This window comes from Burkholderia sp. AU16482 (assembly GCF_002223285.1).
GTDB classification, from domain to species: domain Bacteria; phylum Pseudomonadota; class Gammaproteobacteria; order Burkholderiales; family Burkholderiaceae; genus Burkholderia; species Burkholderia semiarida.
Genome location: NZ_NKEY01000007.1, coordinates 458,579 through 515,544, shown reverse-complemented (window position 1 = coordinate 515,544; position 56,966 = coordinate 458,579). Strand labels below are relative to the sequence as shown.

At 67.9% G+C, this 56,966-nt stretch carries 50 protein-coding genes (2 of these 50 running past the window's edge); 25 read left to right on the top strand and 25 right to left on the bottom strand.

The features are described 5' to 3' along the window. Both CFB35_RS29285 and CFB35_RS29280 read right to left on the bottom strand, forming a co-directional pair. On the bottom strand, positions 1–3,270 hold the 5' portion of the coding sequence (locus CFB35_RS29285) for an autotransporter outer membrane beta-barrel domain-containing protein (RefSeq protein WP_089465906.1). Its footprint begins 30 nt before the window's first position; 3,270 of the gene's 3,300 nt are visible here — the first part of the coding sequence; the start codon lies at positions 3,268–3,270; its stop codon lies off the left edge, out of view. 496 nt (positions 3,271–3,766) lie between these two features. Then, the gene (locus tag CFB35_RS29280) at positions 3,767–5,140 is read right to left on the bottom strand and encodes a M23 family metallopeptidase (RefSeq protein ID WP_089465905.1); all 1,374 of its coding nucleotides are present in this window, start codon (positions 5,138–5,140) and stop codon (positions 3,767–3,769) included. 297 nt (positions 5,141–5,437) lie between these two features. On the opposite strand from CFB35_RS29280, the gene CFB35_RS29275 reads away from it, so the two are divergent. Further along, positions 5,438–6,307: a mechanosensitive ion channel family protein gene (locus CFB35_RS29275; RefSeq protein ID WP_059645234.1), complete on the top strand. Its 870-nt coding sequence runs from the start codon at positions 5,438–5,440 to the stop codon at positions 6,305–6,307. Positions 6,308–6,370: 63 nt separating this feature from the next. On the opposite strand, the gene CFB35_RS29270 is transcribed toward CFB35_RS29275, so the two are convergent. Then, positions 6,371–6,757 (bottom strand): hypothetical protein, encoded by a 387-nt coding sequence (locus tag CFB35_RS29270; protein WP_143328769.1) that lies wholly within the window; start codon positions 6,755–6,757, stop codon positions 6,371–6,373. A 325-nt stretch (positions 6,758–7,082) separates the two neighbouring features. Between CFB35_RS29270 and mqo the strand changes: the two genes are divergently transcribed. The 3 genes from mqo (at position 7,083) to dbpA (ending at position 10,659) form a co-directional block, all read left to right on the top strand. After that, positions 7,083–8,768 carry a malate dehydrogenase (quinone) gene (gene mqo, locus CFB35_RS29265; protein WP_226093842.1) on the top strand — a complete coding sequence of 562 codons (1,686 nt, stop codon included), beginning with the start codon at positions 7,083–7,085 and terminating at the stop codon, positions 8,766–8,768. A gap of 299 nt (positions 8,769–9,067) precedes the next feature. Then, positions 9,068–9,265: a hypothetical protein gene (locus CFB35_RS29260; protein WP_006483193.1), complete on the top strand. Its 198-nt coding sequence runs from the start codon at positions 9,068–9,070 to the stop codon at positions 9,263–9,265. Further along, a complete protein-coding gene (gene dbpA, locus CFB35_RS29255; RefSeq protein ID WP_059574722.1) occupies positions 9,262–10,659 on the top strand; it encodes an ATP-dependent RNA helicase DbpA in 1,398 nt (465 codons plus the stop codon). Before CFB35_RS29260 ends, dbpA begins: the two co-directional genes overlap by 4 nt. A gap of 50 nt (positions 10,660–10,709) precedes the next feature. Here the strand turns inward: dbpA and CFB35_RS29250 are convergent, their stop codons facing one another. Next, on the bottom strand, positions 10,710–11,534 hold the full coding sequence (locus CFB35_RS29250; protein WP_089465903.1) for a phosphate/phosphite/phosphonate ABC transporter substrate-binding protein: 825 nt from the start codon (positions 11,532–11,534) through the stop codon (positions 10,710–10,712). Positions 11,535–11,774: 240 nt separating this feature from the next. On the opposite strand from CFB35_RS29250, the gene CFB35_RS29240 reads away from it, so the two are divergent. Next, a complete protein-coding gene (locus CFB35_RS29240) occupies positions 11,775–12,800 on the top strand; it encodes a fatty acid desaturase (protein ID WP_089465902.1) in 1,026 nt (341 codons plus the stop codon). 172 nt (positions 12,801–12,972) lie between these two features. Further along, positions 12,973–14,175, top strand: coding sequence for a benzoate/H(+) symporter BenE family transporter (locus CFB35_RS29235; protein ID WP_059574728.1), 1,203 nt, complete (start codon positions 12,973–12,975; stop codon positions 14,173–14,175). Positions 14,176–14,200: 25 nt separating this feature from the next. On the opposite strand, the gene CFB35_RS29230 is transcribed toward CFB35_RS29235, so the two are convergent. Both CFB35_RS29230 and CFB35_RS29225 read right to left on the bottom strand, forming a co-directional pair. Beyond that, positions 14,201–15,088, bottom strand: a complete 888-nt coding sequence (locus CFB35_RS29230) for an NAD(P)H-binding protein (RefSeq protein ID WP_059574730.1) — start codon at positions 15,086–15,088, stop codon at positions 14,201–14,203. A gap of 232 nt (positions 15,089–15,320) precedes the next feature. Continuing rightward, positions 15,321–16,223 (bottom strand): AraC family transcriptional regulator, encoded by a 903-nt coding sequence (locus tag CFB35_RS29225; RefSeq protein ID WP_059574732.1) that lies wholly within the window; start codon positions 16,221–16,223, stop codon positions 15,321–15,323. A gap of 194 nt (positions 16,224–16,417) precedes the next feature. Here CFB35_RS29225 and CFB35_RS29220 point away from each other — a divergent pair, with 194 nt between their 5' ends. Then, a complete protein-coding gene (locus CFB35_RS29220; RefSeq protein ID WP_089465918.1) occupies positions 16,418–16,612 on the top strand; it encodes a hypothetical protein in 195 nt (64 codons plus the stop codon). 20 nt (positions 16,613–16,632) lie between these two features. On the opposite strand, the gene CFB35_RS29215 is transcribed toward CFB35_RS29220, so the two are convergent. Next, entirely contained in the window at positions 16,633–17,586 is a 954-nt protein-coding gene (locus CFB35_RS29215) for a LysR family transcriptional regulator (RefSeq protein WP_059574736.1), read from the bottom strand. 100 nt (positions 17,587–17,686) lie between these two features. Here CFB35_RS29215 and CFB35_RS29210 point away from each other — a divergent pair, with 100 nt between their 5' ends. The 3 genes from CFB35_RS29210 to CFB35_RS29200 all read left to right on the top strand — a co-directional run bounded on the left by CFB35_RS29210 (position 17,687) and on the right by CFB35_RS29200 (position 21,603). Then, positions 17,687–19,045, top strand: coding sequence for an NAD(P)/FAD-dependent oxidoreductase (locus CFB35_RS29210; RefSeq protein ID WP_059574738.1), 1,359 nt, complete (start codon positions 17,687–17,689; stop codon positions 19,043–19,045). Positions 19,046–19,369: 324 nt separating this feature from the next. Then, positions 19,370–19,804 (top strand): phosphatase, encoded by a 435-nt coding sequence (locus CFB35_RS29205; RefSeq protein ID WP_059574740.1) that lies wholly within the window; start codon positions 19,370–19,372, stop codon positions 19,802–19,804. A gap of 179 nt (positions 19,805–19,983) precedes the next feature. Continuing rightward, positions 19,984–21,603, top strand: a complete 1,620-nt coding sequence (locus CFB35_RS29200) for a histidine-type phosphatase (protein ID WP_059574742.1) — start codon at positions 19,984–19,986, stop codon at positions 21,601–21,603. Between the two features lie 89 nt (positions 21,604–21,692). On the opposite strand, the gene CFB35_RS29195 is transcribed toward CFB35_RS29200, so the two are convergent. Continuing rightward, positions 21,693–22,229, bottom strand: a complete 537-nt coding sequence (locus tag CFB35_RS29195; protein ID WP_059574745.1) for a YcxB family protein — start codon at positions 22,227–22,229, stop codon at positions 21,693–21,695. Positions 22,230–22,519: 290 nt separating this feature from the next. Here CFB35_RS29195 and CFB35_RS29190 point away from each other — a divergent pair, with 290 nt between their 5' ends. Beyond that, complete coding sequence (locus CFB35_RS29190) at positions 22,520–22,831, top strand: hypothetical protein (protein WP_059574747.1); 312 nt, start codon at positions 22,520–22,522, stop codon at positions 22,829–22,831. A 22-nt stretch (positions 22,832–22,853) separates the two neighbouring features. On the opposite strand, the gene CFB35_RS29185 is transcribed toward CFB35_RS29190, so the two are convergent. Both CFB35_RS29185 and CFB35_RS35495 read right to left on the bottom strand, forming a co-directional pair. Continuing rightward, positions 22,854–23,150 carry a hypothetical protein gene (locus CFB35_RS29185; RefSeq protein ID WP_059574748.1) on the bottom strand — a complete coding sequence of 99 codons (297 nt, stop codon included), beginning with the start codon at positions 23,148–23,150 and terminating at the stop codon, positions 22,854–22,856. A 370-nt stretch (positions 23,151–23,520) separates the two neighbouring features. Next, complete coding sequence (locus CFB35_RS35495; RefSeq protein ID WP_230951129.1) at positions 23,521–23,691, bottom strand: hypothetical protein; 171 nt, start codon at positions 23,689–23,691, stop codon at positions 23,521–23,523. Positions 23,692–23,719: 28 nt separating this feature from the next. Here CFB35_RS35495 and CFB35_RS29180 point away from each other — a divergent pair, with 28 nt between their 5' ends. Beyond that, positions 23,720–25,180 carry an EAL domain-containing protein gene (locus tag CFB35_RS29180; RefSeq protein ID WP_230951131.1) on the top strand — a complete coding sequence of 487 codons (1,461 nt, stop codon included), beginning with the start codon at positions 23,720–23,722 and terminating at the stop codon, positions 25,178–25,180. 18 nt (positions 25,181–25,198) lie between these two features. On the opposite strand, the gene CFB35_RS29175 is transcribed toward CFB35_RS29180, so the two are convergent. After that, positions 25,199–25,570, bottom strand: a complete 372-nt coding sequence (locus CFB35_RS29175; RefSeq protein WP_059574807.1) for a hypothetical protein — start codon at positions 25,568–25,570, stop codon at positions 25,199–25,201. A gap of 209 nt (positions 25,571–25,779) precedes the next feature. Here CFB35_RS29175 and kdgT point away from each other — a divergent pair, with 209 nt between their 5' ends. After that, positions 25,780–26,799, top strand: a complete 1,020-nt coding sequence (kdgT, locus tag CFB35_RS29170) for a 2-keto-3-deoxygluconate transporter (RefSeq protein WP_059574750.1) — start codon at positions 25,780–25,782, stop codon at positions 26,797–26,799. Positions 26,800–26,882: 83 nt separating this feature from the next. Here kdgT and CFB35_RS29165 read toward each other — a convergent pair whose 3' ends face one another. Next, on the bottom strand, positions 26,883–27,623 hold the full coding sequence (locus CFB35_RS29165; protein ID WP_179231809.1) for a 3-oxoacyl-ACP reductase family protein: 741 nt from the start codon (positions 27,621–27,623) through the stop codon (positions 26,883–26,885). Between the two features lie 90 nt (positions 27,624–27,713). Continuing rightward, positions 27,714–28,298, bottom strand: coding sequence for a TetR/AcrR family transcriptional regulator (locus CFB35_RS29160; RefSeq protein WP_089465901.1), 585 nt, complete (start codon positions 28,296–28,298; stop codon positions 27,714–27,716). A 139-nt stretch (positions 28,299–28,437) separates the two neighbouring features. Between CFB35_RS29160 and CFB35_RS29155 the strand changes: the two genes are divergently transcribed. Both CFB35_RS29155 and CFB35_RS29150 read left to right on the top strand, forming a co-directional pair. Then, complete coding sequence (locus CFB35_RS29155) at positions 28,438–30,822, top strand: DNA polymerase II (RefSeq protein WP_089465900.1); 2,385 nt, start codon at positions 28,438–28,440, stop codon at positions 30,820–30,822. A 134-nt stretch (positions 30,823–30,956) separates the two neighbouring features. Further along, positions 30,957–32,084 carry a J domain-containing protein gene (locus CFB35_RS29150; RefSeq protein ID WP_089465899.1) on the top strand — a complete coding sequence of 376 codons (1,128 nt, stop codon included), beginning with the start codon at positions 30,957–30,959 and terminating at the stop codon, positions 32,082–32,084. Between the two features lie 44 nt (positions 32,085–32,128). On the opposite strand, the gene CFB35_RS29145 is transcribed toward CFB35_RS29150, so the two are convergent. The 6 genes from CFB35_RS29145 to CFB35_RS29120 form a co-directional block, all read right to left on the bottom strand. Then, positions 32,129–33,034 carry a LysR family transcriptional regulator gene (locus CFB35_RS29145; RefSeq protein WP_089465898.1) on the bottom strand — a complete coding sequence of 302 codons (906 nt, stop codon included), beginning with the start codon at positions 33,032–33,034 and terminating at the stop codon, positions 32,129–32,131. Positions 33,035–33,113: 79 nt separating this feature from the next. Further along, complete coding sequence (locus tag CFB35_RS29140; RefSeq protein WP_089465897.1) at positions 33,114–34,358, bottom strand: acyl-CoA dehydrogenase family protein; 1,245 nt, start codon at positions 34,356–34,358, stop codon at positions 33,114–33,116. 39 nt (positions 34,359–34,397) lie between these two features. After that, positions 34,398–35,156, bottom strand: coding sequence for an SDR family NAD(P)-dependent oxidoreductase (locus CFB35_RS29135; RefSeq protein ID WP_059574762.1), 759 nt, complete (start codon positions 35,154–35,156; stop codon positions 34,398–34,400). 7 nt (positions 35,157–35,163) lie between these two features. Then, complete coding sequence (locus CFB35_RS29130; protein ID WP_059574764.1) at positions 35,164–35,928, bottom strand: SDR family oxidoreductase; 765 nt, start codon at positions 35,926–35,928, stop codon at positions 35,164–35,166. Positions 35,929–36,006: 78 nt separating this feature from the next. Then, complete coding sequence (locus CFB35_RS29125) at positions 36,007–37,038, bottom strand: phosphotransferase (RefSeq protein ID WP_089465896.1); 1,032 nt, start codon at positions 37,036–37,038, stop codon at positions 36,007–36,009. 19 nt (positions 37,039–37,057) lie between these two features. After that, positions 37,058–37,732, bottom strand: a complete 675-nt coding sequence (locus CFB35_RS29120) for a histidine phosphatase family protein (protein WP_059574768.1) — start codon at positions 37,730–37,732, stop codon at positions 37,058–37,060. A gap of 203 nt (positions 37,733–37,935) precedes the next feature. Here CFB35_RS29120 and CFB35_RS29115 point away from each other — a divergent pair, with 203 nt between their 5' ends. Then, on the top strand, positions 37,936–38,091 hold the full coding sequence (locus CFB35_RS29115) for a DUF3309 family protein (protein ID WP_006483086.1): 156 nt from the start codon (positions 37,936–37,938) through the stop codon (positions 38,089–38,091). 127 nt (positions 38,092–38,218) lie between these two features. Here the strand turns inward: CFB35_RS29115 and CFB35_RS29110 are convergent, their stop codons facing one another. The 3 genes from CFB35_RS29110 to CFB35_RS29100 form a co-directional block, all read right to left on the bottom strand. Then, complete coding sequence (locus CFB35_RS29110; protein ID WP_089465895.1) at positions 38,219–38,596, bottom strand: BON domain-containing protein; 378 nt, start codon at positions 38,594–38,596, stop codon at positions 38,219–38,221. A gap of 48 nt (positions 38,597–38,644) precedes the next feature. Beyond that, positions 38,645–39,628 carry a LysR family transcriptional regulator gene (locus CFB35_RS29105; protein ID WP_059574772.1) on the bottom strand — a complete coding sequence of 328 codons (984 nt, stop codon included), beginning with the start codon at positions 39,626–39,628 and terminating at the stop codon, positions 38,645–38,647. A gap of 138 nt (positions 39,629–39,766) precedes the next feature. Further along, positions 39,767–40,906, bottom strand: coding sequence for an NAD(P)H-quinone oxidoreductase (locus CFB35_RS29100; protein WP_179231808.1), 1,140 nt, complete (start codon positions 40,904–40,906; stop codon positions 39,767–39,769). 92 nt (positions 40,907–40,998) lie between these two features. On the opposite strand from CFB35_RS29100, the gene CFB35_RS29095 reads away from it, so the two are divergent. Next, on the top strand, positions 40,999–41,871 hold the full coding sequence (locus tag CFB35_RS29095) for a LysR family transcriptional regulator (RefSeq protein ID WP_059574811.1): 873 nt from the start codon (positions 40,999–41,001) through the stop codon (positions 41,869–41,871). 24 nt (positions 41,872–41,895) lie between these two features. Here CFB35_RS29095 and CFB35_RS29090 read toward each other — a convergent pair whose 3' ends face one another. Continuing rightward, positions 41,896–44,661, bottom strand: a complete 2,766-nt coding sequence (locus CFB35_RS29090) for a LuxR C-terminal-related transcriptional regulator (protein WP_059898259.1) — start codon at positions 44,659–44,661, stop codon at positions 41,896–41,898. A gap of 295 nt (positions 44,662–44,956) precedes the next feature. Continuing rightward, complete coding sequence (locus tag CFB35_RS29080; protein ID WP_179231806.1) at positions 44,957–46,618, bottom strand: fatty acid--CoA ligase; 1,662 nt, start codon at positions 46,616–46,618, stop codon at positions 44,957–44,959. A 338-nt stretch (positions 46,619–46,956) separates the two neighbouring features. On the opposite strand from CFB35_RS29080, the gene hchA reads away from it, so the two are divergent. From hchA to CFB35_RS29060, 4 genes are all read left to right on the top strand, one after another. After that, a complete protein-coding gene (gene hchA, locus CFB35_RS29075; RefSeq protein WP_059574780.1) occupies positions 46,957–47,838 on the top strand; it encodes a glyoxalase III HchA in 882 nt (293 codons plus the stop codon). A 122-nt stretch (positions 47,839–47,960) separates the two neighbouring features. Continuing rightward, positions 47,961–48,698, top strand: a complete 738-nt coding sequence (locus tag CFB35_RS29070) for a response regulator (RefSeq protein WP_059574782.1) — start codon at positions 47,961–47,963, stop codon at positions 48,696–48,698. After that, the gene (locus CFB35_RS29065; protein ID WP_059574784.1) at positions 48,695–49,780 is read left to right on the top strand and encodes an ATP-binding protein; all 1,086 of its coding nucleotides are present in this window, start codon (positions 48,695–48,697) and stop codon (positions 49,778–49,780) included. Before CFB35_RS29070 ends, CFB35_RS29065 begins: the two co-directional genes overlap by 4 nt. A gap of 382 nt (positions 49,781–50,162) precedes the next feature. After that, positions 50,163–51,434 (top strand): MFS transporter, encoded by a 1,272-nt coding sequence (locus CFB35_RS29060; protein WP_059574785.1) that lies wholly within the window; start codon positions 50,163–50,165, stop codon positions 51,432–51,434. Positions 51,435–51,695: 261 nt separating this feature from the next. On the opposite strand, the gene CFB35_RS29050 is transcribed toward CFB35_RS29060, so the two are convergent. Next, complete coding sequence (locus CFB35_RS29050) at positions 51,696–52,643, bottom strand: LysR family transcriptional regulator (protein ID WP_059574787.1); 948 nt, start codon at positions 52,641–52,643, stop codon at positions 51,696–51,698. A 119-nt stretch (positions 52,644–52,762) separates the two neighbouring features. Here CFB35_RS29050 and CFB35_RS29045 point away from each other — a divergent pair, with 119 nt between their 5' ends. The 4 genes from CFB35_RS29045 to CFB35_RS29030 all read left to right on the top strand — a co-directional run. Then, entirely contained in the window at positions 52,763–53,818 is a 1,056-nt protein-coding gene (locus CFB35_RS29045; protein ID WP_059574789.1) for a 4-hydroxythreonine-4-phosphate dehydrogenase PdxA, read from the top strand. A 50-nt stretch (positions 53,819–53,868) separates the two neighbouring features. Next, complete coding sequence (locus tag CFB35_RS29040; protein WP_059574792.1) at positions 53,869–55,041, top strand: L-rhamnonate dehydratase; 1,173 nt, start codon at positions 53,869–53,871, stop codon at positions 55,039–55,041. Positions 55,042–55,049: 8 nt separating this feature from the next. Further along, the gene (locus tag CFB35_RS29035; RefSeq protein WP_059574794.1) at positions 55,050–55,967 is read left to right on the top strand and encodes a dihydrodipicolinate synthase family protein; all 918 of its coding nucleotides are present in this window, start codon (positions 55,050–55,052) and stop codon (positions 55,965–55,967) included. A gap of 97 nt (positions 55,968–56,064) precedes the next feature. Next, on the top strand, positions 56,065–56,966 hold the 5' portion of the coding sequence (locus CFB35_RS29030) for an MFS transporter (RefSeq protein ID WP_059574796.1). 391 nt of this gene lie beyond the right edge of the window; 902 of the gene's 1,293 nt are visible here — the first part of the coding sequence; its start codon is at positions 56,065–56,067; its stop codon lies beyond the right edge, outside the window.

The following is a 56,966-nucleotide window of genomic DNA, read 5'->3' as shown; positions in this document are numbered from 1 at the left end:
GGTGATCGTGCGCTGATGCTCGCCGCCGAGATTCGTCAAATAGCTGACCGTCGCATACACGCTGCCGCGCTTCGTCAGCTGTGCGACGAGCCCCGCGCCGATCTGCCCGGCCGTCTGCCCGATCTGCGTGCCGATCGCCGTCGAGCCGCCGAACGTCGTCTTGTCGTCGGCGCCGAACGCGCGCAGCACGTTCACGCGCAGGTACGGCTTCCAGTGCACGCCGCTCGCGTCGAACGCGTATTGCAGCCGCGCGCCGATCCGGCCGAGGAATGTGTTGCCGTTGTTCCACGCGACGCTCGACACGCCGTCGTCGAAGCGATCGAGCGACAGCCATTGCCACACGAGCTGCGCCTGCGGCTCGAGCGTCAGTCCGTTGCCGAGCGCGATCGGCAGCCCGGCTTCGATGGAGCCCGTGAACGCGTTGCCGTTCGTCGAGCCGTTCACGTTGTCGTTCGAATGCGAGCGCACGGTCAGCGCGCTGCCCATCAGCACGGCGTCCGTGTACCAGCCGCCCGGGCCGATGTGCGTCCAGTAGCCGCCGAGGTTGTACGCATTGACCTGCAGCGAGCCCACGCCCAGATCGGGCTGCGCGAGCGCGAAGCCGCTCACGTCGCCGACCGCGCGCGAGAAGCCGAGGAAGAAGCCGTAGTGATTGCGATGGCCGCTGGCGGTCGTATCGGCGTAAAGATCCTGGCCGACCTGCATCCCCCATACGGCGCCGTCGAACGACGGCGTCGCGTCGCCCTTCTGCTTGATGTTGCCGTGGCCGCCCCACACGCGGGCCCACGACGCGGGCACCGAACCGTTTTCGGCCAGCAAGCCCTGCTCGCCCTGCCGGTCATGGAACGTGTCGATCTGCAGCAAGCCGAGCTGGCGCGCGATGGCCGGCGCTTCCGCGTACAGCGGCACTTCCGGGCGGTAGATCGGTTCCGGATTGCCGTCGGCGCCCGCATGGTCGACCGCTTCGACGATCGATTCCGGCGTGCCTTCGGCGGCCGTGATCGGCGGCTCGGCGGGCGGCGTCGGCTGGCCGGGATGAACGACGGGCGATTGCGGCTTCGGCGGCACCGTGTTGCGCAGGTACCAGTTGTCGCCCGTGCCGGTCGATGCACCGCCCTTCGCGAGGAAATACGTATAGGCGCCCGCGCTGACCGTCCCGCCGGACAACGAGAACGCGCCCGCGCTCGTCGTCGCGCCGTTCGCGGCCTGCACGACCTGGATGCCGTCGCCCGTCGTCTGCGCGCCCGCGCCGCCGACGTTCGTCACCTTGAGCGTGCTCGCGCCGCTCGCCGTGCCGCCGCTGACGACGAGTTTGTCCGACGGCGCGCCATCGCCGGCAAGCGTCGTGTTGAGCGCGAGCGTCGCGTTCTGGCCGACGTAGTTGCCCGCGACCGTCAGCGTGTTGCCCACGCCGCTGCCGCCGAGCTGCACGAGCCCCGCGTTGGTCAGGTTGCCGTTGATCCGGAAACTGCCGGTCGCGCCGCCGCCCAGGCTCGCCAGCGCGTTCGCGACCGACAGCGTGCCGTTGTTCGTCACGTTGCCCGTCACGCTGCCGTAGCCGCCGAGCGTGGCGCCCGATGCCACCATCACCGGCCCGCCGCCGCCCAGCGCCGCCGACGCGCTCGTCGCGTCACCGACGATCACGGTGCCCGCATTGACGTTCGTGCCGCCCGTGTAGCCGTTCGTGCCGTTCATCGTCAGCGTGCCGCTGCCGAGCTTCGTCAGCGAGCCCGCACCCGTGACGCCCTGCGTCAGCGTCGAGTTGAAGCCCTGCGTATCGATCGTGCCATTGTTCGCCGTGATCGATACCGCCCGGCTCGAAGCGACGTTGAACGCGCTGCCGAGTTGCAGCGTGCCGCCATTGAACGCGAGCCCGCCCGACGACGCGCCAAGCGCAGTGTCCGCGGCCACCGACAGCGTGCCCTGCGTGATCGTCGTGCCGCCCGAATAGGTGTTGCCGCCGGCCGATGAAGGCGCCATCGTCAGCGTGCCCGCACCGGTTTTCTCCATCGCGCCCGAACCGCCGATCGTGCCCGTGTACGTGCCGGCGCCGTCCTGCTGGAAGCGCACGAGCCCGTTGTCGGTGACGGACAGCGGCAGGTTCGACGCATTTGCCTGTAGCGTCGCGCCCGCGTCGACGGTCGCGACGACCGATGCCGTCGTCGTGCCGAGCGTGCCCGTGAGGTTCAGCGTGCCGCTTTGCACGAGCGCCGTCGAGAACGTACCGGTGCCGGCCCACGTCCAGTCGGTGCCGGCCATCGTCAGGCCCTGGAAATTCACGAACGCGTTCGATGCGGTGCCCGTGCCTTGCAACGTCACGGTGTTGGCGCCCGCGCCGCCGTTGGCCGTGCCGACGATCTGCGAGCCCGTCTGCAGGATCAGCGTCACGTTGCCGTTGCCGCCCTGGATCGCGGTGCCGCCACCGCCCTGGATCAGCCCCGCGTTGGTGATCGTCGTCGCGCCGTTGGTCGAGCGCACGCCGATCCCGTTGTTGCTGATGATCCTGCCGCCGGCCTGGTTCGTGATCGTCGCGGTGAACGAGCCGCCGAGCGTGTTCGACACGACCGCGTCGACGCTGCCGCCGCTCGTCGCGGTGCCGGTCGTCTGGATCGTGCCGCTGTTGACCAGCGTGTCGTTGTTGCCCTGCATGTAGACGGCCGGCGCATCGCGGCCATTCGACGTCAGCGTGCCGCTGTTGGTGATCGTGCCGTTGCCGCCGAGCAGCGACGCCGCACGCGCGTTGTTGCCGGACGTCGTCACCGTGCCCGTGTTGACGATCCGATTGCCCGACGCGCCCGGATTGCTTTGCCCCCATGCGGCCGTCATCCCGTACGCGTTGTTGCCGGTGGTCGTGATCGTGCCGTTGTTGACGAGCGTGTTGTCGTTGCCGTTCGCGGCCATCCCGTCGTTGTAGGTGCCCGACGTCGAAATCACGCCGGTCGCGCCGTTGGTGAGCGTGTTGCCGTTGTTCACGCCGAGCAGCACCGCGCCGCGGTTCGCGACGCCCGTGCCGTTGCCCGACATCGACAGGTTGCCGTTGTTCGTGATCGCGCTCGATGTGTCGACGGAGAACGGGGTCGGCGCGGACGTCAGCACGTAGCCGCCTGTCACGGTCGAATCGAGGTTGATCGTCACGTTGGTGCTGCCGCCCGTGGCCACGACCGACGGTGCGTTCGCGCCGGTACACGTGACCGTCGTTCCGCTGCCCGGCGCGGTAGCCGAGCACGCCGCATACGCACTGACCGGCACCGCGCCGCTCAGGATCGCCATTCCGCCCAAACCCAGATTCCACGCCTTTCTTTTCATTTTTCCGCTCGCATTTATTGGTGACGTTATTGCTGCAAATCGGTGCGTGGAACGGGTTATAGCACCTGTCTTGAAACAATCGCAAGATCAGAATGCGTGATACCGGCAATCACGCCGCGAATCATTTCGCATCGGGAAATAAATGGAGTGGAATTGCCGCCATGCAGCATGCGAAGCCGCAGCCGGGCGTGGGCGGCTTGGCGAGACGAGAAGTCGGTTTAATTTACCGACATTCGCTTAGCCATACTCATCGAACGTGATGCAATCTGAATCAATCGGAAAATTTGACGCGACTCGATGAATGACGGAAGGCGCGGACTATTGCGCGCCATTTGACGATGTTGCTTCGCACGATCGCGCGCCGTTCAAACACGGCCACATTGCCGGATAGCCGCGCGTCGACGAAAAATGTGCCCCACCGATACGATGCCGACCACCGCGGCCGGCATCCGGCGAACGATCAACCCGCCTGCGGCGGGACAGCCTTCGACATCGCGACCGGTTGCGCGAACGTGGCCGACGCGAGCTGCGTGCGCGCATCGCGCGCCACGCGGTTGAACGCCATACGTTGCGCGCCCTTCAGCCTCGCCGCCTTGGCCGCATGAACGAGTTCGATCGGATCGACGAGGCGGGCATGCCGGCGCACCTCGAAGTGCAGATGCGGGCCCGTCGCGGTCCCCGTGCTGCCGACCGCGCCGACACGCTGGCCGCGCATGACGCGCGCGCCGGTTCGCAGCGTCGGCTCGAACGCCGACAGGTGCGCGTAGTACGACGCGTAGCCGCCGTCATGCCGAATCACCACGTATTTGCCGTAGCCGCGCGGCTCGGTGCCGATGAACGTCACGACGCCGCGCTCCGACGCATGAACGGCGCGGCCTGCCGGCGCAGCCAGATCGACGCCCGAATGCACATGGCGCACGCCGGTGACCGGATGCACGCGTGTGCCGAAGCGCGAGCTGATCCGCTTCGCGTTGACCGGCATCGCAAACCGCGCGCCGGCGAGCGGCATGCCGTCGAAGTCGTAATAGGCGCCCGGCGCACCCGCCTTCGGCGCGAACCACACGCCCGCGACGCGCTGGCCGCGAAAACGGACGTCGAGCGCCGTCACGCGCATGCGGCCAGGCCGCCCGGCGCTGTCGTCGCGTTCGAAGGCGACGCGGAAGGTATCGCCGGCCGCGGCGCGCTGCTTCGGATCGATGCGCCCGGCCAGCATGCGGGTGATCTGCGCGGCGACGCCGGCCGGCAGATCTGCGCGCGCCAGCGACGCGCGCAGATTGCCGACGATCGCACCGGCGCGCGTGCCGCGATCCGGCTCCGCGAGCGTGAACGGCTCGGCCGATGCCAGATCGACGGCGCCCCGCTCGGCCGCCGGCTGCGCGTCCATCGCGGGCAACGCCGACGCCAGACCGTAATCGAACCGCGACGCATAGCCGCGTTCGACCGCGTCGCGCGCCGAATCGCACAGCACGCGGTAAGCCACGCACGCGCCGAATCGAACGGCGAGATCGCCGCGATCGGCGCCCGCCGACAGGCCCGACGCATGCGCGGCGTACGCGACGTCGAGCGGCACCGCCGCCGATGCGCGCAAGCCGCCCCACGTCGTCCGGGCGGGATTGAAGAAAGGCACGTCGACAAGGTCGGGCGTTGCAGCCGTCACGGGCGCAACGGGCGCCGAAGTGTGAGTCGCCTGTGCCACCATGCCGTGTGTGCCCGCCATGCAGGCCGTCACGACGGCACCGCGCAACAGCGCACGGCTAATCGGGAAACACGGGACACCGCGCCGGGCGGATTGACCTTGTTCGCGTGCGAGACGGAAACGCAGGTTCAACCGCATGACGTCGTCACTCGCTATCGATGAAAAATCGGGAAAAGCCGGGTATCGCGGAAGAACGACCGTCACGATCCGGCAACCTGGAAGCGAGTGTATCGGCGCACGCAAAATGACCAAATAGGCCATGTCCTATTTGGATGGGCATACGCTTCGTACACGGACGAAATCGCAATTTCGCCGCGGCCCGTATTCGACCCCTTCATTCGCGCGAACCACCCGGCGCCGTGTACAGTCGAACGCTGCCGGCGGGTGAGCACAGCCACGCGCCGAACGATCTGTCTTCAACACCGGAATCCCGTCATGTTTCTCGAACATCTTCATCCGGAACGCTGGACGTTCCTGTGGAATGCATTGTCCACGCTCTCCATCAAGCTGGCCGCCGGCCTGGCGCTGCTCGTCGCCGGCTGGTGGCTGTCCAAACGCGTCGGCAACTGGCTGAACCGGCTGCTCTCGAACAAGGAGCGCGTCGACGACACGCTGCGGCCGATCCTGTGCGACGTCGCCGTGTGGGGCATCCGCATCGTCGCGATCGTCGGCGCGCTGTCGCAGCTCGGCATCGAAACCGCGAGCATCGTCGCGGTGCTCGGCGCGGCCGGCCTGGCGATCGGGCTCGCGCTGCAGGGCACGATGCAGAACATCGCGGCCGGCATCATGCTTCTGCTGCTGCGGCCGTTCAAGGTCGGCGACTACATCGACGGCGGCACGGGCGTCGCGGGTACCGTCGAAGAGGTCGGGCTCTTCATGACGCGCCTCACGAAGCCGGACGGCATCTGCGAGTACGTGCCGAACAGCGCGCTGTGGGGCAGCTCGATCCGCAACTACACGCGCAACCCGACGCGCCGCCTCGATCTCGAAGTGGAAGTGTCCGTGCATGACGATATCGATCGCGCGCTCGATGCACTGCACGCGCTGGCCGCGGCCGACCCCGACGTGCTGCAGGATCCCGCGCCGGACGTGATGGTGATGCGCTTCGACGACAGCACGGCCGTCGCGAACATGCGCGTGTGGACGCACACCGACAAGTTCTGGGCGATGCGCTGGCGCCTCGCGCGCCAGGTCCGCAAGACGCTCGCCGATGCGGACTGCGCGCTGCCGATCCGCACGCGGGAATTGCACATCGTGCACGACGCGGAGCGCCGCGCGGACGGCGCGCGCATGCGCGTGTCGTAAGGCAGCGCGCCGCCCGCGACGTTACATCCTGACGATGTCGAGCAACGCCTTCCTGCCGCTCCTTTACGTGAACTCCGACATCGCGCCGTGCTTCAGGTCGCCCTGCGGCGTGAAGCTCGTTTCCCCCGTCATGCCGCGATAGACTCTGGCCAGCATCGCGACCGGCGCCGTCGCCGGGTTCGCCGAGCGCGTGCCGACGAAGCGGGCCGGCGTGTCGGCGATCCAGTCGAGGCTTGTGAACAGTACTGCCGGAACGGCGGAGCGAAATGAAGTGATGTGATGTGATGCGAGTAAACGGGTCGCGGTGCAACGCCGCGATCCGATGACGTTCCGGCCTGGTGCATGGCATACCCGTCGCACGGATTCGACCCCGCCGATCCCCCTCGATTTTCCCGCGTCGCGCACCGCCATTCCGGAAACCCGGACACACAAAAAACCCCACGAAAACAAGGATATTCGGCGTCTGCGACACAGTGTCCGAGTTCGGTTATATTACGCGCCCGTTGCCACCCCGCCCCCGCAAAACACGTCGCGCGCGGCCTCTTTCAACGCAGTCTGAAGCGCCGTCCGCTCGGGCTTGCCGTCAGGGCCCCGGCGCGTGGCGCACCGTCGCGACGCAGGCGCTTGCCTGCCCGCGGGAAGCCGATCCGAAGGTGTCCTTCCGAATAGCTTCCGTGCGCAAATGCAACGGCGCGCGGCGCCGATCCGGAATTCCGGATTCGCGGTCCGGATCTCCGGACCCGCATTTCAGCGCCACGGAACCGCGCCGGGCGGCATGGCAAACCGATGCATTCAAGTTGAAAAAGGGATCTCTGCTGTGATCAAAACGTTACGGGTAATACTGTCGGCGCTCGCGCTGTGCGTCGCGACATCGTCCGCGCACGCCGCCGACACGAAGAAAGTCGACGTCCTGCTGGTGGGCGGCGGCATCATGAGCTCGACGCTCGGCGTCTGGCTGCACGAACTCCAGCCGGACTGGTCGATGACGATGGTCGAGCGCCTCGACGGCGTCGCGCTGGAAAGCTCGAACGGCTGGAACAACGCCGGCACCGGCCACTCGGCGCTCGCCGAGCTGAACTACACGCCGGAAAAGGCGGACGGCAAGATCGACATCTCGAAGGCGATCGAGATCAACGAGTCGTTCCAGATCTCGCGCCAGTTCTGGGCGTGGCAGGTGAAGCAGGGCGTGCTGAAGAACCCGCGCGCGTTCATCAACTCGACGCCGCACATGAGCTTCGTGTGGGGCGACGACAACGTCCGCTTCCTGAAGAAGCGCTACGAAGCGCTGCAGGCGAGCCCGCTGTTCCGCGGGATGCAATATTCGGAAGACTACGACCAGATCAAGCAGTGGGTGCCGCTGATGATGGAAGGCCGCGACCGCAGCCAGAAGGTCGCGGCGACGTGGACGCCGATCGGCACCGACGTGAACTTCGGCGAGATCACGCGCCAGTTCGTCGGCTACCTGAAGACGCAGCCGAACTTCACGCTGTCGCTGTCGAGCGAAGTGCGCGAGATCTCGCGAAACGCCGACGGCACGTGGCACGTGTCGTGGGTCAAGCTGCACTCGGATGAGCCGCCGCAATCGGTCGACGCGAAGTTCGTGTTCATCGGCGCGGGCGGCGGTGCGCTGCACCTGCTGCAGGCGTCGGGCATCCCCGAAGCGAAGGACTACGGCGCATTCCCGGTCGGCGGCTCGTTCCTCGTGACCGATAACCCCGAGGTCGTGAAGCAGCACCTCGCGAAGGCCTACGGCAAGGCGTCGGTCGGCTCGCCGCCGATGTCGGTGCCGCACCTCGACACGCGGATCATCGACGGCAAGAAGATCATCCTGTTCGGGCCGTTCGCGACGTTCTCGACCAAGTTCCTGAAGAACGGCTCGTACTTCGACCTCGCGAAGAGCACCAACCTGCACAACGTCGCGCCGATGATGCGCGTGGGCGTCGACGAATTCCCGCTGGTGCAGTACCTCGCCGGCCAGCTGATGCTGTCCGACGACGATCGCTTCAACGCGCTGAAGGAGTACTTCCCGAACGCGAAGAAGGAAGACTGGCGCCTGTGGCAGGCCGGCCAGCGCGTGCAGATCATCAAGCGCGACCCGGTCAAGGGCGGCGTGCTGAAGCTCGGCACCGAGATCGTCGCGTCGCAGGACGGCAGCATCGCGGGCCTGCTCGGCGCGTCGCCGGGCGCGTCGACCGCCGCGCCGATCATGCTGAACCTGTTGAAGAAGGTGTTCAAGGACAAGGTCGCGACGCCCGAGTGGCAGCAGAAGATCCGCCAGATCGTGCCGAGCTACGGCACGAAGCTGAACGACAGCCCGGCGAAGGTCGTCGAGGAATGGACCTACACGAGCGACGTGCTGCAACTGTCGCCGCCGCCGAAGATCGACCTCGGCGCGCCGTCGCAGGCGACCGGCACCGCGCCGGCCCGCCCGGCGAAGGCGTCCGCCGACATGGCGCTGTAACGCGCGCGACGCCGCGCATAACCCGCGCAGAGCCTGCGCGGCACCCGCGGCGCGCATTACGCCGCCCGACACGGCCGCCCTCTCCGGGGCGGCCGTTTTTCCTGGCGCGCGCCGGGCGCAGGCACCGGCTTCCGCTAGAATTGCGGCACGCGCGACCCCGTCGCCGCCCGATCCATCACCCGCATCGACACAACCCGAGCGACCGCCGGTGCGGCCCGCGCCCGAGCCGCGCGGGCGCCGCCCGCCGTGGCCGCGCCCGGCCGGGCGCGCCATCAACCGAATTCAGCTGGAGAAAGACCGTGTTTACCTGCCGAAACCAGAGCTGCGGCACGCAGTGGGAGCAGTCCGACGTCGTCATCAAGGACGAAGGCCAGGGGCTGCTGTTCCGCTGCCCGCTGTGCGGCGCCCGCAACTATCTCGAACGCTTCGAGGACGACGAAGGCAACGTCGTCTACGAGCAGATGGAAGGCCGCCCCTACCTCGGAGACCTGTCTTGACCCAACCGACCGCCACGCCGTTCAGCGCGCTGCCGCTGACGCCCGCCACGCTCGCGAATCTCGCGCAGCTCGGCTATGTCGACATGACGCCGATCCAGGCCGCGAGCCTGCCGATCGCGCTGGCCGGCCAGGACCTGATCGCGCAGGCGAAGACGGGCAGCGGCAAGACCGCCGCGTTCTCGCTCGCGCTGCTCGCGCGTCTCGACGCGCGCCGCTTCGACGTGCAGGCGATGATCCTGTGCCCGACCCGCGAGCTCGCCGACCAGGTCGCGCAGGAAGTGCGCCGCCTCGCGCGCGCCGAGGAGAACGTGAAGGTGCTGACGCTGTGCGGCGGCACGCCGATGCGTCCGCAGGCGCAGAGCCTCGAGCACGGCGCGCATATCGTCGTCGGCACGCCGGGCCGCATCATGGATCACCTCGATCGCGGCAACCTGAAGCTCGATGCGCTGAACACGCTGGTGCTCGACGAAGCCGACCGGATGCTCGACATGGGCTTCTTCGACGACATCGCGAAGGTCGCGCGCATGTGCCCGACGACGCGCCAGACGCTGCTGTTCTCCGCGACCTATCCGGACGGCATCGCGAAGCTGAGCCAGCAGTTCCTGCGCAATCCGAAGGAAGTCAAGCTCGCGGAACGCCACGACGACAGCAAGATCCGCCAGCGCTTCTATGAAGTGACCGAGGACGAGCGGCTGCATGCGGTCGGCCAGCTGCTGAATCACTACCGGCCGGTGAGCACGATCGCGTTCTGCAACACCAAGCAGCAGTGCCGCGACCTGCTCGACGTGCTGCACGCGCAGGGCTTCCACGCGCTCGCGCTGCACGGCGAGCTCGACCAGCGCGAGCGCGACCAGGTGCTGATCCAGTTCGCGAACCGCAGTTGCTCGGTGCTGGTCGCGACCGACGTCGCCGCGCGCGGGCTCGACATCGCGCAGCTCGAAGCGGTGATCAACGTCGACGTGACGCCCGACCCCGAAGTGCACGTGCACCGCATCGGCCGCACGGGTCGCGCGGATCAGGACGGCTGGGCGCTGAGCCTCGCGAGCATGGACGAGATGGGCCGCGTCGGCGCGATCGAACAGGCGCAGAAGCGCGAGGTCGAATGGCATCCGCTCGCCGAACTGAAGCCGGCGGACGACAGCGTGCTGCTGCCGCCGATGGAAACGCTGCAGATCCTCGGCGGGCGCAAGGACAAGATCCGTCCGGGCGACGTGCTCGGCGCGCTGACCGGCGACGCCGGGTTCGACGGCAAGCAGATCGGCAAGATCAACGTGACCGAGTTCTCGACCTATGTCGCGATCGAGCGCGGCGTCGCGCGCGACGCGCTGCGCAAGCTCAATGCGGGGAAGATCAAGGGCAAGCGGGTCAAGGTCCGGCTGATGGACGACGAGTAAGCGGGCCGCGGCGCGGGCGGTCGCAGCACCGCCGCGCGCCGCCCCGTGCGTCACCCGAGTTCGGGATAGCCGTGCGCGGCGGCTTCCCGCTCGAACCGCGCAATCGTGTCGTAGTCGGCCGGCGACAGCCGGTCGAATCCCCTCAGCCGCAGCACACGCGCCCGCTCCGCATCGGCGGCGATCGCGCGATCGAGCGCATCCCGCAACGCGCCGACCTGCGTATCCGCCAGCGCCCGCGACGCGACGAACGGCAATCCCGGCGCGGGTGCGGTCGTGCCGATCACGCGAATATCCTCCAGCAGCCCGGGCAGCGCGTCGCGCACATACGCGAACGTCACGCAGTCGATCGCCGCGCAATCGGCTTCTCCCGACGCCAGCGCTCGCAGCACGTTCAGGTGCGAACCGAACGGCGTGACCGAGCCGAAGAACCGCCCGTCGTGCGCATGCGGCGCGACCGCGTGCCGGAATGCATTCATCCCGCTGTGCGAATCCTCGCCGTTGAAGGCTGCCCGCAACCCGCGGCATGCGGCGAGCGTCGTCGCACCGCCCGCATGCACGCGCGCCGACACGACCAGCACGCTGCGGTAGCGCGCCCCGTCGCAGCCGTCCGCATCGAAAACGGGGGTCGCAACCAATCGCACGACGTCGCGCAAGCCGAGCATCCGGTACGGATAGCCGCAGGTCTGCGACAGCAGCAGATCGTCGCGCCGCCACAATGCCTGCAGGTCGTCGAACGGCGCGTCGGGCAGCGCGACGTCGGCAGGCCCGCCCGCGTTCGCGAACGCATCGAGCGCGTCGCGCAGCAGCGCGCGCCACAGCGCGGCGTGGCGCGGCGTCACGTTGTACATCGGCAGGACTGCGATCCAGGAGCTCATGCGGGCATTCTACGCATCGGCGGTCGTCACGAAGCTTATCGGCCGCACCACGATAAGCAAATGCGAATCGATTGGTTGGCGTTGCCGCGCCGCCCCGGTACCGTTCGAAGGCCTGCCGGCGCCGCCGTGCGCGATGCCGGGCGGGCCGACCGTGATCCGCGAGACACCAGCGCACCCGGGCCGAGCGCCCCGGTTCCATCGCTCGTTCCCCGCACTGCCCGATCCATCCGCCTCAACGCCATGGCCGAATACTTCGACGTCGACCACGCGCGCGCGATCGCCGCGCTCCACGCCCGTTTCACCGCCCGCACCGAGTGGCCGACCTGGCTGCTCGTCGTCGTGATCTACGGCGGCTGGCTCGCCGTGCTGCTGCTCGTGCGCGACGGGTACCTGTCGCGCGCCGCCGCGACGCCGCCGCTGATCCTGCTCGGCGCGTGGCACCTGTCGCTGCAGCACGAGCTGCTGCACGGCCATCCGACGCGTTCCGCCCTGGTGAACAAGCTGCTCGGCTATCCGCCGCTGACGGTCTGGTATCCGTACACGCTGTATCGCGACACGCATCTCGAGCATCATCGCGACGAAGACCTGACCGTGCCGGGCGTCGATCCCGAAACGAACTACGTGACGCGTGAACGCTGGGCGCGGCTGCCGCGCTGGCGCCGGGCGCTGACGGTCGCGCGCAAGACTTTCCTCGGACGCCTCGTCGTCGGGCCGCCGCTCGCCATCGCCACGACGCTGCGCGATGCGTTCGCCGCGTTCCGGCGCGGCGACTTCCGTTATCTGCCGATGTGGTCGACTCACGTCGCCTGCGTGGCCGCGCTGCTCGCGTGGCTGCACTGGGCGATCGGCGTGCCGTGGTTGTACTACCTGCTTGCCGTCACGTGGCCCGCGCTGTCGCTCGCGATGATCCGCTCGCTGTACGAGCATCGCGCCGCGCCGCATCCGAAGGCGCGCATCACGATCAACGAAGCCGGCTTCGCGATGCGGCTGCTGTACCTGAACAACAACTATCACCTCGTCCATCACGACCTGCCGAAGCTGCCGTGGTACGACCTGCCGCGTGCGTACCGGATGCGGCGCGACGCGTATGCGGAGAAATGCGGCGGCTTCGTGATCCGCGGCGGGTATCGCGCGCTGCTCGCGCGCCATGCGTGGACGCCGACCGATTCGCCCGTGCATCCGTTCGACGAGGGCACGGCTTCGCTGTCGACGGGCAGCGGGATCAAGGTGGCGGTGGTCGACAGGGTGCTGCAGATCAGTACATGATGTCGGCCCGCGCGTTTCGGCACCCATCCTTACGAAAAGCCGACAGCGCGGTTCGCCGCCCGTGAATTGCCAATTGCGTCGGCAATGCCCAGAATGGCCGCTCATCCGGCGCTTCCGACGACCATTCGCCCGGCTCCGCCGCACGGCCGCGCGCCGCATTTCCCCGACGACGATGCAACCGAACTCCCCACCCGGCGCGATCCGCGCAATCGGCAACGACTGGTCCGTTTCCGCGATCACCGCGGGTTTTCTCGCGGTCCTGATTTCATACGCGGGCCCGCTCGCGATCTTCTTCCAGGCGTCGCAGGCCGCGCATGCGTCCAACGACATGGTGTCGTCATGGGTCTGGGCGATCTCGATCGGCGCCGGTGCATCGGGCCTGTTCGCGAGCTGGAAGCTAAAGGTGCCGGTCGTCACCGCATGGTCGGCGCCCGGCACCGCGCTGCTCGTCGGCCTGTTTCCGCAACTGACGCTCAACCAGGCCGTCGGCGCGTACATCACGGCCGCGCTGATCATCCTCGTCATCGGCATCACCGGCTATTTCGACCGGCTCGTGCGCCACATCCCGCGCGGCATCGCCTGCGGCATGATGGCCGGCATCCTGCTGCCGTTCGGCATGCATGCGTTCTCCGCGGCGACCGCGCAGCCGCTGCTCGGTTTCGGGATGATCGCGGCCTACGTGATCTTCAGGCGCCTGCTGCCGCGCTACAGCATCGTGCTCGTGCTGCTCGCCGGCGCCGCACTCGCGACGCTGCTCGGGATGACGCATCTCGGCAACGTGTCGCCGAGCCTCGCGCGGCCGATCTTCATCGCCCCCGAATGGACGCTCGGCACGACGCTCAGCCTCGCGCTGCCGCTCGTCGTCGTCAGCCTCACGGGCCAGTTCCTGCCGGGAATGACGATCCTTCGTGTTTCGGGCTATCACACCAGCGCACGGCCGATCATCACGGCGACCAGCGTGATGTCGCTGGTCGTCGCATGCTTTGGCGGAATCACGATCGTGCTCGCGGCGATCACCGCGGCGCTGTGCACCGGCAAGGACGCGCACGAAGATCCGGACCGGCGCTATATCGCGGGCATCGCGAACGGCGTGATCTATCTGATCGGCGGACTCTTCGCGGGGACGATCGTCACGCTGTTCTTCGCGCTGCCGAAGGCGTTCGTCGCGATTCTGGCAGGACTCGCGTTGATCGGCGCGATCAGCGCGAACGTACACGGCATCTTCGAGGACGAAAACCACCGCGAAGCGTCCGTGATCACGTTCCTCGCGACCGCGTCGGGGATGACGTGGCTCGGGCTCGGGTCCGCGTTCTGGGGGATCGTGATCGGGTCGGCGGCGTATGTGGTGTTGAACAGGGTGCGGCAGCCTGCATGATGTGCACCCTGCGCGGCCACTTCCCTTACCGCGCCGGCTGGCGCACCAGTTGCGCGAGCGCATCGGCCAGCGTCGTCGTGCCGTAGGCCCGCTCGGACACATCGGCCTCGACATCGATCCGCCCCGCGTTATGCACGTCGTACAGATCGACGATCAGCTGTGCATGGCGTTCGCTGAGCCCGGCGCGCAGCAGCGTCGCGCTCCACGTGTCGCGCGGCAGTTCGTGCGCGACGATCGCGCGGCCGGCCGCCGCGCCCAACGTATCCGCGATCGCGGCCACGCTCACGCGCCGCGGCCCTTCGACGCTGACGATGCGCGGCCCGCGCCCGCCCTCCGGCGCATCGCGCAGCAGCCGCGCCGCAACGACGCCGACATCGGGCGCCCAGACCGTCGGAAACACCTTGCCGACCGGATGGTGGAAGCTCGGCAGCACGCCGGTGCCGAGCGCGACCGGCAGCACGCGCGCCCAGTTCTGCAGATGCTCGGCCGAGCGCAGCAGCGTCAACTGCGTGGGGATCGTCTTCAACCGTTCCTCGAAGTCATGGAACAGGCGCGTGATACCCGTATTGCCTTCGAGCTCCGCGCCATAGTCCGACAACGCGAGCAGCGCGGGCGGCGGGTTCGCGGCGAGCGCGGCGGCCGCCACATCGATCGTCCGCGTCATCGTCGCGGCCGGATCGGCGTCGGTCGTCGGCACCGGACACAGTATCTGCACGGCCCGCGCGCCGTCGATCGCCGCGGCGATCGCGTTCGCGTCGGTCAGGTCCGCGATCGCGACATCGCAGCCGAGCTGCGCGAAACGGTCGCGGTGACGTGCGTCGCGCAGCACCGCGCGCACGGAATGGCCTGCGTTGCGCAAGGTCGTCACGGTCGACAGGCCGACGTTGCCGGATGCGCCGAAGATCACGAACACGGTTCGCTCCTGGGGGGGATGAAGGTGCTGTGATTGTCGGCACGCGCGGCCGGGAAGGCGCGCACGGGGGGATGAATCGAGCAGGAAAGGATGACGCGTTGAATGGCCGTAGCCATACGGGCTCTCCGATCCAAGCGCGTCAAAACCGGAGAAGGCGAATGCAGCAATTGTCCAACACGCTGTTGGACAATTGCCCTCGGATCAAATGCAGCGTCCGCGTACCGCTGTTGCGTTATGCGTCTCGCCCGCCCTCCAGCCGCAACCCACCCCGCATACCCGACCGCGCAATCTCCGTCGGCGTCGCACCGAGCACACGGTTCATCCAGCTCGCCATGTGGCTCTGATGCGCAAAGCCGGCTTCCAGCGCGATCTGGCTGATGCCGAGCCGGCCTTCGAGCAGCAGCGCCTTCGCGCGCTCCACCCGGCGCCGCACGACGTACTGGTGCACGGGCATCCCCAGCGTTTCGCGGAACAGCACCTTGAAATGCGGCACGCTGATCGACACGAGCGCCGCGAGCTCGGCCAGCGTCATGCGCCGGTCGAGATTCGCCTCGACATAGTCGATCACGCGCGCCGCCGCCTTCGGCGCCAGCGTGCGCCGACGTTCGCGAAACGCCGGCTGGCCGTCGACCAGCCGCGCGACGAGCGCTGTGCACAGGCTTTCCGCGTACAGCGGATCCGATGCGTCTTCCGCTTCGAGTTCGGCGGCCATCGCCCACGCGATGTGCTGCAGCCGAGGGTCGCGCACCTGCAGCCGCCGGCGAATCTGCGCGTGCGACGGCTTCAGTTCGAGCTGTTCGACCGTGCGCCGCACGAACGTATCGCCGAGCGCGATGTGCAGGATCCGGCAGTCGGCGCTGTCGGTCCACTGGCCGGGCAAGCCGGCCGGAATCACGTCGACGTCGCCGTGCGCCTGGATGCGCGACACGCGCTCGCCGTCGCACACGCAGTCGGCGCGCACCGGCGCGCCGATATGCACGCCGATCCGGTGATGCTCGGCCGCCGGAATCCGGTACGTGCCGGCACGGATTTGCAGCAGCGACGCGCCGAAGCCGCGCCAGCCCCGCCCGCGGCTGGAGCGCAGGCTGACCGGAACGCCGTTGTCCGCCGGCGCGGCAAGAATCGGATCGCTCATTGAGGGTCTCCACCAGATCGGGTGCCGAACGCACATTGTGACGCGTTTCGGGCCGGCGCGCCGGCCCTGCGTGGCCGCCGTCGAGTCGAGCATAAAAAAGATCATCCGTTTCTGCTCGGGACGATCCTTGCGTGCGCGCCGGCTGGCGCCGCGAAGCCTACGATGGCCTCATCCGACACCTACGGAGCCCCGTCATGCCCCATGACTGCCCGCTACGCGCGGCGTTCATCGCGCCCTTGCCTTCCACCGCTCGCGCTTCATCCGCCCCCGGCTCCCGCCACCGCCGCACCGCCATCGCCGCGTGGTGCCTGCGCGTGGTCGGCTGGTACGGGCTCGAACGGCTGCTCGCGTCGATTCCCGACAGCAACGACGACTTCGCGCTCGTCTGACCGGCCGGTCGACACCCCGCCTACTTGCGCCGCCGCTCGTGCGGCGCGGCCGACGCCCCGTCGATCACCGGCGCGCCCTGCTTGATCAGGAAGTCGCGGAACAGCCCCGTCACCTGCGAGATCCGCCGGTCGGCGAGCGTCACCACATACCATTCGCGCTCGATCGGGTTGCCGGGAAACGGCAGTTGCCCGAGCAGCCCCGTGCGCAATTCGAGCGCGCACGCATGCAACGACAGGAACGCGACGCCGAGCCCCGCTTCGGCCATCTGCTTGATCGCCTCGTTGCTCGACAGTTCGGAGCCCACATGAAAGCGGTAGCCCGCGTTCTTGAACAGGCTCTCGACGGTCGAGCGCGTGCCCGCGCCGCGTTCGCGCACGAGCAGGTGCGCGGATTCGAGATCCTTCAGCGCGACGCGCTTGCGCTGCATCAGCGGATGACCGGGCGCCGCGACGAACACCATCGGATGCTTCGCGAATTCGACCGCGTGCGTACGCAGCTCCTTCGGCGCGCTGCCCATCACCGCGAGATCGATTTCATGCGTCGCGAGCATGCGGATGATGTCGTCGCGGTTGCCGACCTTGAAATACGTCTTCACGTGCGGGCGCGTCGCGGTGAATTTGACGAGCAGCGGCGGGATCAGGTATTCGGCCGTCGTGATCGCGCCGATCCGCAGCGTGCCGCCGAGATCGCCCGTCAGCGCGGCCACTTCGTCGCCGGCCTCGCTCCACAGATGCAGGATCTCGCGCGCGTAGCGCGCCACGATCTCGCCCGCCGCGGTCAATTGCACGCCGCGCCCGACCCGCTGCAGCAACGCGGCGCCCACGGCCTCCTCGAGCAGGCGAACCTGCAGCGACACGGCCGGCTGCGTCAGGTTCAGCTCCTCGGCCGCGCGCGACACGCTGCCGAGCCGCGCGATCATGTCCAGCGCCTTCAACTGCCGGAACGTCGCGGTCTTTCCTATAAGTGAATACATATGAGTCGCTTATAAACATTAAATTGTTCGACTGGGTACGAAACTATATCGTCGGTTCTTGAGCAATGTCATGCGAATCGTCATTCAGCGGGAGCCCATCATGGACAACACCACGCCCAATCTTGCAACGGACCACGCACCGCGCCTGCCGCGCATCGTGATCGTCGGCGGCGGCGCCGGCGGCCTGCAGCTCGCCACGCGTCTCGGCGATACGGTCGGACGCCGCGGGCAAGCCGAAGTCGTGCTCGTCGACCGCTATCCGACGCACTTCTGGAAGCCGCTGTTGCATGAAGCCGCGTCGGGCCATCGCGATCCGGCTTCCCACACGATCGAATACGCGGCGCAGGCGAAGCGCCACGGCTTTCGCTTCGTGCAGGGCGCGCTGCAGCGGGTCGACCGCGCGGCACGCACGGCGACGATCGCGGCCGTGCAGGATGCGGACGGCACGGAAATCCTGCCGCAGCGGGAACTCGATTACGACGACCTCGTGCTGGCGGTCGGCAGCGTGACGAACTTCTTCAACGTGCCGGGCGCCGAGCGTCATGCGCTGCCGCTCGAAAACCTCGACCAGGCCGAGGATTTTCGCCGCAAGTTCCTCGCTGCGTGCACGAAGGCGAACCATCTCGCCGAGCAGCAGCCCGCGCGGCGCGCGGCGCCGATCTGCATCAACGTGATCGGCGCGGGCGCGACCGGCGTCGAGCTGGCCGCCGCGCTGCGGCACGCGATCCAGCAACTGACGACGTACCGCTTCAAGGCGCTGGTGTCCGCGCGCGACGTGCACATCCGGCTGATCGAAGGCGGCCCGCGCATCCTGCCGGCGCTCGACGAACGGTTGTCCGGCAAGATGCACGCGCAGCTTCGCGCGCTGAACGTCGACGTGCTGACCGATACGCGCGTGGCGGAAGTCGGCGCGGATGCCGTGACGACCGCCACCGGCGAACGCCTCGCGAGCGACATCACGATCTGGGCGGCCGGCGTCGCCGGGCCCGCGATGCTGCGGGACATCGGCGACATCGCGCTCAACCGGTCGAACCAGGTGATCGTGACCGACACGCTGCAGACGCCCGACGATCCGCACGTGTACGCGTTCGGCGACTGCGCCGCGTGCCCGTCGACCGGTGCGGGCGGGTTCCTGCCGCCGCGCGCGCAGGTCGCGCACCAGCAGGCCGTGTATCTGGTCAATGCATTCGCGCGCCGCGTCGCCGGCAAGCCGGTAGCCGGCTTCACGTTCCGCGATGCGGGCACCGTCGTGTCGCTCGGGCACGCGGGCGCCGCGTACCAGGCGGGCATCGGCGTGCGCTCGCACTCGCTGATCGTCGACGGGCTGGCGGCGATCGGGCTGTACAAGTTCCTGTATCGCAAGCACCTGTTCAACGTGGTGGGCATGAAGCGCGCGCTGTTCCAGTCGCTGAGCCACTGGCTGCAAAGCCGTCACCAGCCGTCGATCAAGTTGCACTGAGCAACGACTCACACACGGCATCGCAACACGGCATATCGCGTGGCCATCGCCCGATATGCCGTTTTTCCCGATGCATATGCGTAATTCGTCCGCAATGTGCGCCACGCTGGTGCATCGTGTTGAAGGCCACCCATACGATGCCATTCCGGCGGGACTTGCCGCGCGACACGCATCCCGCGCCCGCTCTGGCTGGCCGCCCCATTCATTAGTCCGATCGTATGAGTCGGCTAAAAATATTAATTGGTCGCGTTTTCCGGATCGACGCTAAGGTGTGAGGCATTCCCGTCGGCGAACGGATCATCACGTTTCTGAAAAGGAATCACCGTGGTCATCGAAGCCATCGTCACCCGTCTCGACGCAGCATTCGCGCAGATCGAAGCAACACCGGATTCGCGCGAATCGCGCAACCAGCGCGACGCGATCATCCAGTGGCTCGACCGGGCATCGGAAGAAGGCTATCGACTCGGTCTCGTCACGACGCTGCCGGCCGCGCGGCTCAGCGACATGTTCGAAGGCCAGTTCGGCCGCGCGAACCTCGACCGCTTCTCGGTCGTCGTCACGGACGCCAATCGACAGGAGTCCGGATCGAATCAGCATCCGTTCGATGTCGCGCTGCAAGCGCTCGGCGTGCCGCCGGAGCGCGCGGTCGGGATCGCGAGCAGCGAGCCGGAACGCCGCGAGGCCGAGCATTTCGGGCTGTCGCGCTGCATGAGCATCACCGATACGGTGCGCTCGATCGCATCGGCCGGGCTGCACTGAACGCCGGCACACGGGCCGGCCGCGGCCGGCCGTCATCGCCGGTCCGGCGGCAATCGGGCGCTTGCCCGCCCGCATCCTGACATTCTGCTGTCAAAGTCGCTTGCAACACTTCGGGGTTCGATCATATCCCCGGAAACGGACGACGCGCATGCGCATCGTCCGATCCGTTGCCCGCCACGATGACACGCCCGACCCGCACCGCCGCCGCCCTCACGATTGCCTGCCTGTTGCTCGCCGCTTGCGGCGGGAATGACTCGACAGCGCCTGCCACGTCGGCCGACAACAACGGCACGGCGCCGGCCCCGCAGCCGCAGCCCACGCCGGCCCCGGCACCCGCGACCTACTACCAGACGAAGACGCCGTACCGTCCGCAACAGGACGCCGCGACGTACGAAGCGCCGCCGGCCGGCTACGCGCCCGTCTATACCGAACTCGTCGCCCGTCACGGCTCGCGCGGGCTGTCGGGCTTCAAGTACGACGGCGCGATCTACGCGATGCTGCTCAAGGCCGAGGCCGACGGCGCGCTGACCGCGCTCGGCGCGCAGCTCAAGGCCGACACATACACGATGATGAAGGCCAATGCGCTACTCGGCTATGGCGTGCAGGGCATCTCGACACCCGGGTACGGCAACCTCACGCAAGCCGGCATCCGCGAACATCAGCAACTCGCCGCGCGTCTCGCGCAGCGGCTGCCCGCGCTGTTCGCCGCCGGCAACCGGCAGGTGGTGGTGGTCAACTCGGGCCAGGATCGCGCGGTCGACAGTTCGACGTATTTCTCGGCGGCGCTCGTTGCCGCGCAGCCGGCACTGGCGTCGGCCATCACGCTGCCGGCCGCGCCGTCCGGCTATCCGGCGAGCGCGCCGGTCGCGCAGCCGGCCGGCACCAATCGTTTCCTGCTGTATTTCCACGCGTTGAAACCGGCCACCGATCTCGTGACCGACGCGAGCGATCCGTACTACGCGACCTATCAGGCGAGCCAGGCGTACCAGGCCTATGCAAACGACGCGACGGTGGCCGCGAAGCTGAAGGCGATCAAGGCCGCGCCGCAGGCGGCCGACGTCGCGCAAACGGTGCTGTCCGCACTCGTGTCGCCCGCCTTCATCGCGAAGCTCGGCGCCGACGGCTACACGTTCGCGAATACCGGCACCTATGCGTTCACGTCGACGGACGGCAAGTTCACCAACACGCTGAAGGGCGACGGCAAGACGAAGATCGCGACGGCCGTCGACGCAGTGAACGTGCTGTACAACCTGCTGCAGGTTGCGCCTGCCATGACCGCTGAAACCGGCGGCGTCACGATGGAGCAGTACATCGGTGCCGAGCAGGCGCAGTATCTCGCGTACCTGCAGGATGCCGAGGACTACTACCAGAAGGGCCCCGGTATCCAGGAAGCGAACCCCGTGACGTACCGGATGGCGAAGGGGCTGCAGGACGATTTCTTCGCCGAGGTCGACGCGATCGCGCGCGGCGACCTGACGCACGCCGCGAAGCTGCGCTTCACGCATGCGGAGGTCGTGATTCCGTTCGCGTCGATCATGAACCTGAAGAACGTGTTCGTGCCGACGCCTCAGGCGCAGACGTACACGTATGCGAACAACCGGTGGCGCGGCGATCAGGTATCGCCGATGGCCGCGAACATGCAGTGGGACGTCTATCGCAACGGGTCGCGGCTCATCGTGAAGATGCTGTACAACGAGCGCGAGACGGATTTCCAGGCCGCGTGCGACGGCGCGAAGATCGCGCCGGGCAGCCACTTCTACGACTACGCGGGGCTGAAGCAGTGTTACGGCTATCAGTGACGTGATGCGCGGGGTCTTCTGGCCGGAACCGCACGTTGAGACCCGGACGGCGCGGACCGTCCGGACTTCGCTACACACGCCGCGTCCCGCTAGACCTTGTGCACGCCGTTCCGAAGCAGCGCCTGGCGCAGGAATGCCAGTTGTCCGTCATCCAGCACGCGCTTCGGCACCACGCGGAACATCACCGACGACTGATAAAGCAGGATCATCTGACGATCCTCGCTCCAGTGAATGAGATCCGCATAGCGAATTTCGTCGCGCGAAGTCGGCGTTTCGACAACGAAGCGGTCGCCTTCGAAAATGACCGTGTAACGCTGATGAAGCGACCTTTGCTGGTCGTAAATCTTGCGGCCTGCGCGCGGCAATATCAGGTGATTCAGAACGGGCACGCCGATCGCCACGACAGCCGCGATTCCCGCGGCCATCCAGACATGGCGCCATTCCGGAAAATGTCCGCTTGTTACGCGGACGCCGCCGACGAGCAGCACGATGTACACGATCGCGAGAGTCGCAAACGACTTGAGCAGGGCTTTCCCGTTGTACCTGCGCCAAAGATTCAGGCGGTATGCGTGGACGAGATCATCCGCGGTTATTTGAAAAACGACTTCGGTATCGCTCGTGGGCATGGGCGGGCTCGGAATGTTCTCTGGTTCCTGGATTTGCTGTGGATGCTTCACCGCGGGCTGCGCGATCCAGACGGCCGGCAGTGCACGCGCACGGTGACGTGCAAACGAAGCCGCGCGATATCGCCGGCCGGTCGATGCACGGCGACAATATACCTGCGTGGAATGACGTCCACGCGGGGCGCAGCCGCGGCAGTGGCGCAGCCGGCGGCCGGCGCGGGCGGCTGAGCGATCCTGTCGGGACGAACTCGCATCGGCTCGCACGGTCGAACGAGCATCGTCGGAGAGTCCCCATGAAACGCGTCGCCCTTGCCGCTGCCCTGACCCTGTTTACCGCCATCAGCGCGCCGGCCATCGCCGGTACGCCCTCCGGGGCCGTCGCGCCGGCTCCGGCTGCGGCTCACGCATACGCGAAGAATTGCGTGCCGTCGCGGGATGCCGCGCAAGGCGCCCGTTCCCCCTCCAGCGCACCGCCGATCCGCGTCTGCGTCGGCGATTCCGACACGCAGCTGAACCTGCCGTGGTTCCTGACCGATGTCCTTACCGCCGTGGACACGCATCAGTCACCGAGCGGCCTGCTCCACAAGATGCGCGAAGATTTCTGAATCCCGGCCGGCCCCGCCTCGTTCATGGCTCGTCGGGCCGCTCCAGCACCTCGATGAACGTGCCGACGATGCCGCGCCACATCGCCGGGTCGGCGATGCGCGCCAGCAACCGCCGCAATTCGCGTCGTTCGTCGTTCGACAGCACGCCGTGCGCGCCGCGGATGCTGTCGTAGCTCGGCGTACCGCGCGACGCGAGTGCGCGATCGAGCGAATAGTCGCGGGTCTCTCCGTCCACAGAAATCCGGATCCACAGCGAACCGCCGTCCGCCACGGCGGCGCCATCGGTCACGACGACCGTGGGTGCGGCATTTTCTTCCATCACAACGCTCCGGTTTGACGCGCTGGCGGCAGACTGCCGGCCACGGCGTCACATTGAAATGTTTCTTTTTGAGACACAATCACAAAACCGCGCCAATTTTTAGACAATAATATTTCGTAATGGCGCGCCGCATCTTATACTGGCCGCGCACCATCCTCGTGCCAAGAGACGGTGTCTTTTGTCCCGGCCGCACACACTGTGCGGCCGGGGCTTTTTTCGGTACGCTGCGTCGATATACATGCTTGATGCGCGCATGTTATTGAGCAATGCTGCCAGATGAATGGCCGATCGCGACAGGCTCACCCGATGTCGTCGCGACGGCCGAATCGATCGGCGTCCCGAAACCGGCGCGCGAGCCGCATGGCCCGAATCAGGCATGCGGCATGCGCGCCGTTCGCGCATCGACCAGTTCGACTTGCCACGCCATGCGTACAACACCAAAGGCAATCGCACGACGGTGGGCGCTCACGCCCGGCTCGAAGCCCCTTTTCCAGCGCAGCGGCGCGTGGCCGCGCGGCGTCTTTTTCGCCGCCGTGATCATCTGCGTGCTCGTGCCCGTGCTTGCGATCATGCTGGCCGACCGCTATGCGCGCGATGCCGTCACCGCGCACGAGCGTGTCGTGGCAAACGACATCGTGGCCTCCGTGGATCGCATTCTGGACGGCGTGCGCCTCCGACACGCGGACGAGTTGACCGCGCTCGTCGGACGGCCGTGCGCGACGGTGTTCCGGTCACTTGCCGAAGTGAGCACTCGCCTGCGCTATCTGCGTGCCGTCGCACTGGTGAGCGACGGTCGCGTCACATGCTCGTCGGCGCTCGGCTCGATCGACCTGCCGCTCGCCGCGTACGCGCGCGAACCCGAACCGGGATCGACGATCGTCACGCTGCTGCGTCAGACGCCGTTCCAGCATGGCGTTCCGGTGCTGTCCGCGTTCCGCGCCACCGCGCGCGGCGCGGGCGTCCTGTACCTGATCGAAGGCGACTACGTGGCCGACGCGCTCGCGCGCGGCGCCGGCAACGAAGCGGAAACGGCCACGCTGTCGATCGCGGGCTCGGGGCGTCTCGATCAGCACGGTGCGTTCGCGCCGGAAACGGATGCAGGCCCCGCGGGCGGCAGCACGATGGCCTCGCGGCGCTGGCCGTTCACGGTGTCGGTCGTCGCATCGGCGCGCTACGCGTCACAGGTCCAGCGCCACTACCGGCTGATCTGCGCGACGATCGTGCTGCTGGCCGACAGCCTCGTGATGGCCGCCTACCTGCTCGCGATGGCGCCGCGGCGGCTGCTGCTGAAAGCCGTGCGCCACGCGCTCAGGCGCAACGAGTTCCATGTGGTGTACCAGCCGATCGTCGACGTGCAGACGCGCAGGACGGTCGGCGTCGAGGCGCTGTTGCGTTGGCAGCATCCGAAGTGGGGGGCCATCAGCCCGGCCGCGTTCATCCCGCAGGTGGAATCGAGCCCCATGTTGCCGAAGATCACCGAATTCGTGCTGCGCACGGCCGTATCCGAACTGACCGCGCTGACGCCGTCCGCGCCGCTGCGCATCGCCGTGAACGTCGCGCCGCAGGATCTCGAGCGCGCGCGGTTCGTGGCCGTCGTCGAGGACGCGATTCGCGCGCTGCCGCCCGGCTTCACGCTGGTGCTCGAAGTCACCGAGCGCATCCTGCTCGAGAAGAACGCGCGCACCACCGAGATCTTCCAGGCGCTGCGGTCGAAAGGCGCGAAGTTCGCGATCGACGATTTCGGCACGCATCACAGCAATCTCGACATGCTGTCGCGCTTTCCGTTCGACTACGTGAAGATCGATCGACAGTTCGTGTCGCAACTGGACGGCGGCAGCGCGAGGCTGATCGAGGGAATCGCGGCCGTCGCGCATCACTACGGCCTGAAGATCATCGCGGAAGGCGTGGAGACCGAGGCGCAGCATCGCGCGCTGCATGCGGTCGGGATCCAGTACGCGCAGGGGTACCTGTATCAGCGGCCGCTGCGCGCGGAAAACCTCGAGCGCGATTTCGCATGGGCGACCGCGTAGCGCCGCCGCGGCCGGCGGCTACTGCGCGCCGTACTGACCGCCGAGGCGCACACGGTCCTGCTCGACCCATCCTTCGAAGTCGTCGCCGGTCTTGCCGTTCACGTACATGATGTCGTACCAGCGCCCGAGCGACTTGTAGACCGTCACCGAATCGCCGGGGACGATGAAAGTCCGCTTCGTGACGCACCGCGCGTCGGGCGCCGAATGGAAATACGCGCGCCCCGTACCGACGACCGTGCCGGACGCCGGTGGCCGGAAGTTGTCGTCCGGGCCGCTCGTGGCCGCATCGAGCTTCCCGCAGTCCACCGTGCTCGTTGCGTGCGCGCCGTTCGCGCCCAGGCCCGCGCCGAGCGCCAGCATCGCGATGCCCATGCGCATCGTCATTTTCATCTGTTTCATTCGTTCTTTGCGCCGTCTCGTTTTTTCGGTTTGCCGGTTCGCGGCCGGCACACGCTCGATCCCGCGCGACCGTCGTCGCTTCCGGATGATACGACCGCCGTCGACATTCACAAAAACGGACCACCATGCCGAAACATGTCCTATAGTCAGTCAACAGACATCATTCGACAACGGGACGCATCGACGTCCACGGAGGAGACGTGAAGCTGAAACAGGCTATCGACCGCATTCCGGGCGGGCTCATGCTGGTCCCGATGCTGCTCGGCGCGTGCGTGCATACATTCGCGCCGAACGCCGGCAAGTACTTCGGCTCGTTCACCAACGGCCTGATCGCCGGCACGGTGCCGATCCTCGCCGTGTGGTTCTTCTGCATGGGCGCGACGATCAACCTGCGCGCAGCGGGCGTCGTGCTGCGCAAATCGGGCACGCTGCTCGCGACGAAGATCGTGGTCGCGTGGCTCGCGACGGTGATCGCCGCGCGGTTCATCCCCGACGACGGCATCCGCACCGGCCTGTTCGCGGGCCTGTCGCTGCTCGCGATCACGACCTCGATGGACATGACCAACGGCGGCCTCTACGCGGCCGTGATGCAGCAGTACGGCAGCAAGGAAGAGGCCGGCGCGTTCGTGCTGATGTCGATCGAATCGGGGCCGCTCGTCAGCATGCTGATTCTCGGCGCAGCCGGCGTCGCGGTGTTCGAGACGCGGCTCTTCGTCGGCGCGGTGCTGCCGTTCCTGATCGGCTTCACGCTCGGCAACCTCGACGTGGCGTTGCGCGAATTGTTCGGGCGCTGCGTGCATCCGCTGATCCCGTTTTTCGGTTTCGCGCTCGGCAACGGCATCGACCTGAACGTGATCGCGAAGAGCGGGCTGCCGGGCATCGCGCTCGGGCTCGCGGTGATCGTCGTGACGGGCGTGCCGCTGATGCTGGCGGACAAGGTGATCGGCGGCGGTAACGGGACGGCCGGGCTGGCCGCGTCGTCGACGGCCGGCGCCGCGGTCGCGAACCCGGCGATCATCGGCGAGATGATTCCGAAGTTCAAGCCGATGGTGCCGGCGGCGACGGCGATCGTCGCGACCGCGTGCCTCGTGACGGCGATTCTCGTGCCGATTCTGACGGCGATGTGGGCGAAGCGGGCAGCGCGGGCGGCAGGCGTGCCGGTGAGGGTCGCGGCGCCAGTCGGGAATGGTGGGGCGATCGAGCATGAGGGGCATGTTTGAGCGGGGCCGGTTCGCGCTCGAACCGGCCAATTCAATGCGCACCCAACGGCGCGTCGCGCAACGGTTTCGCGTGCTTCTTCGAGCTACAGCGCCATCCCGCCGTCGATCGTCAGGCTCGAACCCGTCATGTAGCCCGATTCCGCACCGGCGAGCCACGCCACCAGCGATGCGATCTCGTCCCCACTGCCGGCGCGCTGCAGCGGAATCAACGGACGGATCTGGTCGAGATGATCGGCCGTCATGTCGGTCTCGACAGGCCCCGGCTGCACGTTGTTGACCGTAATGCCGCGCGGTGCGAGATCGACGGCGATGCCCTTGACCATCACGGCCACCGCGGCCTTCGTCATCGAATAGACGCTCGAACCCGGATGTCCGCTGCGCACGGCCGTATTGCTGCCGATCGTGACGATGCGGCCGCCGCGCGCGAGATGCGCAGCGCCGGCCTGGATGGCCAGGAATACGCCTCTCACGTTGACCGCGAGCATCCGGTCGAGATCGTCGACGCTCACGTCGGCCACGTCTCCCAGCTTCAGGATGCCCGCGTTGACCACGACGACGTCGAGCCGCCCGAAACGTTCGACTGCTTGTGCGACGGCCTGCCGGATTGCGTCCGCATCCGCGCTGTCGGCACGGATCGCCAGCGCGGCTCGCCCGCGCGCCTCGATCGCGGCCGCGGTCTCGTGCGCGCGCTCCGGCGCCGAGATATAGGTGAACGCGACATTCGCGCCGTCGGCCGCAAGCCGCCGCGCGATGGCCGCGCCGATCCCACGCGAGCCGCCAAACACGATCGCCGCCTTGTGCATACCCTCGGAATTGCCTGTCATGCTTCGCTCCTTAATGGACTGATCAGTCAATAACTTCCCACAAAAAAGCGCCGGCTCTCATGCCGGCGCGTTGCCCTGCCTGCATCGATATCAGTGCGCCCTGAGCCGGTCGGCCGCAAAGCCGGCGGTGGCGCGCAACGCCTGCGGCTTCGCGCCGGCGCGCGCACCGAGCTGGATTCCGTACATCGTCGTCAGGACGAAGTTCGCGGCCTCGCGCGCATCGAGCGCAGGGGCGATCTCGCCCACATCCTGCCCTTCACGGATGCGGGCGACGACCTGCCGATGCAGCATCGCACCGGCCTTCTCACGCAAGCCGACCAGTTCGGGATCGGCCGCGCCGAATTCGCAGATCGCATTGACCCCCATGCAACCGAGCACACGTTCGGCCGGGTTGACGGCGATCACGCCGAGCAGCAACGCCTCGATGCCCGCGAGCGCGGATGCCGGCGCCGTCAGGCGCGCGATGTGGCCCGACACGCTCTCCGACTGATAGCGTTCAAGCGCTTCGACGTACAGCTTGCGCTTGTCGCCGAACGCGTTATAGAGGCTCTGCCTGCCGATTTGCATTGCGCTCAGCAGGTCGTCAGTGGACGTCGCGGCGTAGCCCTTTTCCCAGAACACGCGCAGCGCGCGCTCCAGCGCCTCGTCCCGATCGAATTCACGTGGTCTCACCATGGCGGCAGAATAGGCGTTATGGACACATCAGTCAATAATTCGACGTCGCTCCGCCCCTTTTTTGTCCGCGGTGACGTCGGCATATCCGCCGCCCAAGCGCTAAAATCCGCCGCCTGGGCATCCACGACGGACAAGCGTTTTGACGGCGTTCGAGCAGGGCTTCATCCTTACCCGCCATTGGCGGGACACCGCATCCGGCATCGAGATCGAGTTCTGGCTGGCAACCGGACACGGCCCGCGCCGCGTGCGGTTGCGCCCGCAGGAAGCCGTCGCGTTCATCCCGGCCGAGCAGCAGGCGCTCGCGGAACGCACGCTGGCCGGTGAACGCGACGCCGAGTTGCGCCCGCTCGCGCTGCGCGATTTCCGGCAGCGCCCGGTCGTCGGCCTCTATTGCAAGCGCTACCGCCATCTGTCGGGGCTCCAGAAGCGTCTGGCCGCCGCCGGCGTCGATGTGTACGAAGCCGACGTGCAGCCGCCCGACCGCTACGCGATGGAGCGCTTCATCACCGCGTGCGTGGCGTTTCGCGGCGAGCCCGGCCGCGACGGCACGCTGACCGGCGGCGAGCTGAAGCCCGCGACCGGTTACCGGCCCACGCTGTGCTGCGTGTCGCTCGACATCGAAACCAGCATCCACGGCGAGCTGTACTCGATCGCGCTCGAAGGCTGCGGGCAGCGCCAGGTCTACATGCTCGGCCCGCCGAACGGCGATGCAAGCAGCAACGCAGGCCCCCTCGACTTCGACCTCGACTACTGCGACAGCCGGCCCGCGATGCTTGCGCGGCTGAACGACTGGTTCGACGAGCACGATCCCGATGCGGTGATCGGCTGGAACCTCGTGCAGTTCGACCTGCGCATCCTGCATGCCCATTCCGAGCAGTACGGCATCCCGCTGAAGCTCGGGCGCGGCGGCGGCGTGCTCGACTGGCGCGCGCACGGCCAGCAGCCCGACCACTTCTTCGCGGGGGCGGCCGGCCGGCTGATCCTCGACGGCATCGACATGCTGAAATCCGCGACGTGGACCTTCCCGTCGTTCAGCCTCGAATACGTGTCGCAAGCGCTGCTCGGCGAAGGCAAGTCGATCGACAACCCGTACCAGCGGATGGACGAGATTCAGCGCCGCTTCGATCACGACAAGCCCGCGCTCGCGCGCTACAACCTGAAGGATTGCGAGCTCGTCACGCGCATCTTCGACAAGGCCGACCTGCTGTCCTTCGCGCTGGAACGCGCAAGCGTCACGGGGCTGGCTGCCGATCGCACCGGCGGCTCGGTCGCGGCGTTCACGCACCTGTACCTGCCGCGCATGCATCGGCTCGGCTATGTCGCGCCGAACCTCGGCGACGTGAAGGGGCAAAACAGCCCCGGCGGCTTCGTGATGGATTCGCGGCCCGGGCTGTACGACTCGGTGCTCGTGTTCGACTACAAGAGCCTCTATCCGTCGATCATCCGCACGTTCCTGATCGATCCGGTCGGCCTGATCGAAGGGCTCGCGCATCCCGGCGACGACGCATCGGTGCCCGGTTTTCTCGGGGCACGTTTCTCGCGCACCGCGCACTGCCTGCCCGACATCGTGCGCCGCGTGTGGGAAGGCCGCGACGACGCGAAGCGGCAGCGCAACGCGCCGCTGTCGCAGGCGCTGAAGATCATCATGAATTCGTTTTACGGCGTGCTCGGCTCGACGGGTTGCCGCTTCTTCGACCCGCGCCTCGCGTCGTCGATCACGATGCGCGGCCACGAGATCATGCATCGCACGCGCAAACTGATCGAATCTCAGGGATACGAAGTGATTTACGGCGATACCGATTCGACGTTCGTGTGGCTCGGCCGCGCGCACGACGACGACGAAGCCGGCGCCAAGGGCCGCGCGCTGGTCGAACACGTGAATCGTTGGTGGCATACCCACCTGCGCGAGCAGTTCGGGCTCGACAGCGCGCTGGAACTGCAATACGAGCGGCATTACCGCCGCTTCCTGATGCCGACCGTGCGCGGCGCGGAAGAAGGCAGCAAGAAGCGCTATGCGGGGCTCGCGGCGACCGCCGACGGCGGCGAGGATCTCGTGTTCAAGGGGCTCGAAACGGTGCGCACCGACTGGACGCCGCTCGCGCAGCAATTCCAGCGCGAGCTGTACCGGCGCGTGTTCAGGCGCGAGCCGTATCAGGATTTCATTCGCGACTACGTGCGCCGCACGCTGGCCGGCGAATTCGACGATCAGCTCGTCTACCGCAAGCGCGTGCGCCGGCCGCTGCGCGAATACGAGCGCAACGTGCCGCCGCACGTGCGCGCGGCGCGCATCGCCGACGAGTTCAATCATGCGCGGGGCCGGCCGCTGCAGTATCAGCGCGGCGGGTGGATCAGCTACGTGATGACGACGGCCGGCCCCGAGCCGCTCGAGACGATGCGCTCGCCGATCGACTACGCGTTCTACCTGAGCCGCCAGCTTCAGCCCGTCGCCGATGCGATCCTGCCGTTCCTGCGCGACGATTTCGAACGCGTGATCTCGGGGCAGGGGCAGTTGTTCGGCGATTGACGGCCCACGATCCGGCGCGAACACGAGAACGCCGCGGCGGCCCGCCGGGAAGCGCCCATTGCGCGCCGCCCCGCAGGCATCCGGCTAAAATACCGGCCTGCCGCGCGTCCCGCCGCGGCCGGAGGACACTCATCATGACCGCACGTCGCGGTGCCGCGGTCGCCATCGCGCCCGGCCACGAGACAGCCAGCCTGTCGAAAGCCCAGCAAACGTTCAATACGCTCGTCAAGCAGATCGAAAAGCGGCGCGAGCGGCTCGGCGCGTGGGAAGCCGTGATGCCGGCATTCCAGAAGAAGTTCGTGGACGGGCTGTTGCCGCTCGAACAGGAAGCGACGGCGCTGCGCATCCGGCTGATTCATCTGCTCGACGACGCGTTTCTGCAGAAGGGCCTGAGCAAGGCCGAGCAGCGCATGCTGTCCGAGTTGATCGCCGACATGGCGAATGATTTGCTGAACGTGAGCGACGACCCGGCGCTCAAGATCATCTACAACCGGCATGCCGCGTCCGGAAACGTCGGCGCCGCCGCGGCCGATCCCGAGCCGGCGGAACCGGCACGGGAAGCCGAACCGCAATCGCAACCGCTGGACGATCTCGACGCGCTGTCGCCCGACGAACTCGCGGAACGCATGCAGGCCGAACTCGACGCGCAGTTCGAGCGCGACATGGCCGCTCACGCTGCCCGCGAGGCCCAGCGCGCGAAGCGCAAGAAAGCACCGAAGCAATCGGCCGCGCAGGCCCGGATCGAAGCCGAGCGGGCCGAGTCGAGCAAGTCGATCCGCGAGATCTATCGCAAGCTCGCGAGCGCGCTGCATCCCGATCGCGAAACCGATCCGCAGGAGCAGCAACGCAAGACCGTGCTGATGCAGCGGGTCAACCGCGCGTACGAGAAGGGCAACCTGCTGCAACTGCTCGAGCTGCAGCTGGAGATCGAACAGATCGACCGGCGCGCGATCGACGGCCTCGGCGAAGCGCGACTCACGCGCTACAACGGTATCCTCGAGGAACAACTGCGTGAGCTCGATCAGGAGATCGTGCACGTCGAGAACGACTTCCGGCGGACCTACGGCATCGCGTCGTCCACCAAGGTCGCGCCCGATACCGTGCTGCGCATGCTCGCGCGCGACATTGCCGGCATGCAGCGGAGCAACCAGGACCTGAGCGTCGCGCTGCGCGAGTTCGAGGATCCGGAACAGGTCCGGGACTGGTTGAAGGACATGAAGCGTCGGCCGGCATCGTCGCGCTTCGACGACGATTCGTATTGAGCGGCACTCAGGTATCGGCGAACGCGCGACACGCACGCCACGCGTCACCGCCCCTCGCCCATCCCGCCCATCAGCGTCATCAACTGCTCGCGCAGCCACCGGCTCCCCTGGTCCTGATCGGCGCTGCGATGCCAGTAGCAGAAGTAGTCGAGCCCCGGCATCTCGAACGGCAGCTCGAGAATCCGCGCCGGATAGCGTTGCAAGAGCCGCAACGGCGCGGTCAACGCGAGATCGCCGCGCATCGCGATCAGCGGCGCGACCATGTAGTGCTGCACGCGCATCTGGATGGTGCGGCGCAGCCCGAGCCGCGTCAGTTCCGCGTCGACGTGCCCGCTGCCCTTGCGGCGGCTCGACACGTGGATATGCCCCATCGACAGGTAGTCGTCCATGGTCAGCGTGTCGCCCTTGAACGGATGATCGTCGCGGATCATGCACGCGTAGCGGTCCTGCACCAGCAGCGCCTGGTGCAGATGCGGATCGCCGATCAGCGGCGCGTCGATCGCGATGTCGACGGAGCCGTTCGCGAGCGCGGTCGCGACTTCGCGGCGGTCCATCGTATAGCTGCGCACGTGCATGCCGGGCGCATGCGCCTGCAGCAGCTCGCCGAGCGCCGGCAGCAGCAGCGCTTCGGTCAGGTCGCTCATGCTGAGCCGGAACACGCGTGCCGAAGTAGCCGGATCGAACACGTCGCCTTCGTGCGCGCTCGAATCGAGCAGTTGCAGCGCCTCGCGCACGCGGCCGACGATGTTCTCGGCCATCGGCGTCGGCATCATCCCGGCCGGCGTGCTGACGAACAACGGATCGTTCAGCGTCTTGCGCAGCCGCGCCAGCGCGTTGCTGACGGCCGGCTGCGTGAGGTTCAGCACCTCGGCCGCGCGCGTCAGGTTGCGCTTGTTGTAGATCGCCTCGAATACGACGAACAGGTTCAGATCGATCTTCGAAAGACGCATCGCCGAATCTCCTTGCCGGCATATTAATACGGTGTGCGCCTCCCGTTCGCCCACGTCGCCGGCCCGCGCGGCGCGCCGCTCACCCGCGCGGCGGCGGCGTCAGGTACGGCGCGGTCGCACCGGGTTCGCCGTCCTTGATCTCCATTCGCGCGATCGCCTGCAGGTGCACCTCGTCCGGGCCGTCGGCGAAGCGCAGCGCGCGGCCCCAGGTCCACAGGTCGGCCAGCGGCGTATCGGGGCTCAGCCCGGCCGCGCCGAACACCTGCATCGCGCGGTCGCACACGTCCGTATAGACGGTCGGCACGAGCGCCTTGATCATCGAGATTTCCTTGCGCGCGGCCTTCGCGCCAACCTTGTCGATCATCCATGCGGCCTTCAGCACCAGCAGGCGCGCCTGGTCGATCTCGATGCGCGAGCGCGCAATCCATTCGCCGACCGTGCCGTGCCGGTTCAGCGGCTTGCCGAACGCGACGCGCGACTGCGCGCGGTCGATCATCAGTTCCAGCGCCAGCTCGGCCGCGCCGATCGAACGCATGCAGTGGTGGATGCGGCCCGGCCCGAGGCGGGCCTGCGCAAGCGCGAAGCCGCTGCCTTCCTCGCCGAGCAGGTTGCGCACCGGCACGCGCACGTTGTCGAACGTGATCTCGCAATGCCCTTCCGGCGCATGGTGATTGACCACCGTGATGTTGCGCACGACCGTCACGCCCGGCGTGTCGCGCGGCACGAGGATCATGCTCTGCTGCTGGTGCGATTCGGCCTCGGGATCGGTCTTGCCCATCACGATGAAGATCTTGCAATTCGGATGCGCGGCGTTCGTGATGAACCACTTGCGGCCGTTGATCACGTACTCGTCGCCCACGCGCTCGATGCGGGTCGTGATGTTGGTCGCATCCGACGACGCGACGTCGGGCTCCGTCATCGCGAACGCCGAACGGATTTCCCCGCGCAGCAGCGGCAGCAGCCACTGTTCGCGCTGCTCGGGCGTCGCGAACATGTGCAGCAGCTCCATGTTGCCGGTATCCGGCGCGTTGCAGTTGAACACTTCCGACGCCCAGCTCACGCGCCCCATGATCTCGGCGAGCGGCGCGTATTCGAGGTTCGTCAGGCCCGTGCCGGGCTCGTCGTCCTTCAAATGCGGCAGGAAGAGGTTCCACAGCCCTTCCGCTTTCGCGCGTTCCTTCAGTTCCTCCATGAACGACACGGGATACTGGCCCGCATGCACTTCGTCGTTCCACTGACGGATGCGCGGCACGATGTGCGCGTCCATGAATGCCCGCACGCGTTCGCGCAGCGCTTCCACTTTCGGGGTGTAGCCAAAGTCCATGATCGACTCCTCGAGATTGCGTGTTTCCGTTCGTCCGGTTCAGAAGGCCGAGACGCCGCCGTCGACGGCGACGGCCTGCCCGGTCAGATAAGTGTTTTCCTTCGCGCACAGCGTCAGCATCGTCGCGACGATTTCGTCGGGCCGGCCGAGCCGCTTCATCGGCGAGCCCTGCGCGAGGAAATCCTGGCGCTCGCCGATGTCGCTGTCCGTGACCATCGGCGTCGTGCTGTAGAAAGGACACACCGCGTTCACGCGGATGCCGTGGCGCGCGTATTCGAGCGCGGCCGTCTTCGTGAGCCCGACCACCGCATGTTTCGACGCCGCGTACGCGGCCAGCTTCGGCGCGCCACCGAGGCCGGCCATCGACGCGACGTTCAGGATCACACCTTCGCGCTGCACGAGCATCTGGCGGATCTGGTGCTTCATCCCGAAGAACACGCCCTTCGCATTCACCGCGAAGCTCAGGTCGAGGTCGGCTTCGTCGGTGTCGATCAGCGCCTTCATCGGCGGTGCGATACCCGCGTTGTTGATGCCGACGTCGAGCCGCCCGAAGCGCGCGACGGCTTCATGCACGAGCGCTGCGACGTCAGCTTCGATGCGCACGTCGCAGCGCTGCGCGATCACGTCGGCGCCGCCCGCGCGCAGCGGCGCGGCCACGCGTTCGAGCGCTTCGCCGTTCAGGTCGCCGAGCGCGAGCCGCGCGCCCATCGCGGCGAGTTCGCTCGCGAGCAGCGCGCCGAAGCCGCTCGCGGCGCCGGTGATCATCACGGCCTGGCCCGCGTAGCTGTCGAGTCTCATCGCGCGCTCAGATCGTCAGGCCGCCGTCGACGACGATGCATTCGCCGTTCGTATAGCTCGCCGCGTCCGACACGAGATACAGCACGGTGCCGGCCATTTCGCGCGGCTCCGCGTGGCGGCGCAGCGGAATCTTCGCCTTCCAGGTCTCGTAGATGTCCTTGTCGGCGAACAGCGCGCCCGCGAACTTCGTCTTCGTGAGGCCCGGCAGCAGCGCATTCACGCGGATGCCGAGCGGCCCGCATTCCTTCGCGAACGCCTTCGTCATGTTGACGACGGCCGCCTTCGTGATCGAGTAGATGCCTTGCCGGTCGCCCGGCTGCAACGCATTCACCGACGCTGTGTTGACGATCGCGCCGCCGCCGTGCGTCTTCATCAGCTTGCCGGCCTCGACCGACATGAAGAAGTAGCCGCGGATGTTCACGTCGACGGTCTTCTCGTACGCGGCGAGATCGGTATCGAGGATGTGCCCGAAATACGGGTTCGCTGCCGCGTTGTTCACGAGGATGTCGAGACGGCCGTGCTTGTCGCGGATGTGATCGAACGTCGCGGCGATGTCCTCCAGCCGCCCGACGTGGCACGGCAGCGCTTCGGCGCGACCGCCCGCCGCGATGATTGCGTCCGCAACCGCCTGGCAGTCGTCGAGCTTGCGGCTCGACACGATCACGTGCGCGCCCTGCTCCGCGAGCAGCTTCGCGATTTCCTCGCCGATGCCGCGGCTCGCGCCCGTCACCAGTGCGATCTTGCCCGTCAGGTCGAACAGGTTCGTTGCCATGTTGCTGTGCTCCTCCATTGATTGTGTTGTCGTGTCGCCGCTCGACGAGCGTCGCAATCGCGACGCTTCGCGGCGACGTCAGCGATGCGCGTCGATCACGCCGACGGCGAGTTCGGCCAGCCGGCCGGCCATTTCGCCGACGCGCAGCGCCTGCTCGCTCGATGCGTTGCCCTGCAGCGCGCGCGCCTTCACGCCCTGCGCGATCGCCGCGAGCCGGAAGAAACTGAAGGCGAGGTAGAAATGCCAGTCGCGGATCGGCGCGATGCCGCGCAGTTCGCAGTAGCGCGCGACGATCGCCGCTTCGTCGGGAATCCCGAGCGCCACGCGATCCTGGCCCGCGAGCCCGCGTACCTGCCCGCCGGACGGCAGCCGCAGGCACATGCAGAAATACGCGAGATCGGCGAGCGGATTGCCGAGCGTCGACAGTTCCCAGTCGAGCACGGCCTGCACGCGATAGCCGTCGCGCGCGAACATCAGGTTGTCGATCCGGAAATCGCCGTGCACGAGCGCCGGCCGGCCCGTGTCCTCGGGGCACGCTTTCGGCAGCCAGTCGATCAGCGTCTCCATCGCGTCGAGGCGCCCCGTTTCGGCCGCGCGATACTGCTTCGTCCACACGCCGATCTGCCGCTCGAAGTAGTTGCCGGGGCGGCCGTAATCGGCGAGGCCCACCGCTTCGACGTCGACGTCGTGCAGCGCGGCCATCGTCTGCAAGAGCGCGTCGTAGCAGGTCGCGCGCTCTGCCTTCGGCAGTTCCGGCAGCGCGGGATCCCAGAAGATCCGGCCATCCTCGAAACTCATCACGTAGAACAGGCTGCCGATCACGTCGCGGTCTTCGCACAGGTGATACGGACGCGCGACCGGCACCGCGGTGCCCGACAGCGCGGTGAGCACGCGGAATTCGCGGTCGACCGCGTGCGCGGATTTCAGCAGTTCGCCCGGCGGCTGGCGGCGCAGCACGTAGCGGCCGCTCTTCGCGCTCAGCAGGAAAGTCGGATTCGACTGGCCGCCGGCAAACTTCTCCGTGTCGACCGGGCCTTCGAAGCCCGGCACGTGCGTTTCCAGATAGCGCGTGAGGCGGGCTACGTCGAGTTGCTGGGAAGGGTTCGTCATCGTCGCGATCGTTCGTGGGTCAGCCGTAGGTGCGCAGCGCGTGTCGTTCGGGATCCTCCAGATGCGGGATACCGTTGAACGACGCGAGGTGGAACGCGTCGGCGTTGAAGAAAAACTGCGAAAGACTGCTGTTGCGGATCTGCAAGTTCAGCGCGATCGCGCTCGACGGCGGCGCCGCGAGCACTTGCTGCACGGTGACCGCGATCGGGCCGCCGGAGCTCACCGCCAGCACGCGCCGGCCGCCGCCTGCGCGGATCGCCGCGCGCGCGGCGGCCACGCGCTGCTGGAAATGAGCCCAGGTTTCGGGCGCCGCATCGCCTAGCTTGTCCTCGGTCCACAGTTGCAGCACCTGCCGCAGCGCGCGAAAGTGCTCCTTCATCGAGCCGGCCGCGAGCCGCGCGATCTCCGGGTAGTCGCTGGCGGCTGCCGCGAACAGGCCGTGGAAATCGTATTCGTTCAGGCCCGGATGGCGGTCGACCGCGACGCCTTCGCGGCCCATTCCGCGCAGGATCGCGGCGACCGTCTGCGCATGACGGTTCATCGTGCCGCAGATCACGCGGTCGAACGTCAGGCCCTGCCGCGCGAAGTATTCGCCGAGCCAGGCGCCCTGCTGGTCGCCCGCCGCGGACAGCCGGTCGTAGTCGTCGGTGCCGAACGACGCCTGCCCGTGCCGTACCAGAAAGAGTTCAGCCATTGCACTCGCCCGAGGAAAACCGAAGGCCCAGCATAGCGACCGGGCGGGCATTTTTGAAATTTATTTTTTGAATCACCGCGCATTCATCGTGTGAATACAGAGCATCCAAACGACGCCCTCGCGCCCGCTTTCGTCGGCCACCGCGTCGCGGCACGCGAATTGCGTCAGCCCACACCGTGTCGAATAAATCCAGGAGGGATGCGATGCTCGGTACGATCCTCATCATCGTTCTGATTCTGCTGCTCATCGGAGCATTTCCTGCATGGCCGCATAGCCGAAGCTGGGGCTACTGGCCATCGGGGACCGTCGGGCTGATCGTCGTCATTGTCGTGATACTGGTGTTGCTCGGTCGGATCTGACGCTCCGGCACCGGCGAGGGGACGCGTCACAGCCGGCACGGGTGCGTGCCTTCCGCAGCCTTCGCCGTGGATTCTTTACACGACGAAGCCCGCGAAGACATGCACCCGATGCCGTCGACGCGGCCCGTTACTGGCCGCCCTCCAGACGCAACTGGAGCCTGCTCTTCACCGACGTCACGCCCGCTACCCGGCGGGCCGCATCCACCGCTGCCCGGTCTTGGGACTCGTCGGTGATCTGCCCGGCCAGCGTCACGTCGCCCGTCTTCGCGTTCGCGAACACGGTGACCTGCGCATGATCGACGCCGGGCGCTCTGACGATCGCCTGGCGAACCTTCTTCGCGAATGCACGGTCGGCCGCGCGTTCGGCCTTCTTCGCCGCGCGTGGCGACGCGGGCGCCGACGACGCCTGCTCGGCGGGTGCGGCGGCCGTGGCGGACTGCGCATGACCGGCCAGCGGCGACAACGCAACGAAACCTGCAACGACGATTGCAAAACGGGACTTCATCGGATTCTCCTGGACAGGAACGAACGGGTACGACGAATGGGCCGGCCGTCAGGCCGTGACACCGGACAACCCACGGGCGCGGTCGCGCCCGTGCGGCGCCGTGAGCGCGTCAAGCGCACGCACGTCGGCTTTCAGCGCGGGCGACAACGTCGCACGCAGATGGTCGATGAAAGTGCGGACCTTCGCGTCCACGAAGCGGCGCGACGCATACATCGCGTACACGTCGAGCATCGTCAGCCGGTAGTCCGGCAGCACGCGCACGAGCCGCCCGCTGCGCAGGTCGTCGATCGCCGAATAGATCGCGAGCGAGCCGATGCCGAGTCCCGCACACAGCGCGATCGACAGCGCTTCCGGCGCATTCGCGTGAAACGGCGCGGCCGTTACCGCATGCGACGCGGTCTGGCCGCCGGGGCCGTGCAGCAGCCATTCGTCGTTCGCTTCCGCCGGCGTGTCGAGGCGCAGGCAGGTATGGCGCGCCAGGTCGGCGGGCACGGACGGCGCGCCGTAGCGGGCGAGGTAGGCCGGCGACGCGACCAGCACGCTGAAAGACGTGCCGCATGAATGCGCGATGCAGGCGGAGTCGGGCAGGCTCGCGGCCGTCACGACCGAGACGTCGTAGCCTTCCTCGACGAGATTGGGCATCCGTTGCGAATAAGTCATCTCGATGGCGACTTCGGGAAAGCGCGCCCGATAGGCGACCGCCGACGCGGTCACGTGGCTCTGTCCGAGCCCCGGCATCGTATGCACGCGCAAGCGTCCGTACGGACGGATCAGCGCGTTCCGGGCCTCGGCATTCGCCTGGTCGACCTCGCCCAGGATCGATTGCAGGCGCTCGAAATAGCGGCGCCCGCTGTCGGTCAGCGCGATTTTTCGGGTGGTCCGGTTCAGCAGCCGAATCTGCGCATACGCCTCCAGGCTCGCGACGGCCCGCGACACCTGCGCGGTCGCCATATCGGCCTGTTTCGCGACGGCGGTGAAGCTGCCGGCCTGCACGACGCGCACGAATGTCCGCATGTTTTCGAGCATGTCCATTTCGATTGATCGTCCGGTCCGGTGCTGCATCCATGCGACGCGCCGGCGGGGCGCGGCGGCGCATTCGATGTCGTCGATTGTCGGGCCATCCGCGCCGCGGCTTCAGCCCCCCGACCGGGGGGCTGAAGCGTCGGCCGATCATGTGGAATGCTTGGCGTTTGCATCGACGGCCGCCCGAATCGAACGATCCGCGGCCGGCGTCGCCAGCACGATCTTGCCGATATGCCGCCCCGAATCCATCAGCTCGTGCGCCGCGCGCGCGTCGCGCAGATCGAACAGCCGATAGACCTGCGGCTTGACCGTGCCTTGCCGGATCAGCGGCCACACTGCCTCCTCGAGCTCGCGAATGATCTGCGCCTTCTCCGCGTAGGTGCGCGAGCGCAGCGTCGAGCCGATGTGCGTGAGCCGCTTCGTCAGCATCGGAAACAGGTCGAGCTCCTTCGCGGGGCCATTGATCACGCCGATCTGCACGATGCGCCCGTTCATCGCGGCCGCCGCGAAATTACGCGCGACGTAGTCGCCCGCGATGATGTCGACGACCACGTCGACACCCTTGCCGCCCGTGAAGCGCGCGACCGCGTCGACGAAATCCTCGCTGCGATAGTCGATCGCGAGATCCGCGCCGAGCCGCATGCTCGCGTCGCGCTGCGCGTCCGACCCGACGGTCGTGACGATCGACGATGCGCCGAACGCCTTCGCCAGCATCGTCGCCGTCGTGCCGATGCCCGACGCGCCGCCGTGGATCAGCACGCTTTCGCCGGCTTTGAACCCACCGCGCTGAAACAGATTCAGCCACACCGTCATGAAGGTTTCCGGCAGCGCCGCCGCCTCGGCCATCCCGAGGCCGTCGGGAATCGCGAGCGTGTTGCTCTCGTTCGCCACCGCGTACTCCGCGTAGCCGCCGCCGGGAATCAGCGCGCAGACACGATCGCCGACGGCGAACCGCGTGACGTCGCGCCCGATCGCGACGACCTCGCCGGCGATCTCGAGGCCGGGAATGTCGGACGCGCCAGGCGGCGGATCGTACAGCCCCTTGCGCTGGAATACGTCGGGGCCGTTGACGCCGGCCGCGTGAATCCGGATCAGCACGTCGCCGGGGCCAGGCGCCGGTACGGCGCGGGTCGCGGGCACGAGCACGTCGGGGCCGCCGGGACGCACGATTTCGATCGCCGTCATGTGGGTGGGAAGAGCGTTCGCGTCATCAGTCACGATATGATCCTCAACGTTCGTCGATGCACGGCCGATTCGCGGGCCATCCCCGAATCGCGGCATCGCCATGTAAGTGAAGCCAGTCTATGGGCGATGCCGCGTGCGGGCACGCAGCGAATTACCGGTCGGGGAATGCAAAAATGCATCAGTCGGGACACACGATGAACTGGGACGACGCGCGCGTCTTTCTTGCGATCCATCGCGAGCGCACGCTGCGCCGCGCGGCGCGCACGCTCGGCGTCGATCAGGCGACGGTCGGGCGGCGGCTCGCGACGCTCGAGCACATGCTCGGCGCGACGCTGTTCCTGCGCTCGTCGAAAGGCTATCTGCCCACGCCGGTCGGCGAACTGGCGCTGCGCGCCGCCGAGGCGATGGAACAGCACGCGCACGAGCTGGTGCGACTGACGCAGGGCGTCGACCGGCGGCTCGCCGGCGAGGTGAAGATCACGACGACCGACGCGCTCGCGATCGAGTTCGTGATGCCGTCGATCGCGCGGCTGCACGCGAAACATCCCGACGTCTCCGTCGCGCTGAACACGTCGACCCACATCCTGAATCTCGCGAAACGCGAAGCCGATATCGCGATCCGCACGGTGCGGCCCGAGAACCCCGATCTGGTCGCGCGCCGTCTCGCACGCTGGGACATGGGCCTGTTCGCGTCGCCCGACTATCTGCACCGGCACGGCGAGCCCGAGCGCGGCCGCGCGTTCGCGGGCCACGACCTCGCCGTCTACCAGCCGTACGTCGAGGCCAGCCGCCAGCCGACCCTCGCCGGCGAACCGATCGACGGCGGGCGCATCGTCACGCGCACGAACTCGAACCTGATGCTGCGTGCGGCGCTGCGCGCGGGCCTCGGCGTCGGCGAGATTCCCGTCCACATGGGGGAGCGCGACGGGCTCGCACGCATCTGGCCGGACCGCGTGCGCGAGTCGCCGTACGAGGTCTGGCTCGTCACGCACCGCGACCTGCGCCACACCGCACGGATCCGCGCGGCGATCGACGAGATCGTGGCCGCGTTCGCCGCGCACGGCTGACGCGGGCGGCGCCGCGTCAGCCGGTCATTCGTCGTCGCGTCGCACCCGTGACGCATCGAGCGCCAGCCCGCTGCGCACCGCCTGGATGCGCGACGTCACGTTGAGCTTCTCGAAGATGTTCTTCAGGTGCCACTTGATCGTCTCCGGCGCGACGCGCAGCGCGCGGGCGATTTCCTTGTTCGACAGGCCGCGCGCGACGTAGTCGAGAATCTCGACTTCACGTGCGCTGAGGTTGCCGGGCGCACCCTGCCGCGCGGCCGGCGCCCCGCTCGATGCCCGCTGCGCGTCGAACGCACGGGCCAGATCGCGCAGATACCACGCGCCGACTGCCGGAAAGCGGTCGGCACGCTTCTGTACGCGCGCCAGCAGACGCTCGGCCGCCGCCCCTTCGTCGACGAAGGTTCGGACGAGCCCGTTGCCCTGGCCGTATTCGAGCGCACGCGCCAACGCCGCGAGCGCCGCGCTTTCGTCGCCCGCCTGATCGAGCGCGATCGCATGCAACGCGGCGGCCTGCGCCGCGAACCAGTCGAATCCGCGCGCGGCCAGCACCGCATGTACGGTCGCCATGCACTGCGCGGCTTCGTTCGCGCGCGCATCGGCAAGCAGCAGCCTTGCCTGCGCGGATTGCGCCATCTGCCACGTCTCGACGTGGCTCGACGCTTCGTCCGGCGGCACGGGCGACACCAGCGACGCCAGCGCGCGCCCCACACGATGGGCCTGTGTCGGCTGGCCGGCGGCGAGATGCAGCCGGATGCCGGTCGCCATGCATGCGACGCGCAACCGCAGCCATTGCCGGCTGCATGCGATGTGATCGGCTTCGTCGAGTATGTCGTGCGCGCGCGCGTCGTTCCCCGACCGGAATTGCAGCAGCGCGGCAGTCTGCATGAACCTCAGCAACGGCCCGAGCGAACAAGCCTGCATCGCGATGTCGAAGCGGTCGGCCTGGGCGTCGCGCACCTTCGCCCAGTCGTTCCATTCGTAATAGATCGCCGACAGGTAGCCGGCCGACAGCGCCGTCGCCGCCGACAGGCGCCCCGCCGAGCGTTCGGCGGCCCGCAGTGCCGTCTCGAACGTCTTCGACGCGTCGTGCAGCCGCCCGGCGACGAACTCGGCCAGGCCCGCCATGTTCTGGCGGTACACGTTCGCGTAAAGCGGCTCGTGCCCCGACGCCGCGTGCTCCGCGCGCGCGCCGAGATCCAGCACGTCGCCGAGGCGGCCCGCGTAGCCCAGCCCGAAGATCAGCGTCGTCTGCCCGATCTGCTCGACCCAGGAACCGGCCGGCGGTGCGGCCGCCAGCACGCGCTCGCCGAGCTGCAGCGATTCGATGCTGCGATCCGACAGCCCGGCGATCAGCGCGCGCACGGCCAGCAGTTCGGTCGCCGTGACGGCATCGGTATCGAGCCGCCCGATCTCGATGTCGGCTTCCAGCGCTTCCAGCGCGCGCCGCGCATCGACGATCTGCATCGACAGCGCGAGCGCCCACGTATGCGCGATCCGCAGCCGCAGGCGGCCCGTCAGCGCCTGCGCGGGCAGGCGCGACACCCAGTCGAGCACGGTACGCACGTCGCTCGACGCGATGAGCTTCATCGCGCACGCCTCGACCCAGCCGGCGGCCGCGTCGAAGTCGCCGGCCGCGAGCGCGTGCCTGACCGCGTCCGGCCATTGCCGCTCGGCCGCGTACCACGCGCTCGCGCGGCGATGCAGCGCGGCCACCGCGCCGGGCTCCCGCAGCGCCAGCTCCTCCCGCAGGTAGTGCAGGAACAGCGCGTGATAACGGTAGCGCTGGCGGTCGCCGTCGATCGACCGGATGAAGAGGTTGTGCGCGCTCAGCCATTCGAGGCAGTCGAGCGCATCGTCGCGACCGGTCAGCGCATCGCACAGCGCCGGCGTCATCCGGTCGAGCACCGCCGTATGCAGCAGGAAGTGGCGGATCGCGTCCGGCACCTGCGTCATCACGTTCTCGTTCATGTACGCGGCGATGCCGGCACGCGCGCGGCCGACCTGTTCGGCCACGCGCGCCGCGTCGCTGTCGTCGTGCAGCGCCAGGGCCGCCAGTTGCAGGCCCGACACCCAGCCTTCGGTCGCCGCGCGAAGGCGCCCGACGTTTTCCGCATTGAGCGGCTTGCCGGCCACCCGCTCGAAGAATGCGCGCGTCTCCGCGTCGTCGAAGCGCAGGTCGTTCTCGTCCACCCGCACCAGCTCGTCGCGCGACTCGAAATAGCTGAGCGGCAACGCGGGCACCGAGCGGCACGACAGCACGACATGCAGGTTCGACGGCGCGTAGCGCAGCAGATCGAACATCGCGTCGTGGATGACCGGCGACGCGAGGCGATCGAAGTCGTCGAGCATCAGGAACAGGTCGACGCCCGCGCTGTCCAGTTCGTTGAGCAGTTCGTCGAATACGGTCTTCAGCGGAATCAGCGCGCGATCGCGCAACAACTGCCGCGCGCGGGCGCCGACGCCGCCGGTCGCGTCGACGATCGCGGCGACCACGTATGACGCGAAGATCGACGCGTTGTCGTCGTCCTGGTCGAGACTCACCCACGCGACTTTCACGCCCGACGCCACCAGTGCCTGGCGCCACTCCGCCAGCAGCGTGGTCTTGCCGTAACCGGCCGGCGCGCTCACGAGCGTCAGCCGACGGTCGAGGCCACGCCCGAGCCGCCCGAGCCGCGCGATGCGCGCCACGATCCCGCGGGCCGACGCCGGCGCCAGCTTCGTGCGCACCAGCACTTCGATCGCATCGGTGTCCGGCGGGCGGGCCGGTTGTCTGCTGTCCGTCGGCGCCATGCTGCTCCTGTTCTCCTCGCGCTGATCGCGTGTCCGCCGGCACCGCGAGCGAAGCCGTCGACCGGGCCCAGTCTCGCCGTGCGCCGCAAACAGCATAACGATTCGGCGCCGGCCGTCAAAAGTAGGTGATGTCCGTACCGGCGTGTGCGCACGCAGCGCATATCGGCCGCGACATGGGACCCGCATTGTTCTCGAACCGGCGCGCGCTGTTCAGCCCCCCATTCGGGGGGTATCTGGAGGCGAGGAAGTCGCCTCGTCCCGAGCGGCCGGCGCCGGCGGCGGCCGGACGCGCCGCTCAATCGGGCTGGTAGCGCTCGCGCAGCGCGCGCTTGTCGATCTTCCCGACGCTCGTCTTCTCGATCGCGTCGACGATCAGCAGCCGTTCCGGCACCGCATAGCGCGAGATCAGCCCGCGGTCGGCCACCTGCTTCACATGCGCTTTCAGCTCGTCCGGCCCGACGCGGCCGACCTGCTCGTCGGTCAGGACGACCAGCGCGAGCGGACGCTCGCCCCAGCGCGCATCCTTCACGCCGATCACCGCTGCCTCCCGCACGGCCGGGTGGCGCGACAGGATGTCCTCGAGTTCGAGCGACGACACCCATTCGCCGCCCGTCTTGATCACGTCCTTGATCCGGTCGGTGATCTGCAGCCGGCCGTCGGGATCGATCACGCCGATGTCGTTCGTATGCAGGTAGCCGCCCGCCCACAGCGCGGCCGACGCCTGCGCGTCGCCGAGATAGCCGGGCGTCGCCCACGGCATCCGCACGACGACCTCGCCCGCCGACCGGCCGTCGTGCGGCACGTCGCGACACTGCGCGTCGACGATGCGCAGGTCGACGAGCGGCAACGGCAAGCCCGCCTTCGTCCGGCGCGCGATGTCGTCGTCGGCCGACGCGCCGCCGCCCGCCCGCGGCGGGTCGATCTGCGCGATCGTCATCAGCGGGCAGGTTTCCGACATCCCGTATCCGGTGTAGACCTCGATCCCGCGCGCGAGCGCTGCCCGCGCGAGCCCGTCGGACAGCGGCGAGCCGCCGACGATCACCTTCCACGCCGACAGGTCGGCCGCCGCCGACGCCGGGCTGTCGAGAATCGTCGCGAGCAGCGTCGGCACGCAATGCGAGAACGTTACCGCTTCGCGCGCGATCAGCGCGACCAGTCCGTCCGGCGAATAACGGCCCGGATAGACCTGCTTGAGCCCGAGCGCGGTCGCGATGTAAGGCATCCCCCATGCGTGCACGTGGAACATCGGCGTGATCGGCATGTAGACGTCGTCGCGATGCACGCGGCCGCGATCGCGCGCGCTCGACAACGCCGCCATGCCCGCGAGCGTATGCAGCACGAGCTGGCGATGCGTGAACGCGACGGCCTTCGGCAGGCCGGTGGTGCCCGTCGTGTAGAACGTCGTCGCGCGGGTGTGCTCGTCGAAATCGGGGAACGCGAAATCGGGCGAACCGGCCGCGACGAGCCGCTCGTATTCGTCGGCGAAGCCGTCAGGCAGGTCGATGTCGTCGCCGTCGGCGATCAGCACGACGTGCCGCACCGAGTCGAGCCGGTCGCGCATGCCCGCCAGCAACGGCAGGAAATCGCGGTGAACCAGCACCACGCGTGCACCCGAATGGTCGAGCGTATACAGCAACTGGTCGGGCGACAGCCGGACATTGGCCGTCATCAGCACCGCGCCCATCATCGGAATCGCGTGGTAGCACTCGAGGTAGCGATGGCTGTCCCAATCCAGCACGGCGACGACGTCGCCCGCGCCGACGCCGATCGACGACAGCCCGCTCGCGAGCTGCCCGATGCGATGCCGGAACGCCCAGTAGTCGTGCCGGACGCGGTCGCCGTACACGATCTCCTGCTCGGGCCGCGTCGCCAGCGGCGCGTGAAGCAACTGCTTGGTCAGCAGCGGATACGCGTGGGCGGACGGTGCCGGTTCGGCTTGCGGGTACGACGAATTCATGAGTGTCTCCATGGGCAACCGGTCGGGTCGTCGAGCGTGCGGCCACGATACCGGAGCGCCCGGCTTTCGCGTCCCCCCTGTCCGGGGGGAGCCAGCCCTTGTCGAAACCGGCCGCCGGCCGCCCGTGCACGTAACACGGCGATTGGCACGCGATACCCACCCGTTCGGGGAGGCGCTCGCCGCAACACGCCGCTGTAGGATGCATCGCAGCGCGTATCCTTCCCGTGGGGTACCCGCTCACCCGACCGGACATGACCGGAAGGCCGCGCCGCCGACGCGGGATCGCCCTCTCCGGCTCGCGCCCGCCACCTACCCCATCTCCCCAGCAAGGAGCAGCCATGACTTCCGACACGACGCAGATGAGCCGCACGCCGGCACCCGACCCGGCGGAGAACAATGCGTATTTCCCGTCGCCGTATTCGCTGTCGCAGTACACGTCGTCGAAGACGGACTTCGACGGCGCGGATTATCCGAATCCGTACACCGGCGGCAAGTGGAAAGTTCTGATGATCGCGACCGACGAGCGCTACGTCCTGATGACGAACGGCAAGATGTTCTCGACCGGCAATCATCCGGTCGAGATGCTGCTGCCGATGCACCACATGGACAAGGCCGGCTTCGAGATCGACATCGCGACGCTGTCCGGCAATCCGGCCAAGCTCGAACTCTGGGCGATGCCGCGGGACGACGAGGCCGTGCAGAGCACCTACCGCAAGTACCTGCCGAAGCTGAAGACGCCGCTCAAGCTGTCCGACGTGCTCGAACAGCATCCCGGCGCCGATTCGCCGTATATCGCGGTGTTCATTCCCGGCGGCCATGGCGTGCTCGCCGGCATTCCGCACAGCAAGGACGTCAAGCGTACGCTGCGCTGGGCGCTCGACCACGACCGGCACATCGTCACGCTGTGTCACGGGCCCGCATGCCTGCTGTCGGCCGCCGTCGACGAAGATCCGCGCGACTACCCGTTCAAGGACTACGAGATGTGCGTGTTTCCGGATGCGCTCGACACCGGGCCGAACCTCGACATCGGCTACATGCCGGGCCCGCTGCCGTGGCTCGTCGCGCAAAGCCTCGAAAAGCTCGGCGCGCGCGTGCTGAACAAGGACATGACCGGCCGCTGCCATCAGGACCGCAAACTGATCACGGGCGACAGCCCGCTCGCGTCGAACGGCGTCGGCAAGCTCGCGGCCGCCGCGCTGCTGAAGGAAGTCGGGCACTGACGGTTTGCCGCCGCCTGGGGCGGCGTCTCGCCGGGGCGTGGCCGCCCGTCTCCAATCGATCGACCTGGCCGTACGGTAGTATGGCGATCCAATGGAACCCCGATGGATCCGAACGAGTGGCCATGCCCGAATTTTCTTCATCTGCCGGCGCCGGCCAAGGCGCGCAAGCGCTCGTCCTCATCGCCGAGGACGAACCCGAGATCGCCGAGATCCTGATCGCCTATTTCGCGCGCAACGGCCTGCGCACCGTGCACGCCGCCGACGGCCGCCGCGCACTCGAACTCCACCTGTCGCTGAAGCCCGACCTCGTGCTGCTCGACGTGCAGATGCCGCACGTCGACGGCTGGAAGGTGCTCGCCGAGATTCGCCATCGCGGCGACACGCCGGTCATCATGCTGACCGCGCTCGACCAGGACATCGACAAGCTGACCGGGCTGCGCATCGGCGCCGACGACTACGTGGTCAAGCCGTTCAACCCCGCCGAAGTCGTCGCGCGCGCGCAGGCCGTGCTGCGCCGGTCGATGGGCGGCGCGCGCCAGGACGAACAGCGCGTGCTGCGCGCGGCGCCGTTCGAGATCGATCTCGAGCACCACGAAGCGACGGTCGAAATCGACGGCACGCGCCGCACGCTCGTGCTGACGCTCACCGAATTCAAGCTGCTCGCGCAGCTCGCGCGCGCGCCGCGCCGCGTGTTCAGCCGCGCCGAGCTGATGGCCACCTGCCTGCCGGAAGGCGATGCGCTGGAGCGCACGGTCGACAGCCACGTGAGCAAGCTGCGCAAGAAACTCGACGATCTCGGCGTCGCGGGCGTGCCGGCAAGCGTGCGCGGCGTCGGCTACAAACTGTGGAGCGGCGAGTGAGACTCGATGGCCTGAGCCGCCAGATCGCGCTGACGATGGGCGCGATCGCCTTCGGCGTCACGGTGCTGATCGTCGTGACGGCCTACGCGTTCTACTACCTGCTGTACCAGTACTCGCCCCAGTCGTTCCAGACGGTGAGCTGGCTGCCGAGCGGGCCGGAGTGGGTGTGGATCATCTCGACCACGCTGGTCGGCCTGTTGATCGCGGTCGTCGTCGCGATCAACCTGTCGCGCCGCATCCTCGTGCCGCTGAATTCGGTGACGGACAGCATCCGCCGCGTCGCGCGCGGCGATCTCGGGGCGCGCGCCGTCGCCGGCGACCGTTCGCTGAAGGAAGCGGCGCTGCTCGCCGACAACTTCAACGCGCTCGCGAGCGAGCTGCAGCGCGTGACCGCCGAGCAAACCTTCTGGAACGCGGCGATCGCGCACGAACTGCGCACGCCCGTGACCGTGCTGCGCGGGCGGCTGCAGGGCCTCGCCGAAGGCGTGTTCACGCCGAGCGACGCGCTGTACCGCAGCCTGCTCGCGCAGGTCGAAGGGCTGACGCGGCTGATCGAGGATCTGCGCGTGGTCAGCCTCGCCGACAGCGGCCACCTGAGCATCGAGATCCGCGACACCGACCTCGCCGCCGAGGTGCGCGCCGTGGTCGACGCGTTCGCGCACGCGCTGCAGGCCGCCGGCCAGCATCCGGAATTCGATCTCGACCCGCGGCACATGCGCTGCGATCCGGTCCGCATCCGCCAGGCGCTGCTCGCGTTGCTGGAAAACGCACGCCGCCACGCGGTGCCCGGCGCGATCCGGATCCAGACGCGCATCGAGAACGGGATGTGCCGGCTGCGCGTCGAGGACGACGGCCCGGGCATCCCGGCCGAGTTCGCGCCGCACGTGTTCCAGGCATTCCGGCGCGTCGACGAGACGCAACCCGGCGGCACGGGCCTCGGGCTCGCCGTCGTCGCGGCGATCGCGCGCGCGCACCGCGGCGAAGCGCTGTGCGTGCCGACCGGCGCGGGCGGCACGCGGTTCGAGGTGCAGTGGCCCGACGATCTCGTGCCGGCGCCCGACAGCGCGCGCTTCCCGGCGTAGCACGACGCCGTTCCCCGCTCACGCACGCGGTTCGCGCCCGATCTGTTCGAGCGGCGGGCTGAACCCGGCGCCGTGTACGCCATCACGGGCACCGCCCCGCTTCCCGGCCGCGCGCCGCGCGCCCCCGCGCGCGCGGCGCCGGCACGGTCGAATGTCAGCCGCGTGCCGACGGCCACGTAGCGCAATCCCTCCGTTCCTCCCTCGCGCGATCGCCGGCGTCCGTACCGCGCCGAAGCCGCGCGGCTGAAACGGAAATGAACACCTGGGGTTATCGATTGATCCCAAAGATTCATTGGACAGTGTCTCCGCCGCCGCGCGATGCTGGGCCGGCCCGTGAACGCAGCGTCATTGCAACGCCGCGCACGAACATGGAGTGAGACAGATGCCCAACGACCACCGTCAACGGCGCCACACACTGTGGCTGCTGTGCGCGCTTTCATTCATCCTGTACGTCGATCGCGTCAATCTCGCGACCGCCGCCGGCGCGATCAAGGCCGAACTCGGGCTGTCGAATACCGAGCTCGGCATCGCGTTCTCCGCATTCGCGTATTCGTATGCGATCTGCCAGATCGGCGGCGGCTGGATCGCCGACCGGTTCGGCGCCCGCATCACGCTGATCGGCTGCGGGCTGATCTGGGTGGTCTCCACGTTCACGACCGGGCTCGTGCACAGCCTCACGCTGCTGTTCGCCGCGCGCCTGCTGCTCGGCGTCGGCGAAGGCGCGACGCTGCCGGCCCAGGCCCGCGCGATCACGCACTGGTTCCCGCGCGAGCGGCGCGGCGTCGTGCAGGGCTTCACGCACTCCTTCTCGCGGCTCGGCAACGCGGTCACGCCGCCGATCGTCGCCGCGCTGATGACATGGCTGTCGTGGCGCGCCGCGTTCTTCGTGATCGGTGCGGTCACGCTCGTCTGGCTCGCGTGGTGGATCGTCGGCTTCCGCGAGCACCCGGTGGGCGACGACGACGGCCGCAGGCGCGCAGCGCGCCGTGCCGCACCGTCCGGCCCGACGCCGTGGGGGCCGCTGTTCCGGCGCATGGCGCCAACCATCTTCGTCTACTTCTGCTACGGCTGGACCGCCTGGCTGTTCTTCACGTGGTTGCCGACCTTCTTCCTGAACGGCCAGGGCTTGAACCTGAAATCGACCGCGTTGTTCGCGTCCGGCGTGTTCTTCGCGGGCGTCGTCGGCGACACGCTCGGCGGCTGGATGTGCGACCGGATCTATCGGAAGACCGGCAATCTCGCGATGTCGCGGCAAAGCGTGATCGTCACGAGCTTCGTCGGCGCGCTCGTCTGCCTGCTGCCGCTCGCGTTCGTGCACTCGACGGCCGGTGTCGCGCTGTGCCTGTCAGGGTCGTTCCTGTGCCTCGAACTGACGATCGGACCGATCTGGGCCGTGCCGAGCGACATCGCGCCGACGCACGCCGGCATCGCGAGCGGGATGATGAACGCCGGCTCCGCGATCTCGGGAATCCTGTCGCCGATCCTGTTCGGCTATCTCGTCGATCGCACGGGCAGCTGGATGGTGCCGTTCATCGGCTCGGTCGCGATGCTGCTGATCGGCATCGTCGCCGCGCTGCGGATTCGCCCGGACCGCGCGCTGTCCGAATCGATACCGGCGCTCGCGGACGCGCCGGCGGCGCCGTCGGCGCACTGAATCCGTTCGCCCTGGTTCGCCTGCCGCGGCCGTCTTGCTGGCGTCGCCGTCACGCTTCACTGCGTTCCGCGATGGTGGGTCGGCTGGGTCGGCTGGGTCGGCTGGGTCGGCTGGGTCGGCCAGCGCGGCTTGATCGGCCTGCTCGGCTTGATCGGCCTGCTCGGCTGATTCGGCTGATTCGGCTGATTCGGTCTGCGCGGCTTGCTCGGCCGACGCGGCTGGCGCGGCTGACTCGGCCGCCTCGGCTGGCAAGCCGCGCCATTATGCGGCGCCGTCATCCTCTACCCCGTCCCGGTGAAACAGCGCGAGAAACTGCTGCGCGGGAATGCTCAGCGGTCGGTCCCGCCGCACGAGGCTGCCGTACGACGGCAGCTTCTGTTCGAGCGTGTAATCGATGATCGCGACGAGCCCGTGCGCCGCGTTGCGCTGCGCGACCGTCAGCGGAATCACGCCGAGCATCGACGAACGGTCGACGAGGTTCATCGTGGTCAGGATCGACCCCGTTTCGACGAGCCCGCGCGGCATCGGCTGGTGACGCGCGCGGAATTCGCGCTCGACGACCTCGCGCGCCGGGCTGCCGGCCGGTTGCAGGATCCACGCGTAATCGAGCAGCGCGTCGAATTCCACGGGCCCCGCGCCCGCGAGCGGATGGTCGCGGCCCGCGATGATCGCGAGCGCCTCGTCGTCGACCACGCGGAAGTCGCAATCGGTCCCGACGTGGCGCCCGATCACCACTTCGAGCACGCCTTCGCGAAGCTGCGGCATCAGCCGGTCGCTCGTATCCACCGCGATATCGATCGCGAGCAGCGGATAACGCGCCTTCAACCTCACCAGCGCCTCGGTCAGCCGCCCCGGCGACGCCGCCATGATGCTGCCGATCGCGAGTCGCCCCGCGCTGCCAAGCTGCAGTTCGCCGAGCTCGCGGTTCAGCGCCTCCATGCTGCCGCGGATGCCGCGGAAATAGCCGAGCACGCGCTCGCCGGCCGGGTTCAGCACGAGCCCGCGCCCGATGCGATCGAACAGCCGCTGGCCGAGCGCGCTCTCCAGCTCGGCCAGCATCTTCGTCGCGGCCGGTTGCGTGAGGCCCATCTGCTCGGCCGCGGCACGCAGCGTCGAGCATTCGTCCACGGCCAGCAGCAGCGCGATCTGGCGCATGCGCAGCCGGTTCAGCAACTGCGGCGTCGAATCTCGTCGGTCGATCGAGCCCATCTCTGATTACTCCAGGTTATCGATTCATCAAGAGTTTTCAATTTACCGACTCATTCCGTCTACCTAGCATGAACCCCGTAGACGAACGAACGGCCGCATGCCGCCACCGGAGACACCGCATGAACACCCCCTCGTCCACCGCCACCCGGCCCGTCGTCGCGCTGACGCTCGGCGACCCCGCCGGCATCGGCGCCGAACTGATCGCGAAACTGCTCGCCCGCCCCGACGCGACCGCCCGCGCGAATCTCGTGCTGATCGGCGACCGCTGGCTGTGGGAAGCCGGTCAGCGCGTCGCCGGCGTCTCCATCGACGTCGACCCGGTCGCATCGCTCGCCGCCGCGCGCGGCCGGCCGTCGACCGCGCGCGCCGCGTTCGTCGCGGTCGATACGGTCGATCCCGCGCAGGTCAAGGTCGGCCAGGCCGGCGCGCCGGGCGGCCGCTCGACGCTCGCCGTGCTCGACCAGTGCCTGGACGCCGCACTCGCCGGCGACATCGACGCAATCTGCTTCGCGCCGCTGAACAAGTACGCGATGAAGCTCGGCGGCCTCGAACATGACGACGAACTGCACCACTTCGCCGCCGCGCTCGGCGTGACCGGCTACTTCTGCGAATTCAATACGCTCGGCGAGCTGTGGACCGCGCGGATCTCGTCGCATATCCCGCTGAAGAATGCGGCGGCCCAATTGAGTGTCGAACGAATCGAACAGGCGTCGGAACTGATCTACCGGTCGCTGCTCGAGAACGGCGTCACGGCGCCGAAGGTGGCGATCGCCGCATTCAACCCGCACGGCGGCGACGGCGGCAGCTGCGGCCGCGAGGAAGTCGACATCATCGAGCCGGCGGTGCGCAAGCTGCAGTCGCGCGACTGGCCGACCGACGCACCATTCCACGGCCCGTTCCCGGCCGACACGATCTTCCTGAAGGCGCAGGCCGGCGACTACCAGGCGATCGTCACGATGTACCACGATCAGGGGCAGATCGCGATCAAGCTGCTCGGCTTCTCGCGCGGCGTGACCGTGCAGGGCGGGCTGCCCGTGCCGATCACGACGCCGGCGCACGGCACCGCGTACGACATCGCGGGCCGCGGCACGGCCGACGTCGGCGCGACCTGGCAGGCGCTGCAGATCGCCTGCCGGATGGGCGCCGCGCGCCGCACGCCCACGGTTTCGGCGTGACGTTCGCGCGCCCTTTACACACGACGACATCGATTCCCGGAGACACCATCATGAAAATCCGTTCCGTACGCGCTCGCGTATTCCAGTGGAAAGGCAAGACCGTTCCGCCCCAGGGCAACTTCTGCTCGAATGCGATGGATCTGCTGTACGCGCCGCAGGAAACGATGAGCACGTTCCGCTTCCATGCGTGGACGGTCGTCGAAGTCGAGACCGACGACGGCATCGTCGGCCTCGGCAACGTCGCGCTCGCGCCGCACGTCGCGAAGGTCATCATCGACCAGTACCTCGCGCCGCTCGTGATCGGCCAGGACCCGTGGGACTACGAATACCTGAACCAGCGGATGTACCGCGCCACCCACGCGTGGGGCCGCAAGGGCATCGGCATGGCGGCGATCTCGGCGGTCGACATCGCGATCTGGGACATCCTCGGCAAAAGCGTTGGCAAGCCGGTGTTCAAGCTGCTCGGCGGCCGCACGAAGGAACAGATCCCCTGCTACTACTCGAAGCTCTACCGCACCGACCTGAAGGCAATGCAGGACGAGGCGCAACGCTATCTGGCCGAAGGCTTTCGCGCGTTCAAGATGCGCTTCGGCTACGGGCCCGCGCACGGGCCGCAGGGCGTGACCGAAAACCTGAAATCGGTCGCGGCGATCCGCGAGGTGATCGGCTACGACAACGACCTGATGCTCGAGTGCTACATGGGCTGGAACCTCGAATACGCGAAACGCATCCTGCCGAAGCTCGAGAAGTATCAGCCGCGCTGGCTGGAAGAGCCGGTGATCGCCGACGACATCGACGGCTACGCGGAGCTGAACCGGCTGACGCGCATCCCGATTTCCGGCGGCGAGCACGAATTCTCGCTGTACGGCTTCAAGCAACTGCTCGACCGCAAGGCCGTGTCGGTCGTCCAGTACGACACGAATCGTGTCGGCGGGATCACGATGGCGCAAAAGATCAACGCGCTGTGCGAGGCGTACAGCGTGCCGGTGATTCCGCATGCGGGCCAGATGCACAACTATCACCTGACGATGAGCACGCTCGCATCGCCGATGAGCGAGTACTTCCCGATGTTCGACGTCGAGGTCGGCAACGAGCTGTTCTATTACATCTTCGACGGCGAGCCGGTGGCCGAGAACGGCTTCCTGCAACTGCGCGACGACGTGCCGGGCCTCGGCCTCACGCTGAAAACGGCGTTCCTCGACCAGTTCGACATCGTCGAGTGAGGCCGGCCATGAACGCGCGCTACCAGGGCGTCTTTCCGGTCGTGCCGACGATCTTCGACGCGCACGGCGCGCTCGATCTCGACGGCCAGCGCCGCTGCATCGATTTCATGATCGATGCCGACTCGCACGGCCTCTGCATCCACGCGAACTATTCCGAGCAGTTCGCGCTCGGCGACGACGAACGCGATCTCATCACCCGCACCACGCTCGAACACGTCGCGGGCCGCGTACCGGTGATCGTCACGACGTCGCATTTCAGCGCGCGGATCTGCGCGGAACGCAACCGGCACGCGCAGGCGCTCGGCGCGGCGATGGTGATGGTGATGCCGCCGTACCATGGCGCGACGTTCCGCGTCTCCGATGGACAGGTGCGCGCGTACTTCCGCGAAGTCGCCGACGGCCTCGACATTCCGCTGATGATCCAGGATGCGCCGGCGAGCGGCGTCGCGTTGTCGGCGTCGCTGCTCGCGACGCTCGCGCGCGAGATCGACGCGGTGTCGTACTTCAAGATCGAGACGGCCGGCGCCGCGTCGAAGCTGCGCGAGCTGATCGCGCTCGGCGGCGACGCGATCGAGGGGCCGTGGGACGGCGAGGAAGGCATCACGCTCCTCGCCGATCTCGATGCCGGCGCGACCGGCACGATGACGGGCGGCGGCTATCCGGACGGAATTCGCCGGATCACCGACGCGTATTTCGCCGGACGCCGCGACGATGCATACGACGAGTACGCGCGCTGGCTGCCGCTGATCAACTACGAAAACCGCCAGTCGGGCTTCCTCACCGCGAAGGCGCTGATGAAGGAAGGCGGCGTGATCGCGTGTGACCGGCCGCGCTCGCCGTGGCCCGAGCTGCATCCGCTGGTACGCGCGGGGTTGCTCGACACGGCGCGGCGGCTCGATCCGCTCGTACTGCACTGGGGGCGCTAGACACCGTTTTTGCACCCGCAACGCGCGTGCGTTGCGCATCGGCGTGACGGCGGCCCGACAGAAGGCCGCCGCCGCTCATCGGATGGATGGAGACACCATGAACCTGCTGAACCCCGCTACCCCGGCCTACGACGCCGGCGAAGCCATTCCGCGCCGCCGCTGGCTGCGCGTGATTCCGCCGCTGCTGCTGGCCTGCATCATTTCCTACATGGATCGCGTCAACATCGCGTTCGCGATGCCCGGCGGGATGAACGCCGATCTCGGCATGGACGCGACGATGGCCGGCCTCGCCGGCGGCATCTTCTTCTTCGGCTATCTGTTCCTGCAGATTCCCGGCGGCCGGCGCGCGGCGCTCGGCAGCGGCAAGACCTTCATCGCGTGGTCGCTCGTGAGCTGGGCCGTGCTGTCGGTACTGACCGGGCTCGTCACGCACACGTGGCAGCTGCTGGCGCTGCGCTTCCTGCTCGGCGTGGCCGAAGGCGGGATGCTGCCCGTCGTGCTCACGATGGTCAGCCACTGGTTTCCCGACCGCGAACGCGGCCGCGCGAATGCGATGGTCATCCTGTTCGTGCCGCTCGCCGGCATGATCACCGCGCCGCTGTCCGGCTTCATCCTCGCCGCGTACGACTGGCATCACCTGTTCTACAGCGCAGGCGCGCTGTCGGTGCTGTGTCTCGTCGTCTGGATGCTGTTCGCCGACGACGGCCCGGAGACCGCGCGCTGGGTGTCGCCGCGCGAGAAGGCATACATCCTCGACGCGTTGCGCGACGAGCAGGAGCGCAAGCGCGCGGCCGGCACGCCGGCGGCCGCATCGTTCGGCGCGCTGCTGCGCCACCCGACGATCTGGCTGCTCATCGCGATCAACTTCTGCTACCAGGCCGGCGTCTACGGCTACACGATGTGGTTGCCGACCCTGCTGAAAAACCTCACGCACGGCGGGATGGGCCGGGTCGGCCTGCTCGCGATGCTGCCGTACGTCGCGATGGTGATCGGGATGCT

What these genes read in the sequence shown, in the direction of transcription:
- CFB35_RS29280 (WP_089465905.1), bottom strand. Translation starts at nt 5,140, where the DNA reads ATGCGGTTGAACCTGCGTTTCCGTCTCGCACGCGAACAAGGTCAATCC.
- CFB35_RS29275 (WP_059645234.1), top strand. Translation starts at nt 5,438, where the DNA reads ATGTTTCTCGAACATCTTCATCCGGAACGCTGGACGTTCCTGTGGAAT.
- mqo (WP_226093842.1), top strand. Translation starts at nt 7,083, where the DNA reads ATGGCAAACCGATGCATTCAAGTTGAAAAAGGGATCTCTGCTGTGATC.
- CFB35_RS29250 (WP_089465903.1), bottom strand. Translation starts at nt 11,534, where the DNA reads ATGAGCTCCTGGATCGCAGTCCTGCCGATGTACAACGTGACGCCGCGC.
- CFB35_RS29240 (WP_089465902.1), top strand. Translation starts at nt 11,775, where the DNA reads ATGGCCGAATACTTCGACGTCGACCACGCGCGCGCGATCGCCGCGCTC.
- CFB35_RS29235 (WP_059574728.1), top strand. Translation starts at nt 12,973, where the DNA reads ATGCAACCGAACTCCCCACCCGGCGCGATCCGCGCAATCGGCAACGAC.
- CFB35_RS29225 (WP_059574732.1), bottom strand. Translation starts at nt 16,223, where the DNA reads ATGAGCGATCCGATTCTTGCCGCGCCGGCGGACAACGGCGTTCCGGTC.
- CFB35_RS29220 (WP_089465918.1), top strand. Translation starts at nt 16,418, where the DNA reads ATGCCCCATGACTGCCCGCTACGCGCGGCGTTCATCGCGCCCTTGCCT.
- CFB35_RS29215 (WP_059574736.1), bottom strand. Translation starts at nt 17,586, where the DNA reads ATGTATTCACTTATAGGAAAGACCGCGACGTTCCGGCAGTTGAAGGCG.
- CFB35_RS29210 (WP_059574738.1), top strand. Translation starts at nt 17,687, where the DNA reads ATGGACAACACCACGCCCAATCTTGCAACGGACCACGCACCGCGCCTG.
- CFB35_RS29200 (WP_059574742.1), top strand. Translation starts at nt 19,984, where the DNA reads ATGACACGCCCGACCCGCACCGCCGCCGCCCTCACGATTGCCTGCCTG.
- CFB35_RS29195 (WP_059574745.1), bottom strand. Translation starts at nt 22,229, where the DNA reads ATGCCCACGAGCGATACCGAAGTCGTTTTTCAAATAACCGCGGATGAT.
- CFB35_RS29190 (WP_059574747.1), top strand. Translation starts at nt 22,520, where the DNA reads ATGAAACGCGTCGCCCTTGCCGCTGCCCTGACCCTGTTTACCGCCATC.
- CFB35_RS29185 (WP_059574748.1), bottom strand. Translation starts at nt 23,150, where the DNA reads ATGGAAGAAAATGCCGCACCCACGGTCGTCGTGACCGATGGCGCCGCC.
- CFB35_RS35495 (WP_230951129.1), bottom strand. Translation starts at nt 23,691, where the DNA reads ATGATCACGGCGGCGAAAAAGACGCCGCGCGGCCACGCGCCGCTGCGC.
- CFB35_RS29180 (WP_230951131.1), top strand. Translation starts at nt 23,720, where the DNA reads ATGCTGGCCGACCGCTATGCGCGCGATGCCGTCACCGCGCACGAGCGT.
- CFB35_RS29175 (WP_059574807.1), bottom strand. Translation starts at nt 25,570, where the DNA reads ATGAAAATGACGATGCGCATGGGCATCGCGATGCTGGCGCTCGGCGCG.
- CFB35_RS29165 (WP_179231809.1), bottom strand. Translation starts at nt 27,623, where the DNA reads ATGACAGGCAATTCCGAGGGTATGCACAAGGCGGCGATCGTGTTTGGC.
- CFB35_RS29160 (WP_089465901.1), bottom strand. Translation starts at nt 28,298, where the DNA reads ATGGTGAGACCACGTGAATTCGATCGGGACGAGGCGCTGGAGCGCGCG.
- CFB35_RS29150 (WP_089465899.1), top strand. Translation starts at nt 30,957, where the DNA reads ATGACCGCACGTCGCGGTGCCGCGGTCGCCATCGCGCCCGGCCACGAG.
- CFB35_RS29145 (WP_089465898.1), bottom strand. Translation starts at nt 33,034, where the DNA reads ATGCGTCTTTCGAAGATCGATCTGAACCTGTTCGTCGTATTCGAGGCG.
- CFB35_RS29140 (WP_089465897.1), bottom strand. Translation starts at nt 34,358, where the DNA reads ATGGACTTTGGCTACACCCCGAAAGTGGAAGCGCTGCGCGAACGCGTG.
- CFB35_RS29135 (WP_059574762.1), bottom strand. Translation starts at nt 35,156, where the DNA reads ATGAGACTCGACAGCTACGCGGGCCAGGCCGTGATGATCACCGGCGCC.
- CFB35_RS29130 (WP_059574764.1), bottom strand. Translation starts at nt 35,928, where the DNA reads ATGGCAACGAACCTGTTCGACCTGACGGGCAAGATCGCACTGGTGACG.
- CFB35_RS29125 (WP_089465896.1), bottom strand. Translation starts at nt 37,038, where the DNA reads ATGACGAACCCTTCCCAGCAACTCGACGTAGCCCGCCTCACGCGCTAT.
- CFB35_RS29120 (WP_059574768.1), bottom strand. Translation starts at nt 37,732, where the DNA reads ATGGCTGAACTCTTTCTGGTACGGCACGGGCAGGCGTCGTTCGGCACC.
- CFB35_RS29115 (WP_006483086.1), top strand. Translation starts at nt 37,936, where the DNA reads ATGCTCGGTACGATCCTCATCATCGTTCTGATTCTGCTGCTCATCGGA.
- CFB35_RS29110 (WP_089465895.1), bottom strand. Translation starts at nt 38,596, where the DNA reads ATGAAGTCCCGTTTTGCAATCGTCGTTGCAGGTTTCGTTGCGTTGTCG.
- CFB35_RS29105 (WP_059574772.1), bottom strand. Translation starts at nt 39,628, where the DNA reads ATGGACATGCTCGAAAACATGCGGACATTCGTGCGCGTCGTGCAGGCC.
- CFB35_RS29100 (WP_179231808.1), bottom strand. Translation starts at nt 40,906, where the DNA reads ATGGCGATGCCGCGATTCGGGGATGGCCCGCGAATCGGCCGTGCATCG.
- CFB35_RS29095 (WP_059574811.1), top strand. Translation starts at nt 40,999, where the DNA reads ATGAACTGGGACGACGCGCGCGTCTTTCTTGCGATCCATCGCGAGCGC.
- CFB35_RS29090 (WP_059898259.1), bottom strand. Translation starts at nt 44,661, where the DNA reads ATGGCGCCGACGGACAGCAGACAACCGGCCCGCCCGCCGGACACCGAT.
- CFB35_RS29080 (WP_179231806.1), bottom strand. Translation starts at nt 46,618, where the DNA reads ATGAATTCGTCGTACCCGCAAGCCGAACCGGCACCGTCCGCCCACGCG.
- hchA (WP_059574780.1), top strand. Translation starts at nt 46,957, where the DNA reads ATGACTTCCGACACGACGCAGATGAGCCGCACGCCGGCACCCGACCCG.
- CFB35_RS29070 (WP_059574782.1), top strand. Translation starts at nt 47,961, where the DNA reads ATGCCCGAATTTTCTTCATCTGCCGGCGCCGGCCAAGGCGCGCAAGCG.
- CFB35_RS29060 (WP_059574785.1), top strand. Translation starts at nt 50,163, where the DNA reads ATGCCCAACGACCACCGTCAACGGCGCCACACACTGTGGCTGCTGTGC.
- CFB35_RS29050 (WP_059574787.1), bottom strand. Translation starts at nt 52,643, where the DNA reads ATGGGCTCGATCGACCGACGAGATTCGACGCCGCAGTTGCTGAACCGG.
- CFB35_RS29045 (WP_059574789.1), top strand. Translation starts at nt 52,763, where the DNA reads ATGAACACCCCCTCGTCCACCGCCACCCGGCCCGTCGTCGCGCTGACG.
- CFB35_RS29040 (WP_059574792.1), top strand. Translation starts at nt 53,869, where the DNA reads ATGAAAATCCGTTCCGTACGCGCTCGCGTATTCCAGTGGAAAGGCAAG.
- CFB35_RS29035 (WP_059574794.1), top strand. Translation starts at nt 55,050, where the DNA reads ATGAACGCGCGCTACCAGGGCGTCTTTCCGGTCGTGCCGACGATCTTC.